We start from the raw sequence: 57671 nt of genomic DNA on the forward strand, positions 1-57671 counted from the left end.
CAGACGTTTTTCCAGCGACAGGTTCGGCGTATGGCGCACATCCGGCGCGCTGGCGTGGCCGCTGGCACCGTGGGCCACCCGTTGCTGACGGGCCTCGCGGGTTTGCGCATGGCTCAGGGTTTCGCCAGTTTCTTCGGCGTGTTCCAGATACGTGGCCGCGGCCACGGGCTTCAATACTTCGGCCACTTGCAGCAACGGCATCTGCGACAGCTCTCCGATGTCGTAACCGGCGAACGTCACCGATAACGCCTCGCGCTTGAGGCGCTTGCCGTCACATAACGGGCACGGGCTGCCGAGCATGAACTGCGAAACACGCTTCTTCATCAAGGCGCTTTGCGAATGGGTGAACGTGTGCAGGATGTAGCGTCGAGCCCCCGTGAAAGTGCCTTGGTAACTCGGTTCCAGTTTGCGCTTGAGGGCGACCCGGGTTTCTTCCGGTGTCAGCCCGGCATACACCGGCACGGTCGGGGTTTCTTCGGTGAACAGGATCCAGTCGCGCTGTTTTTTCGGCAGCTTCTTCCAGGGAATATCGACGTCGATGCCCATGGTCACCAGAATATCGCGCAGGTTCTGCCCCTGCCACGCCAGTGGCCAGGACGCCACGGCGCGCTGGCGAATGGTCAGATTCGGATCGGGCACCATCAGCGCCTCGGTCACCTCATAGACCCGTCCCAGGCCGTGGCACTCAGGGCAGGCGCCTTGCGGCGTGTTCGGCGAGAAGTCCTCGGCGTACAGCATCGCCTGCCCCGGCGGATAACTGCCGGCGCGCGAATAAAGCATGCGGATCAGGCTCGACAATGTGGTCACGCTGCCCACCGAAGAACGCGTGCTCGGCGTGCCACGCTGCTGTTGCAGGGCCACGGCGGGCGGCAGACCTTCGATGGAGTCGACATCCGGCACGCCAACCTGATCGATCAGCCGCCGCGCATACGGCGCCACGGATTCGAAGTAACGTCGTTGAGCCTCGGCGTACAAGGTCGAGAACGCCAGCGACGACTTGCCCGAACCGGACACCCCGGTGAACACCACCAGCGCATCGCGAGGAATGTCGACGTCGACGTTCTTCAGATTGTGTTCGCGGGCGCCACGCACCCGAACCATGCCGGCGGGTGCTCTGGAGGTGCGTTTGGCAGTCATTGGCGGGCCTTGTCAGAAATTGGAGACACCACCTCGGTCATCCTGAAGACCTCAGTGGCGAAAGTGATCAGGCGCACAGCACCGACCGAATCATCTGCAACAATGCCTGCGGACTGTACGGTTTGCCCAACAAGTGCGTGTCCGGGCTCAACTGGTGGTTGCGCGAGATGATGTCGCGGGTGTGGCCGGAGGTGAACAGCACGGCCACCGCTGGGGTCTGGACCTTGGCCCATGCCGCCAGATCCGAACTTTTGATCAACCCCGGCATGACCACATCGGTAAAAATCAGATCCACTTTCGTGCCTTCCAGCAGTATCTGCATCGCCGCGTCGCCATTGCCGGCGGTCAGCACGCGGTAGCCCTCTTCGCGCAGCAACTCCACCGCCGAGGCTCGCACCGCCTCGTTGTCCTCGACCACCAGAATGGTTTCGTGGCCGCCACCCAGCTGCTTGCCGACACTCGGTGGCTGCGCGAGAACCGGGCGCAGGCTGCGCGGAAAGTACAACTGCACACGCGTGCCTTCGCCCACGATGCTGTCGATCTCGACATGCCCGCCGCTTTGCTTGACGAAGCCGAACACCATGCTCAAACCGAGCCCGGTGCCTCGGCCGTCAGCCTTGGTGGTAAAAAATGGTTCGAACACCTGCTCAAGCATTTGCGGCGCAATGCCGGTGCCGGTATCGCTGACCATCACTCGCACGAAATCGCCGGCGACGATGCCTTTGCCCGCACAAAAGCTGCTGTCCAGTTGAGTATTGAGGGCGCTCAGGACAATGGTGCCCTCACCCTTCATCGCATCCCGGGCGTTGATCGCCAGGTTGAGAATGGCGTTTTCCAGTTGGTTGCGGTCGACATTGATGTGCCACGGCTCTGGCGGCAGTTGCACGTCGATCTGAATGGTTTCGCCCAGCGCGCGCTGCAGCAGCTCACCGACGCCATCGAAGATCTGCCGCGGATCGCACACCGCCGGTGACAACGGCTGACGGCGGGCGAAGGCGAGCAATTGCGACGACAGCTTGGCGCCACGTTCAACCGCTGCCAGCGAGGCGCTGACCCGGCGTTGCACGTTGGCATTGCCCGGTTCATGCCGCGCCAGCAAATGCAGATTGCCGGCGATCACCTGCAGCAGGTTGTTGAAGTCGTGGGCTACGCCGCCAGTGAGTCCGCCGATGGCTTCGAGCTTCTGCGACTGGCGCAATTGCTCTTCAGCGGCCAGCCGCGCCCCCACTTCATCGGCCACCCGTTGTTCAAGATTGCGGGTGAATTTGAGCAAGGATTCTTCGGCGTTCTTGCGTTCATGGATGTCAATCAACACCCCGGGGAAACGAAACGGCGCACCGTGTTCATCGAACTCGCACGCGCCACTGGCGAGAACCCACAGATAACTGCCGTCCGCGCGCAACACGCGATATTCGGCGTTGTATGGTTCGCCGGTCTGCACGCAACGGGCGACCCGTTCCTGCACCCAGGCGAAGTCATCAGGGTGGATGCGCGACTCGGCGATTTCTTGCGCCAGATTGCTCAGGTCCTGATCCGGCGGATACGAAAACGTCCGGGCAAAACGCTCGTCCGCCGACAGCACATTGTTCTTCACGTCCCAGACAAACGAACCGAGCAAGGCCCCGGCATTCAGCGCCAGACGCACGCGCTCGTTATCGGCGCGGTAGGCGTTCTCGGCTGCCTGACGCAGGCGCTCGGAGCGCATGAACTCGGTGGTCTCGACCACCATTGCCATCACCCCGGCAGGTACGCCTTCATCGTTGGCCACCGGGCTGTAATACAAATCCATCCAGACGTCTTCAGGCACGCCGTCGCGCAGCAGCACCAGTTCCTTGTTGCGGTAGGACAAGGTGCCGCCCGCCAGGCAGGTGTCGACCACGTGCCGGTTGAATTCGGCGACTTCCGGCCAGCCCAGCTCTACCGGCACCCCCAGCAGATACGGGTGGCGGCCACCGGCAAACTGCGAATAGGCGTCGTTGTAGATCATGTACCCGGCGCGCCCCCAGAGCATGACCATCGGCAACGGTGAAGCCAGCATCAATTGCACGGCGCTACACAGGCTGGCAGGCCAGGTGTCGAGTGGGCCGAGCTCGGTCTGGCGCCAGTCGAACGCGCAAATGCGCCCGGCCATCTCGCCTTTCCAGCCGTCACAACCGTGGCTATCGGATAAAAACTGCATCGATTGACTCGGTGTCCTGTGGTGTTTGCCCGATACATCGCGACGCCAAAACGCCGCGACGCCCGTCTGTTTCGAGCGCCGCCGGCCGCATTGGTTTCATAAGAGGTATAGCCGATTTCACATCTGGTTCGGGTTTAAACGCCGATCAGGTGTTTGAGCGGATGGTAGCCAGTTTTCATCTTCGCCGCGACGTCCAGAATCGCCTTTTCGATGCCGTTCAAATGCATGCAGGTCAACTCGATGGCAGCGCTCTGGTTACCCGCTTCGATGTACTCGATCAGCCGCAGATGCTCGTCGTCGCGGCAGGCTTCGTGGCTGTCGTCATCCAGCGCGGCGGCGTACAGCGAGGCGCGGGAAATCAGCTTCTGGAACCAGTCGAGCAGTACCGGATTGTTCAGGCTGCGCGCCAGTTTGATGTGGAACTCGCCGAGCAGGTGGATCAGCCGCTCGTGGTCGCCCGCCGCGTGGGCCTCATCTTCCAGCAGCAGATGCTCACGCAGGTCCTGCATCGCGGCGGTGTCCTTGCGCCGACACAGTTCCGTGACGATGCCGATCTCGATCAGCCGCCGTGTTTCGAACAGTGAACGAATCTCTTCGTTGCTCGGCAGCGACACCGACGCACCTTTATTGGGCTCGGTGGTGACCAGTCCGTCGGCCTCCAATTGCTTGAGCGCAGCGCGCACCGACGTGCGGCTGACATTGAACAGTTCGGCCAGCGAGGCCTCGCCCAGCTTCATCCCCGGACGCAGCGAACGCTTGCTGATCGCCTCGTAAACCCCTTGGTAGACGCGGTCGACCGTGGTTTCCAGTTTCTTCTCGGTCATTGGAACACTCCTTTGGCGTCGGCAACCGGCCCCTGGCGATGGCTAGCCATGGAAAAAAGGGGGTTGCACACGCAGATTAATCCGGGTATTTCTAAATTGCATTCAGATATTGCATACAATAATTAGAGGATTGCACCATTATGGGTCAACCAATAGCAATTGAAGTGCGTAACGTCTCCAAACGGTACTCTGATGACCCTGGCCTCGCGCCGGCCCTCGACAATGTTTCGGTCAATATTGCCTACAACGAATTCTTCACCCTGCTCGGCCCTTCCGGCTGCGGCAAAACCACCCTTCTGCGCACCATTGCCGGTTTCGAGCACGTCAGCGAAGGCGAGATTCGCCTGGCCGGGGAGCCGGTCAATGACTTGCCGCCATTCAAGCGCCGGGTCAACACGGTGTTCCAGAGTTATGCGCTGTTTCCGCACATGAGTGTGGCGCAGAATATCGCCTTCGGCCTCGAGATGCAGGGTCTGGAGCGCAAGTTGATTCCAGATCGGCTCGACGAGATGCTCGCGTTGGTGCAAATGGAGCATCTGGCAGGACGCAAACCGGCCGAACTGTCCGGCGGTCAGCAGCAGCGCGTGGCTCTGGCCCGGGCACTGGCGCCGAAACCGAAAGTCTTGCTGCTGGATGAACCGCTGTCGGCGCTGGACTTGAAGCTGCGCAAGGAAATGCAGGTCGAACTCAAGCGCGTGCAGAAAGAGGCCGGGATCACCTTCATTTTCGTCACCCACGATCAGGAAGAAGCCCTGACCCTGTCCGATCGCATCGCGGTGATGTCCGCCGGCAAGATCCTGCAGATCGGCACCCCGACCGACATCTACGAACACCCGAAGCACCGTTTCGTCGCGCAGTTCATTGGCGACATCAACTTCCTCCCCGGCCAGCTCAAGCACGGCGCGCACAACGAAAAGCTCTTCGTGCCCAACGGCATGCCGGTGGAGATTGCCTGCCAGCCACAAGGTTTCGACGGCGGCAGCGTGCAACTGGCGTTCCGTCCTGAGCGTTCGCAACTGGTCGAGGCCAGCGAGCCGCATCATCTGCGCGGGGTGATCGAAGCGGTGCTCTACGTTGGCACCGCCACGCTCTATCAGTGCCGGTTGAACAACGACATCAAAGTCATGCTGCGCGAAAACAACGAAGGCCTGAACCGTGGCCGTGCCGTGGGCGAACGCGTTGCCGTGCACCTGCCACCCCACGCCTGTCTGTTGATGGAGGCCTGAGATGAGCGTCAGCAGCACTTCCCCCGCTCTGAACCGGGCGCTGTTGCTCAGCCCGGTGGTGTTGACCCTGCTCGCTCTGATCGCCATCCCGTTGGGCATCATGGGCTACATCAGCCTGCTGCCGCGCAACACCTACGGCGGCGTCGACTGGCAGGCGCAATGGCAACTGCACAGTTACGTGCAGCTGTTTTTCCAGGAAGGTTTCGACGGCGAACTGGAACTGAACTGGGTCTACGCTCAGGCGCTATTGCGCTCGGTGTTGCAGGCCGGCGGCACCACGGTGTTGTGTTTCCTGTTCGGCTTTCCGGTGGCGCTGTGGATGTCGAGCCTGACCCCGCGCCGACGCAACCTGATGGTACTGCTCATCACCATACCGTTCTGGACCAACCTGCTGATCCGCAATTACGCGTGGCTGATCATCCTCCGCGAACAGGGCTGGGTCGCCCAAAGCCTCAACGCGCTACTCCCCAGTGCCGGCGGCATCACCCTGCTCTACAACGACTTCGCTGTCAGCGTCGGGCTGGTCTACAGCTTTCTGCCGTTCATGATTTTGCCGATCTATTCGACCCTGGAAAAACTCGACTGGCGTCTGGTGGAGGCCGCATACGACCTCGGTGCGAATCGCTGGCACGCGCTGCGCCGGATCATCCTGCCGCTGTCGATGCCCGGGGTGATTGCCGGCGCGCTACTGGTGTTCGTGCCGAGCCTCGGCGCATTCATCACCCCGGCGATTCTCGGTGGCGGCAAGACGCTGATGATCGGCAATCTGATCCAGCAGCAGTTCGGCACCGCACGCAACTGGCCGCTGGGCAGTTCGCTGTCGTTCCTGTTGCTGGGGATCCTGCTGGTGTCGCTGGTGCTCTACGCCCTCTACAGCCGCAGCGCGGCGAAAACCCTTAACCGGGGAGCGAAAGCATGATCTCTCTGCACCTGAAAAAACTTCCGGCGACCCGGGAAATCAGCCTGCTGATCCTCGCCTATCTGTACCTGCCGATCCTCGTGCTGATCGTCTACAGCTTCAACGCCAACCGCTCGGCGACGGTGTGGACGGAGTTCTCCTTCGCCTGGTACGGACGGATTCTGGCCAACCCGTCGATCCAGACCGCAGCGCTGAACTCGATCATTGTCGCGACCATCGCCACGGTCTGCGCCACAGTGATTGCGCTGCTCGCGGCGCTGGCCACGTACCGACCGTTCTACGGACAGAAAATGGTCGAGGGCGGGATCAATCTGCCGCTGATCCTGCCGGAGATCGTCACCGCCGTGGCGACGTTACTGCTGTTCATGGCGCTGGGCATCAAGCTCGGTTTGCTCACGGTGATCGTCGCGCACATCGGTTTTTGCATTCCCTTCGCCTACCTGCCGATCCGTGCCCGCCTCAACGACCTGGACAAGAGCCTGCTGGAGGCGGCCAACGATCTGTACGCCAATCCGTGGCAGGTGTTCCGCCGCGTGACGCTGCCGTTGCTGTGGCCGGCGGTGCTGTCCGGCTCAGTGCTGGCGTTCGTGGTCAGCCTCGACGATTTCATCATGACGTTCTTCGTCGCAGGACCTGGTTCGACCACGTTGCCGGTGTATATCTTCTCGGCGATCAAGGCCGGGGTGACCCCGGAGATCAACGCAATCTCGACCCTGATGCTGGTGATTTCCATCGTTCTGGTGGTGCTGGCCTTCTGGCTGGGCCAACGCGGTAAACAACCATAAATCTGGAGCGTTCTCATGAAAGTCAAAAACATGCGTCTGGCAATATCCGGTCTGGCCCTGAGTTGTTTCACCGCGTTCGGCGCCCACGCCGCCGAGCCGAAGGAGCTGTTTTTCTACAACTGGACCGACTACTACCCGGTGGATTTGCTGGCCAAGTTCGAAAAGGAGACCGGGATCAAGGTCACCATGGACGGCTACGACAGCAACGAAACCCTGCTCGCCAAGTTGCAGGCCGGCGGCGCCGCTTATGACGTGATCGTGCCGTCGCAGTCGATCATGCAGACCCTGATCAAACAGGACCTGCTGCTGGAAATCGACACGCCGACCCTGAGCAATTTTCAGTACGTCAAAGGCCCGTTCCGCGATCCGGGCTTCGACCCGGGGCGCAAGTTCTCGGCACCGTATCTGTGGGGCACCACCGGATTTTCCTATGACAGTGCGCGAGTGCCCGGCGGCAAGCTGGATGACTCGTGGAAAGAGTTCTTCGAACCGCGCAAGGAGTTGCAAGGTCAACTCGCCGCACTCGATACCTCAAGCAGCGTGATCAATGCCGCCAGCCATTACCTGAACGTCGACGAATGCACGGAAAACCCGCAGGACGCCAAGCGCATCCTCGAACTGCTGCAGAAGCAGAAACCGTTCCTGAAAATGTACAGCTCGGACAACACCGTCGACCGCATGGCCTCGGGCGAAGTAATCATGATGCAGAACTGGAACGGCTCTACCGCGCGGGCCACCTTGCAGAAGAGCACGATCAAGTACGTGTATCCGCGTGAGGGCGTGGCGATGTTCCAGGACAACTTCGCCGTGCCGAAAAGCGCGCCGCATCCGGGCAACGCGAAGATCTTCATCGACTGGATGATGAAACCGGAAAACGCCGCCGCCGTGTCCAACGCCATTGCCTACGCCAACGGCATCCAGAGCGATGCGTTGCTCGACCCGAAATGGAAGGTCATGGACGCCATCAACATGCCCGAGGAATACGCCTCGCGCCTGCGCCCGGAAAAGGAATGCAGCAACAAGGCCCGCGAGCTGCAGGACCGAATCTGGTCGAAGCTCAAGGGTTGATCATCTGACTTTAAACCGTGGCGCGGCCTTCGCGAGCAAGCCCGCTCCCACAGGGGAACGCATTTCAATGTGGGAGCGGGCTTGCTCGCGAAGAGGCCCGCCCAGACAACACTGAACCCGAGGTAAACAAATGACCCAGCCACAATGGCTCCGCAACATCCGCCCCTACGGCTCCCCCGCCGAGGACCTGCTGATCGAAAACGGCCGCTTCAGCCAACGCCGTCCGGCTTCCAGTGCGCCGCTGGCCGCCAGTGACATCGACGGCCTCAACCAGTTGCTCACCGCCCCGCTGGTGGAAAGCCATGTCCACCTCGACAAGACCCTCTACGGCCAACCCTGGCGTGCGAACAGCGCCGGCCCGACGCTCAAGGATTACATCAGCAACGAGCGGCGCATTCTCCGTGAGGTAACAGCGCCGATTGCCGAACGTGCCGGCGCGCTGCTGGAAAACTGCATCGCCCGTGGCTCACTGACGATGCGCTGCCACGTCGACATCGACCCTGAATTCGGCCTGCGCCATGTCGAAGCGATGCAGCAGTTGCGCGAACGCTACAAGGACCTGATCGACCTGCAACTGGTGGTATTTCCGCAGACCGGACTGATCAGCCGCCCCGGCACCGCCGAACTGATGCGCGAAGCAATGGCCCTGGGCGTGGAGAACGTTGGCGGCCTCGATCCGTGCGGCATCGACAACGACCCGATTGCACAACTCGACTTCGTGTTCAAACTCGCCAGCGAATTCGACCGAGGCGTCGACATTCACCTGCACGACAAAGGTGAACTGGGCCTGTGGCAAATCGCGCGGATCGCCGAGTACACCGAACACTTCAACCTGCAGAACCGGGTGATGATCAGCCATGCCTACTGCCTGGGCATGTTGCCGTGGAGCCAGGTCCAACCGGTGGCTGAACGTCTCGCAGCCCTGGGCATTTCGCTGATGAGTTCAGCGCCGGCGGACTGCGCGGTGCCGCCGTTTCTGGCCTTGCGTGCGGCCGGGGTCAACGTTTGCCTGGGCTCTGACGGCATCCGCGATGCGTGGTCGCCAATGGGCAATGGCGACATGCTGGAACGGGCGATGCTGCTGGCGTTTCGCTTCGATCTGGCCAAGGACGATGAACTGGGGGCGGCGTTTGCAGCGGCCACGGTCAATGGCGCTGTTGCGCTGGGCGTCAACGATTACGGGATCGACCTCGGGCGGCCAGCGGATTTTCTGCTGATACCGGTGGAGACGCTGGGTGAGGCGGTGGTGTCGCGCCCCGTGCGTCAGGTCTATCGCGGCGGTCAGTTGGTCGCCAATGGCGGTCGCTTGCTGGAAAGCCGTTTGTGAAACGCATCGGCCTGAAGGCCAGTTGCGTGGTCGGTTTCGACGGCACGCAGCACGTGCTGTGGCGTGACGGTGAAGTGGTGTTCGCCGGGGCGCGCATCGAGTTCGTCGGACGCGGTTATCAAGGGCCGGTCGATCAGTGGATTGACTACGGCAACGCACTGATCGGCCCCGGCTTCATTGATCTGGATGCCCTCGGCGACCTCGATTCCACCGTGCTGACCCTCGATAACGGCGACGAGCGCGCCATGGGCCGCATGTGGTCATCGCAGTACCTCGCCGCCGGCCCGCACGAGACTTACAGCCCTGACGAAGAAATTTTCAAATACCGCTACGCCTTTACCCAGTTGATTCGCAACGGCATCACCACGGCGATGCCGATCACCTCGATGTACTACCGCGAGTGGGCCGAATCCTACGATGAGTTTGCCGCCGTCGCAGGCGTTGCGAGCGAACTCGGCTTGAGGACTTACCTCGGCCCTTGCTACATGAGCGGCATGAGTTACTGGCGCGCCGACGGCACGCTCGCCCATCACTGGGACGAGGCCCGTGGCCTGGCCGGACTTGATGCAGCTGAACGCTTTTTCAAGGACTTCGACGGCGCACACGACGGTCTGATTCGCGGCGCGCTGCTTCCGGATCGCATCCAGACCTGCACCCCGGCACTGCTGCAACGCACCTCGGCCCTGAGCCGCGAACTGAATGCGCCGATGCGCCTGCATTGCTGTCAGGCGCAGAGCGAGGTGGCGATGGTCGAGCAGTTGCGCGGCACGTCACCGCTGGGCTGGCTGCAACAGCTGGACTTGCTGACGCCGCGCAGCCTGTTGCCCCACGGCATCTACACCCGTGGTGACGACGACCTGCAGCGGGTGATCGACGGCGGCGCCAGCCTGGTGCATTGCCCGTTGGTGTTCGCCCGCGATGGCGAGGCGCTGAACTCGTTCGGGCGCTATCGCGCCAAGGGCATCAACTTTGCCCTCGGCACCGACACCTGGCCGGCGGACTTGCTCGAAAACATGCGCCACGGCCTCAACGTCGCGCGGTTGATGGAGGGCGGCTCGGCGCTCACCAGCAGCCTCGATTTGTACAACGCCGCCACCCTTGGCGGTGCACGGGCCTTGGGCCGGGATGACCTCGGACGTCTGGCCCCCGGCGCCAAGGCTGACATCACCGTATTCAGCCTGCGCGGCCTGCATCTGGGGCCGCTGTTCGATCCGTTGAAAAACCTGCTGTTGGCCGGGCGCGGCGACGACTGCATCGCCAGTTACATCGATGGCCGTTGCGTGATGCACGACGGTCAGGTCACGGGCGTCGACTACCCCGCCCTGCAACGCCAGGCCCAACACCAATACGAAAAACTCATGCGCAGCCACAGCGAGCGGGCCTTTGGTCGACCGGACTGGAAAACCCTGTTCCAGCCGGCCATCCCGTTCGCTGACGACTACAGCGCCGACGCGCCATTGAGCGCAATCGATCCACGTGTTTAGAGACTTCTGCCATGCACAGCTTCGACTTCAGCCAGCTCAGCCCCCGGGAAAAATACAAGATTCTGATCGGCAGCGTGGTGCCTCGCCCGATTGCCCTGGTCACCACCGTCGACGGTGAAGGCCGGGTGAATGCCGCGCCGTTCAGTTTCTTCAACGCGCTGTCCGCCGACCCGCCGATTCTCGCCCTTGGCGTGGAAAACTACGGCGATCAAAGCCCCAAGGACACCACGCGCAACATCCAGTTGAATCAGGAATTCACCGTGAACATCGTCAGTGATGCGCTGGTGGAGGCGATGAACGTCTGCGCCGTGCCGTTCGCGCCCGGGTTCGATGAACTGACCGCCGCCGGCCTGACGGCGATTGCCGGCACCACGGTGAAATGCCCACGGATCGGCGAAGCACCGGTCGCACTGGAGTGTCGGCGGATGATGGCGCTGAACATCGGTCAGTCGCGGGAGATCATTTTTGGTGAAGTGCTGATGGCGCATGTACGCGATGAGTTGATCGACCCTGAAACGCTGTACATCGATCAATTGGCGCTGGATGCGATCGGGCGGATGGGCGGCCATGGCTATGCGCGAACCCGGGATTACTTCGACCTGCCGACCCGCTCATTGCAAGCGTGGACGGAAGCGCCGGGAGGTGGCGAGCGGTTTTGGCCGACAGCCAAATAAATCAACAGCGCAACGCATTACCCCTGTGGGAGCGGGCTTGCTCGCGAAGGCGGTTGGTCATTCAAAGATTACTTGTCTGATACACCGCTTTCGCGAGCAAGCCCGCTCCCACAGGGGGTTATTTCGCTTGCTCAGTCAGTGCCGTACTTCGGCGAACGCGGGCCATACAACAGGCCGGCGTGCTGACCGGCCGACAACAGACGATTGCTCGCCACACCGGCAATCGGGTAGCCGGCATCGGTCGAACTGTTGATCACCTGCTTGACTGCGGCGGTGATCAGCATGCCGACCAGGCCGCCACCGCTGTTGTTGCCGCCCTCTTCGCTCGACGCCCGTGCCGAACCGGTCCACAGCGTGGTGCCGGATTTCAGGTCCACCAGTTTGGCGGTGGCCGTCACGGCGGTTTCGCTGCTGATGACCATGTACCGCGTGCCGTACTCGGTCACGGTGATGTACAGCGCAGCGTCGGCGCCGAAGATTTCTTTCAGCTTGTTGGCCGGCGCCTGATGGATGTCATCCGGCGTGGTCAGGCCATTCTGGCGAAAGGTTTCGTCCACCAGGGCGATCGGCAGCACGTAGTAACCGGCCTCGGCCAGTGGGAACGTCACTTGCGACAACAGGCTGTACGAGGCTTTCACGTCTGGCGAGGTGTTCAGCGGCGGCAGCACCAGAATGGTCTTCGGCCGTGCCTGCTTGTACGCCGAATAGTCGACGGTTTTCGGCGCAACGCAGCCACCGAGTACGGTCAGGGCCAAACCGGCGGCCAGCAGTTTCAGGGTGCGCGAGATCATTTGGCGTCTCCGGTCTTGGCGTTTTTAAGCAGAAAATCCATGTACGGGCCGGACTCGGGAAACAGCGCTTTCTCGGTGCGGAATTGCTGCACCATCTGATCGTCCTTGCCCATGCTCAGGTACAGCAGACCGAGGTGCGCGTGGTAGCCCGGCGGCACGGCCTTGCCGGTGGAACGGATCTTCTGCAGGTCACGCTCCAGCACTTCGGCCTGCGCTTCTTTCGGCTCTTCGCCTTTGAAGTATTCGTAGACCTGCGGTTGGTAGTCTTCCCACTGGTACAGGGTTTTCGGGCTGCTGCAACCGGCCAGCAAAGCGCTGGCGGCCAGCGTCAGGGCCAGCAGCGACCGCGACAAAGTCAGATTCATGAGGGGTATTGCTCCTTGCAATGAATAGCGATCAGTTACCCGGTTTCCAGGCACCGGCGTTCATGCCATCAACCAGGCGGTTGATCGCCTCGCGCATGGCCAGATCGAGGACTTTGCCGTTGAGGGTGGAGTCGTACGCAGCGGTGCCACCGAAGCCGATGATTTCGCGGTTGGACAAGGCGTATTCGCCGGCGCCCTGAGTCGAATACACCACTTCGGAGGTGCTGATGTTGACGATGTTCAGGTTGACCTTGGCGTAGGCGACCTGAGTCTTGCCACGGCCGAGAATACCGAACAGCTGGTGATCGCCGGTTTCCTTGCGGCCGAACTCGGTGACGTCACCGGTGACCACGTAATCGGCACCTTTGAGGCGCTGGGCCTGGCCTTTGATCGCCGCTTCCTGCTGGATTTCGCCCATGTTGTCGCGATCGAGCACGGAGAAACGGTTGGTCTGCTGCAAGTGGGTGATCAGGATGGTCTTGGCCTGACCGCCGAGACGGTCGACGCCGTCGGAGAAGATCCCGCGCATGTAGCTGGAGCGGTTATCGAACTTGCCCACCGCCATTGGCACGCGAACGCCGGTCCAGACCTGAGTAGCGCTCTCGACCTTGGCCACCGGCAGTGCGCGGGAGCTTTCGGTGGCGCAGCCGGCAAGGGAGCCTGCGATAGTGCCGAGCACGGCAATCGCAACGCCTGAGACCAACATCCGGGAGATCATTCTCACTGTGCATTCCTTCTGAAAAAACGGTGTGTCCCGGCACGGCAAAGCGGTGGGGAGCGGAAAAGGGGCGGCATTATGACAAAGTGCCATCACTCATGACAGGACTTTTTGACGCCAAGGAATTGGCTGTTTTGATACGCACACAAATCAATTGTGGGAGCGGGCTTGCTCGCGAAAGCGGTGGGTCAGTCAATAGGGATGTCGGCTGATACACCGTCTTCGCGAGCAAGCCCGCTCCCACAGGGGATCAGCGCGCTAATGAAAATCGCGGCTCTGCACGCGGATGCCGTCGAGCAGCGGGCTCAGGTCGCTCAGCCGTCCGGCGATCAGGTGCCGCACCTCGCCTTCGCGCTCCCAGCGGCCATCGACCTTGAGCAATTGCGAGCCCACCAGCACCTGACGCTGGCGCTCGGCCAAATCGCGCCAGACCACCACGTTGACGTTGCCGAACTCGTCTTCCAGGGTGACGAAGGTCACGCCGCTGGCGGTGCCCGGTCGTTGCCGGCCGGTGACCAGCCCGGCGATGCTCACTGGCCGCCCGTGCTCGACCTCCATCAACTCCTGCGAACTGCGACAGCGCCGGGCCTTGAGTTCACCTCGCAGCAGCGCCAACGGATGCGGCCCCAGCGTAGTACCAAGCGTTGCGTAATCGGCCTGCAGGTCCTCACCGACACTGGGTTTTGGCAGCAGCACATCGGGCTCTTCCTGACTCGGCAACCCGGCAAACAGACCCAGTTGTTTCTCCACCCCGGCCACTTCCCAGCGCGCGCGATGCCGATGCCCGGCCATCCCGCGCAACGCTCCGGAATCCGCCAGCAGCGCCTGGGCCCGACTGTCGAGCGCGGCCCGTTCGCCCAGGTCGGCGACATCGGCAAACGCCCCGCGCATCCGCGCCGCTTCGATGCGCCGGGCATCGTCCTCGCGAAAGCCCTTGATCATCCGCAGGCCCATGCGGATCGCCGGTTGCGCGCCGCTGATCGGTTCCAGGCTGCAATCCCAGTCGCTGGCGCGCACGTCCACCGGACGGATCTGCAATTGGTGGCGGCGCGCGTCCTGCAGAATCTGATCCGGGCTGTAGAAACCCATGGGCCAACTGTTGATCAGCGCACAGGCAAACGCCGCCGGTTCGTGGCACTTGAGCCAGCAACTGGCGTAGGTCAGCAAGGCGAAACTGGCAGCGTGGGATTCGGGAAAACCATAGCTGCCAAAACCCTTGATCTGCTCGAAGATCTGCGCGGCGAACTCCGGGGTGTAGCCGTTTTTTTCCATGCCGGCGGCCAGCCGTTCCTTGTGCGGCTCCAGCCCGCCGTGGCGTTTCCACGCCGCCATCGAGCGGCGCAACTGATCGGCCTCGCCGGGGCTGTAGTCGGCGGCGACGATAGCGATCTGCATCACCTGTTCCTGAAACAGCGGCACGCCGAGGGTGCGTTTGAGCACCACCTCCAGCTCCGGCGAGGGGTAGGTTTCCTCTTCTTCCTTGTTCCGGCGACGCAGGTACGGATGAACCATGCCGCCCTGAATCGGCCCGGGGCGGACGATCGCCACCTCGATCACCAGATCGTAGAAGTTCGCCGGGCGCAGGCGCGGCAGCATCGACATCTGCGCCCGGGATTCGATCTGGAACACGCCGATGGTGTCGGCGCGGCTGATCATCTCGTAGGTCGGTTTGTCTTCGGCGGGAATCGTCGCCAGGCTCAGATCCTGATGGCGATGACGGCGCAGCAGGTCGAAGCAGCGACGGATCGCGCTGAGCATGCCGAGGGCGAGAATATCGACCTTGAGCAGCCCGACCGCATCGAGGTCGTCCTTGTCCCACTGAATGATCGTGCGCTCGGCCATGGCGGCGTTTTCCACCGGCACCAGACAGTCCAGCGGCTGCTCGGAAATCACGAAGCCGCCCGGGTGCTGCGACAGGTGCCGGGGAAAGCCGATCAGTTGCCCGGTGAGGCTCAGCACTCGACGCAACACCGGGCTGTCAGGATCGAATCCGCCTTCGAGCAAGCGCGCCAGCGGCGGTGTTTCATCGCTCCAGTGACCGCAGCAATCGGCCAGCGCATTGATCTGGTCCGGCGGCAGGCCCAGGGCCTTGGCCACGTCGCGCATCGCGCCGGCGGCGTGGTAGGTGCTGACCACTGCCGTCAGCGCTGCGCGACGACGGCCATAACGACGGAACACGTATTGCAAGACCTCTTCGCGACGTTCGTGTTCGAAGTCGACGTCGATGTCCGGCGGCTCGTTGCGCTCTTTCGACATGAAACGCTCGAACAGCAGCGTGGTGCGATCCGGGTCGATCTCGGTGATGCCCAAGGCAAAACACACCGCCGAGTTGGCCGCCGAACCCCGTCCCTGACAGAGAATCTGTTGCTCGCGGGCGAAACGCACTACGTCATGCACGGTGAGGAAGTAGCTTTCGTAGCCGAGTTCGGCGATCAGTTTCAGCTCGTCATTGATCTGCTTCAGCACTTTGGCCTGAGGCCCTTGCGGCCAGCGCCAGGCGATGCCTTCTTCAGTCAACTGGCGCAACCAGGAACTGCCGGTATGTCCCTCCGGCACCAGTTCTTTCGGATACTGATAGCGCAACTCGCTCAGATCGAAAGTGCAGCGCCGGGCCAGCTGTACCGAGGCGTCGAGCAACGCTTGCGGATACAGCTCGCGCAACACATCAAGGCTGCGCAGATGGCGCTCGCCGTTGGGGTGCAGGCGTAACCCGGCCTCGGCCACCGGGACGTGATGGCGGATCGCGGTCATGGTGTCCTGCAAGGCCCGCCGGCCACGGGCGTGCATGTGCACGTCACCGCTGGCCACGGCGGCAATCTGCAACTGCTCCGCCAGACTCAGCAGTGCAGCCAGCCGGCGCTGATCGTCCTGCCCGCGATGCAACTGCACCGCCAGAAACAGACGCTCGCCGAAGACTTGCTTCAGCCAGCGGCCCTCCTCCATATCATCCACGGTGTCCGGCACCCACACCGTGAGCAGCCCCGGCAGCGGCTCGCTGAAATCCTCGCGCAGCACCCGGTACTGGCCTTTCTGCGTACGCCGCCGGGCCTGGGTGATCAAGCCGCACAAGGCCTGATACCCCGCGAGGTTCTCCACCAACAGCAGAAGTTTCGGGCCGTTGTCGATGCGCATTTCACTGCCAATGATCAGCGGCAGTTCAACCGATTTCGCCGCCTGCCAGGCACGGACGATCCCGGCCAGCGTGCACTCGTCAGTGATCGCCAGCGCCTGATAACCGTGTTTTTTCGCCCGCTGGAACAGCTCAAGGGCACTGGAGGCCCCCCGCTGGAAACTGAAGTTCGACAGGCAATGCAGCTCGGCATAGCCGTGGTTCATGCAAACCAGCCCTGCAGCCACAACGGACCGCCCTCGCCCACCGCCCGATAGGCCCAGCCCTGCTGACCGGCGCGGTTCTGGATCAGGTAGTAATCGCGGCGCACGTCGTCACCGTCCCACCAGCCGGACTCGATGCGCTCCGGCCCCATGAGGATCCGCGCCGAACCTTCGGCCACGCTCTGCGGTTCACCGAGCAGCCAGCCCGGGCGCTGAACGCTCGGCAAACCACTGCAGCGCTGCTTGTCGACGCCGTTCTGCCAGGCGCATTCCGGGCGATGATCGGCCTGGAAGCGCAGGCCCTGCACTGCGTCATCGCCGAGCCGGGCGCGCAGGCGTTCGCGCAATTGCTCCCAGGGCAAGGTCTGTTGCGGGCGGTCATCGAACAGTTCCTGAAACTGCGGCACGAAACTCGGCAGGTCTTCGGCGCGCAGGCGAAACCCGCGCACCGGCGCTTCGACCTGCACCTGCTCCAGCCGTCCCCGGGCCAGTTCGAAGAGCATCGCCGGATCGCGCTCGGCGCTGAGCAGGCCAACCTTGATCACCGTATCCGGCAGCCCGGCGTGCTCCAGGTGCAGATCGAAACGCTGCACGCCACTGTCACGCCCGCAGAGGAACGCCGACAGGTCAGCGGTCAAACGACGCAACGGGAACAGCAGCGCCTGATGGGATTGCACGTCGAAATTGAGTTCGATGCGCACATCAAACCGGTCCGGCGGCAGATAGAACGCCAAGGCCAGCGGGCGCGCGCCGAACAGCGTGTCGAGGTGTTTGAGCATCGACGCTTCGAAACGCCGGGCCAGGGCCTGACGCGGCAGGCTCTGCACCTGATTCAGACTGCGCAGGCCCATGCGCGACAGTGCCGTGGCGACGGGCGGCTCCAGCCCCACCCGGTCGACGGGTAACTGCCCGAGATGATGCTGCAAGGCTTCACCGTCGGGCACCACCAGGCCATCGTAGGCGTTGGCCAGCACTCGTGCCGCCACCGGATTCGGTGCAGCGACGATGCGATGGCGAAAGCCCAGATCAGTCAGTTCCTTGCGCAACCGCGCTTCGAACTGCGCCCAGGAACCGAACAGGCCCAGACTGGATTCGATCTCGAACACCACGGTACGCGGGTAATGCACGCTGACCTGCGCGCTGAACCGGTAGGCCCACGCCGCCAGAAACTGCTGCCAGTGCTCGACCTCGGCGAGGTCGTAATCGGCGGTGGCAAAGCCTTTGCTCAAGGCCTGTGCAGCGGTCATCGACTGACCGGCGCGCAGGCCGAGCTGGCGCGCCGGCGCATTCACCGCTTGCAGCACCCGGCGCTGGGCCGGGCCGCTGAGCAACACCAACGGTTCATCGGGATCGGGACGTTGACGCAGCACCGCGTCGAGCGCCAACTGCGGGAACAGAATACATACCCAGCGCATGATGACCTCAGTGCCCCACGGCAAACGCAATTGGCGCCGTGCGCGCCAGCCCGCCCCGGCATTTGAGCACGCGCAACTGGGCAGGTCTGGCATCGATGGCAATCCGTAAAGCCGCCGGTGACGGGTTGACCGCCTCGCTCAGCGGGCGCCAGGCAAAGGCCAGGGTCTGGCCGGTTTCCGCGGCCACCTGCAAGCGCCGCAACGCGCGGTCATCAGCCTTGTGCGGCCAGCACAGCACAGCGCCGCAACTGCCCGAGCGCAGGCATTGTTCCGCCGCCCACAAGGCGTCGCGTTCGCTGGCCTGGATCACCGACAGCTGACGCAGATCGATCCCGGCGTTCTCCCACGCCTGCGGGTACGGCACGAACGGTGGCGCCACCAGCACGATGCGTTCGCCCGCCGCCGACAACCGCGCCAGCGTCGGCCAGACCAATTGCAGTTCACCAACCCCGGGGCCAGCCAGCAGAATTTCGCTCAGCGCCGCTTCCGGCCAGCCACCGCTGGGCAATGCTGCATCGAGCGCGGCATGGCCGGTGGGTTGCGGGCTGGCCGCCGGGGGCGCAGGCCGGCCCTTCCAGACCTGGCCGCCATTGAACAGCGTATCGAGTGCAACGACGGCGCCCATCAGCCTTGCCTCACCAGACCGCAGAACACCCCTTCGATGGCCAGGTCCTGATCGTCGCGCACGACAATCGGCTGATACGCCGGGTTACGCGGCAGCAGGCGCACTTCATCGCCAAGCCGTTCGAAGCGTTTGATGGTGACTTCACCGTCGAGCCGCGCCACCACGATCTGGCCGTTGAGCGCCTCGGGGTTGCGTCGCACGCCGACCAGATCACCGTCGAGAATGCCGTCTTCGATCATCGAGTCGCCCTGCACCCGCAGCATGTAATCCGGGGTACGGGAGAACAGCGCCGGGTCGAGCATCAAGCGGCCATGGATGTCGGCATCGGCGCCGATCGGCGCACCGGCGGCAACCCGGCCGAGCACGGGAACATCCAGCAGCTCCGGGCGCGCCGGTTGCCCGAGCAGGCGAATGCCCCGGGCCTGATGCGGATTGACCTCGATAAACCCGGCGTCGGTGAGCGCCAGCACATGTTTGCGCGCCACGCTGCGCGAGGCGAAACCAAAAGCCTCGCTGATTTCAGCGAGGCTTGGGGGCTGACCGTGTTCGGCGATGCGTTCGCGGATAAAGGTCAGGATGGCGGTGCGGCGGGGAGTCAGATCGGTCATGGAGTACATTTGTACTCTTTCGCGTTTTTACTGGCAATGACCGCCAGTCAGTTCAACCCACGTTCGGCAAGAAACCCCGAGATGTAATCGATGAATGCCACCACCTTGGCCGTGGCCCGCCGATGGCTTGGGTACACCGCGAGAATGTGCGGGCCGAAGGTGTCCGGGTCGATCTCGTAGTCGGCCATGACCCGCACCAGACGCCCGTCGGCAATGTACGGTGCGGCGCTCCACAGCGGTGTGTGCAGCAAGCCACGCCCGGCCAGGGCGCTGGCCAGCAGCAGGTCATAATTGTCGCTGCGCAACAGCGGCGCCGTCGGTTGCGCCAGGCTCAGGCGCTGGCCGTCGCGCTCGGCCCACCAGAACTCGCGGCTGAGCAACGGGTGTTGATAGAGCAGCCATTCATGCTGCTCAAGGGTGTGCGGATTCACTGGCAAACCCTTGCGCGCCAGATACTCCGGGCTGCCGCACAACGCCAGACGATTGCTGCCGACCACCCGCGCGATCAGCCCCGGCAGGTCGTCATACCCTTCGCGCAAGGCCAGGTCGTAGCCGCTTTCCAGCAGATTGACGAACGCATCGCACAGGTCCACTTGCAGGCTGATCTGCGGGTATTGCTGCAAAAAGCCGTCGCACACCTGATCGAGAAACGCCCGCCCATAGGCCAGCGGCGCGGTGATTTTCAGGCTGCCGCGCAGACCGTGCTGCAACTGCTCGATTTCCTCGCCGGCCTCCTCCAGCCGCTGCAACACCAGCCGTGCGGTTTCCAGGTACACCCGGCCGATTTCGGTCAGCAGAATCCGCCGCGTACTGCGCTCGAACAACCGCGCGCCCAGTTCCGACTCCAGGTGATTGACCGCTTTGGTCAGGGCCGACGGGGTCTTGCCCAGTTGCTCGGCCGCGCGGCTGAAACTGCCGAGTTGCGCGGTGACCACGAACATTTTCAGTGCACCCAACTTGTCCATGCTTTTTCCATTCAGGCAAAAACGTTTTTCGTGAGGAAGGCGTTCTGTCGGCCAGTGTCAGCCACTAATCTGGCCATCAGACGCAATAACAAGGAAATCTTCAATGAAAAGATTCATCCCGAGTCTGTTGGTTACCGCTGTAAGTTTTGCCTCGATGGAAGCCATGGCCGCCACCGATCTGGTGCTGGTCAACGGCAAGATTTTCACTGCCGACCGCTCGCAGCCAAAGGTCCAGGCGCTGGCCGTGGAAAACGGCAAGGTGCTGAAAGTCGGCACGGATGCGCAGATCAAGGCACTGATCGAACCCGGCACGCAGGTGATCGACCTAGGCGGCAAGACCCTGATGCCCGGCTTGATCGACAGCCATTCCCACGCGATTTTCGGCGGTCTGGAAATGGTCTCGGCCAACATGGAAGACGAAGTCGTCGCCCTTGATGAACTGCAAAAGCGTCTGCGCGACTGGCGTGATGACGGCAAGGCCAGACACGGCGATGTGCTGAGCATTGCCGGCATGAGCTCGGCTTACTGGGCGCAGGCCGAAGCGCTGGGCAAGACCTTCAACCAGGGCGAATGGGCCAACGTTCCCGTGGTGTTCATCGGCAGCGATCACCACACCGCGTGGGCCAATAACGTCATGCTCAAACGCGTCGGTATCGATGCCGCGCTGCTGAAAACCCTGCCTGACGCGGAAAAAGACACCGTCGGCAAGCTGGCCAACGGCGAGCCCAGTGGCTTTGTGGTCGATGCCGGTTGGGATCGGGTCGCCTCGAAAATGCCGGTACCGAGCCCCGCCGACATGTTGCGCGCGGCCAAATCCGCCGTGCGCTTCAACAACAGCCTCGGCATCACCGCATGGATGGATCCGGCCGCCAACGCCGCACCGGGCGAGGCCGTGTTTGCCCTCAAACCCACCGAGAAAACCGTCGGCGTGCTGCCGGCCTACAAAGCGCTGTCGCAAAGCGGTGACATGAGCGTCCACGTCGCGGCGCTGCTGGTGGCCAACCCGAAAAGCGTGCCCGCCGACCTCGATACGCTGGATAAAGTGCGCCAACAGTTTCAGGGCATCCCCAACCTGACCCTGCCCGGGATCAAGATCTTTGCCGACGGCGTGATCGAGTACCCGGCGCAGAGCGCGGCGATGATCGATCCGTACAACAACTCGCACAAACAGGGCGAATTGCTGATCGATCCGCAGCATTTCGGCGAACTGGTCAGCGCCATCGACCAGCGCGGCTGGCTGGTGCACATCCACGCCATTGGCGACCGTGCGGTGCGTGAATCGCTGAACGGTATCGAGCAGGCGCGCAAGGACCGGCAGAGCGGCGTGACCCACTCGATCACCCACCTGCAAATGGTCAACCCGAAAGAGTTCGCCCGCTTCAAGCCGCTGAACGTGATCGCTTCGATGCAACTGCTGTGGGCCAGCGCCGACGACTATACCACCGACATGATCAAGCCCTACGTCAGCGCCCTCGCCTTCCGTTATCAGTACCCGGCGCATTCGTTGCTGAAACAGGGTGCGACGATTGCCGGCGCCAGCGACTGGCCGGTGTCGTCGCCCAATCCGTTCAACGCCATGGCCCAGGCCATCACCCGCGTCGGCCCGCTGGGCGTGCTCAACGCCGATGAACGTCTGGACCGCGAGACCATGTTCTACGCCTACACCGTCAACGCAGCGCGGACCATTGGCCTGGACCAGCAGATCGGCTCGCTGACGCCGGGCAAACAGGCTGACTTCATCGTGGTCGATCGCGACGTGTTCAGCGTCGACGAAAAAGCCCTGCACGACACCCAGGTCCTGCAAACCTGGTTTGGCGGCCGTCAGGTCTACAGCGCCACCCAATAACAACTCTGTTCCCCCCTGTGGGAGCGAGCCTGCTCGCGAAGGCGGCGTATCAGTCGCCATCAATGCTGAATGAACCACCGCTTTCGCGAGCAGGCTCGCTCCCACAGGGACTGTGAGGGTGGCCGAGATTGCATTCCCTCCACAGTTTTCGTACTGCCCAAAAATAATTACAACATCGGGACTTCACATGAAAGCCTTGCCCCTGTTCGCCCTGAGCTTTTTCAGCCTGCTGCCCTTGAGCGGCCACGCAATTCCCTTGAACGACGACTTCGCCATGCAGATCGACCTGACGCTGGCCAGCGACTACCGCACCCGTGGCATCTCGCAAACTCAAAATGACCCGGCCGTGCAGGCCGGCCTGACCCTGGCCCACAGCAGCGGCCTGTACGTGGGGGCCTGGAGTTCCAACGTCGATTTCGGCGACGGGCTGAAAACCCGTCAGGAAGTCGATTACTACGCCGGTTGGCTGTGGCAGGCGACCGAGGATGTCAGCCTCGATCTGGGCTACATCAAGTACGCCTATCCCAAAGAAAGTCAGTTCAACCAGAGCGAGGTCTACGGAATTCTCGGCGTCTACGGGGTGAAGCTGGCGGCGTATTACTCCAGCGATGCGCCGGGAATCGACAGCAAACAGAGCTCGCTCTACAGCTATATCGGTTATGAAACCGAGCTGCCGTACGATTCGGGGCTGAAGCTGCGTTACGGCAATATGGACTTCAAGGACCCGCACCTGTACTCGGCGTCCGGGCATGGCGAGGACAGCTACCGCGAATGGGAGGTCAAACTGACCCACAACCTGGCCGGGGTGGTGTTGGGCCTGAGCTACATCGACACCGACCTGTCGCAGAGCCAGTGCCTGAGCAATTGGGGCTTCAAGGATGTGTGCACGGCGACGGTGGTGGCGAGCGTGAGTAAATCCTTCTGACCCACCCTTGTAGGAGTGAGCCTGCTCGCGATGGCGGAGTGTCATTCAACAATGAAGTCGGCTGACACACCGCCATCGCGAGCAAGCCCGCTCCCACAGGTTTAGATCTGCGTCGGGCCTTTGTTACAGGATGTTTACAAAATTTTTACCATTGTTCTTCTACAGTTACGCGCGTAACCGTATGTGTTTTCTATTCGTGTAGAGGAATGTTGGTAATGGCTTTGGGCAAAGGACTGCGTTTACCGTCCATCACTTCAACCCGTCTGGTGCTGCTGTTTTCCCTGGCACTGGTGGCGCTGTACAACCTGGCAACCTGGAAGGCGCTGGGGACGCTGATCACCCTGCAAGGCGCGCACAGACTGGCGTTTTTCGCTTCGTTCGGACTGTTCCTGTGGGCCGCCATCAGCCTGTTGCTGACCCTGGTGTCGTTTCGCTGGACGCTGAAACCGGCGCTCACCGTGGTCGCCCTGCTCTCGGCCTGCGCCGCGTATTTCATGAACGAATACGGGATCACCATCGACACGGTGATGATCCAGAACGTGTTCGAAACCAACCCCGACGAAGCCGCTGCGCTGTTCAACGGCAAGCTGCTGGCCTACGTGCTGCTGCTCGGCGTGCTGCCGGCGGCGCTGATCTGGCGTTGGCCGGTGAGTTATCGACCGTTCTTTCGCGGCCTGCTCAACAAGGTGCTGGTGATCGCCGCCTGCGTGCTGGTGATCGGTGCCTCGGTGGGCGCGTTCTACTCGACCTACGCGCCGATCTTCCGTGAAGAAGACAAGCTCACCCACTTCATCAATCCGACCAACTACATCTACGCCATCAGCAAGTACACCAAACAGCGCCTGGGCATCAAAAAGCACTTCGTGGTGCAGGCCATCGGTGAAGACGCGGTGATGAGCGCCAAAGCCGCTGGCCGCGAGAAGAAGTCGCTGATGGTCTTCGTGGTCGGCGAAACCGCCCGCGCCGACCACTTCTCGCTGAACGGTTATGCGCGCGAGACCAACCCCGAGCTGAGCAAGCTGGACATCCTCAACTTCACCCAGGTGCACTCCTGCGGCACGTCCACGGCGGTGTCGGTGCCGTGCATGTTCTCGATGTTCCCGCGTGAGGACTACAGCGACAAGAAAGGCAAAACCTACGAAGGCCTGCTCGACATCCTGCAACGCGCCGGCGTGCAGGTGCTGTGGCTGGACAACAACAGTGACTGCAAGGGCACCTGCCTGCGCGTGCCGCACCGCGACATCGCGAAGAACCAGCCGGGGCCGTTCTGCGACGGCAACAACTGCCTGGACGAGGCGCTGCTGGCCGATCTGCAGAATTACATCGACAGCCTCAAGGGCCACGCGATCATCGTTCTGCACGCCGACGGCAGCCACGGCCCGGAATACTACGAGCGTTATCCCAAGGAGATGGAACGCTTCAAACCTATCTGCCACACCAACCAGTTGGGCAGTTGCAGCCGCGATGAACTGGTCAACGTGTACGACAACACGATCCTTTATACCGACCACTTCCTCGCCAGGGTGATCGAGTTGCTCAAGCGCAATCAGGACACGCTGGATACGTCGATGGTGTATGTCTCCGACCACGGCGAATCACTGGGCGAGAATGGGCTGTACCTGCACGCGGCGCCGTATGCACTGGCGCCCGAAGCGCAGACCCATGTGCCGATGGTGATGTGGTTTGGTGACACCACGCTGGCCCATGAAGGGATTGATCGCGGTTGTCTGCAAGGCAAGACCGGTCAGGCAGACCTGAGCCATGACAACCTGTTCCATTCGGTGCTGGGGTTGTTTGAGGTGAAGACGGCGCTCTATCAGCCGGGGCTGGATATTTTCCAGGGCTGCAAACCGTCGATGACTGCTGCGCAATAACCCTGAGAGTGCACAGATCCTCTGTGGGAGCGGGCTTGCTCGCGAATGCGGCGCATCAGTCGCCATCGATTTTGACTGACCCACCGCATTCGCGAGCAAGCCCGCTCCCACATTTGGATATTTCTTGGGTCAAGGGTTGAGTTGTGCCAGATAAGCCCACGGGTAGATTCCACGCTGGTGACCGTCGCTGAACACCAGTTGCACGCCGTAGCCCTGCGGGTTGATCTCGATCAGGCGCACCCGGTCATCGACCCGCGGAGTCAGACCTTTCAGGCGGAACGCGCGGCACTGCGAGCACGGGCACTGGCGGCGCAGGTCGGCGTGGTTGAGCACCGATTCGCGCCCGTCCGGCCAGCTCAGGCGCAGCGTCTGCGCGCTCTGCGAGTTACCCACCGACAGCGGACTCATTGCAGCTGACTCAAGGCAATCCGCACCGCTTTGCGCACTTCCGGATCGCCGTCGTCCTGCGCCGCCTGCAACGCCGCTACCGCGCCGCGATCATTCAGTTCACCGAGGGCCAGCGCGGCTTCCTTGCGCAGGTTGCTGATGCGGTGGCCGAGGGTCTCGATCAGGGCGTCCAGTGCCGGTGCAAAGCGCAAGCGACCCAGGCTGCGGGTGGCACGCAGGCGTACTTGCCAGTAGTCATCGCCCAACGCTTCGATCAACGCCGGGCCGGCGTCGCTGTGGCCGACTTTACCCAAAGTAGTCGCGGCTTCTTCGCGCACCTGCCAGGCGAGATCCTGCAAGGCCTGGTGCAGCGCCGGCAAAACTTCGGCGCTGGAGGCCAGGCCCAAAGCACCGGTGGCAGCGCGGCGCACTTCGGTGTCCGGATCATCACTGGCCAACCGCGACAATGCCGGCAACGCGTCGAACTGTTTGAGCCAACCCAGCACGCCGACGGCTTCGCGGCGTACGTTGGCGTCGGCATCATCGAGTGCCGCGACAGCAGCAGGCGCGGCGGCGGCGAAACGCAACTCGCGCAAGGCGCGGAATGCGGCGATCCGCACAGCGACTTCAGCGTGCCCGGTCCACGGCAGAATCACCCGGCCCGCGGCTTCGCTCTTGAGCAGGCTCAGGCTTTGCGCAGCAGCCGATTGCACGGCCGGCGATGGATCGGTCAGCGCTACACACAGGGCTTGAACCACGGATTCGTCTTCCCAGGCCTCCAGCAACCGCGCAGCTTCAGCGCGGACGTCTTCAGCGGGATCCCGGCCCAGGCGATCAACCAGCCAGAGCAGGCCATCGGGTTCTTCCAGATCCGCCAGATCAATCAGCGCAATACGCCGCACGCCGGCATCGTCGGCGGTCAGGCGCGGCTGCAGGGCGAGGATTTCATCGTTATCGGTCACAGCAAAAATAGAGGTCATAGGGCAAATCGCGGCAAGGGAGTTTCGGGAGGCAGGCCGAGCGGATTGAGGCGCGGCAGCGGTCGGTCGTTGTCGTGGCGCAGCAGGTCGAGGCAATGGCGCTTGAGGCGAGAAAACTCGGCGCTGGTCACTAGCTCAGTGGTGCGCGGACGCGGGAAGTCCAGGCGCAGGTCTTCGATGATTCGTCCCGGGCGCGCGCTCATCACCAGCAAGCGGTCGGCGAGGAACAGCGCCTCGTCGATGTCGTGGGTGACGAACACCACCGTGGTGCGAATCCGTGTCCAGATGTCCAGCAGCAGTTCCTGCATGTTCAGGCGGGTCAAGGCATCCAGCGCGCCGAACGGCTCGTCCATCAGCAGAAGGCGCGGCCGGTTGACCAGCACTCGGGCGATTTCCACCCGCTGCTGCATGCCGCCGGAAAGCTGATCGGGCCAGCGTTCGGCAAAGCCGTCGAGGCCGACCAGTTTAAGCAGGTCGTCAGCGGCACGATGACGCGCGGTTTTGCCGATGCCGCGCATCTTCAGGCCGAAGGCGACGTTGTCGCGCACCGTGCGCCACGGGAACAGCGTGTGATGCTGGAACACCATGCCGCGTTGCGGCGACGGCCCGGACACCTCGCCGCCATCGACTTTCAGGCTGCCGGTGTGCGCACTCAAGTGTCCGGCGAGTGCGCCGAGCAGGGTCGATTTACCGCAACCGGACGGGCCGAGAATGCACACGAACTGGCCCGGTTCGATCTGGCAATCCAGACCTTGTACCGCTTCGAACGCTTGCCGGCCTTCACCGAGAATGATTGACAACTGGCGAATATCGATCCGCCCTTCCGGGTTTTGCATCGCGCTCATCAGGCTTTTCCTCGTGGTCGGTGCCAAGGCGTGAACAGCCCGCCCAGACGCTTGATCAACAGACTGCTGCCCATGCCCAACACGCCGATCAGCAGCATGCCGACGACGATGTCGGCGTAGTTCTGAATGGTGTAGGACTCCCACGTGTAGTAGCCGATGCCGAACTGGCCGGAGATCATCTCGGCGGTGACCAGACAGAACCACGAGGTGCCCATGCCGATGGCGAGGCCGGTGATGATGCTCGGCGCAGCCCCCGGCAAAATCACTTCGAGCAAGATCGCCCGACGCCCTGCCCCGAGGCTTTTCGCCGAGGCAATCAAGCGTGGATCGACGCCCTCCACACCGTGCACGGTGTTGAGCAGGATCGGGAACAGCGCGCCGGTGAAGGTGATGAACACCATCGACAGCTCCGACGACGGAAACATCAGGATTGCCAGCGGAATCCACGCCACCGCCGGAATCGGCCGCAGCACTTCCAGCGGTGGCAGCAACAGGTCTTCGGCCCATTTCGAGCGGCCGATGGCCAGGCCCAAAGCGATGCCGATCACCAGCGCGGCGAGGTAGCCGGCGAAGACGCGGCCGAGGCTGGCGGTCAGGTGCTGGATGAGCTTGCCGGAGTCGCCGAGGCCGAGGGCGGCTTCGACCACGGCCAACGGGGTTGGCACGTTGGCGAAGGTGACGAGGCCAAGGTTCCAGTGGTGGCTGGCGGCGAGTTGCCAGAACAGCAGGCAGAGCAGCAGTGACGCCGCTCTCGGAACCCAGCGTGGGATGGATCGGAACATGAATTTTCCTCTCAACCCAGATCCCCTGTGGGAGGGGGCTTGCTCCCTCCCACAGTTGACCGAGGTGTTCTGTGGGTTAACGCGTGGCCACAGCCTGGGTGGTGGCATCGGTAAAGTCGAAGACCTTGCCGCCCTGCGCCGCCGCAAACTGCTGCGCCTGGCCTTTGAGCAGGAACGCACTCAGGCGGCCCTTGGCATCGCTGGCAAACCACGCCTGATCGGCGAGCAGCTTGATCCCGCTGTCACTCGCCTGCGCATACACGGCGCGGATGTTTTTGCCTTCCTGTTTCAAAGCGGCGAGCGCGGTGAAGGCCGATTCGGCGCAGGCGTACTGGCGCACCTTGTCTTCGCCGCGCACCCAGATTTCGGCGACGTGGCTGACATCAGTGATGGCTTTGCCCGTCGCGGCATCTGTAGCCTTCAGTGGGGTCTGCGCGTAGTTGGCGAGTTGCGCGGTGTAATCCAGATTCGACGCCTTGAACGCCGCGCGGATGTACTGATCGTCGATGAAGGTGTTCAGGTCGAGGCCGCGATCGGCTTTTTTCAGCAACTTCAGGGTGTCGATGGCGGTGCCCACTGCCTGACGGTATTCCGGCTTCCAGCTCAGGTCGCGGGTCTGCACGCCCAGCGGGCCGTGGAACAGGTAGTTGACCTCGGCATCGACGCCGGTGACTTTGGCGATCAACTCGCTGTACTTCTCAGGCTCGGCGGCCAGCAACTGATTGGCCTCGATACTTGCCCGCAGGTAGGCGACGACGATTTCCGGGTACTGTTTCGCGTAGGCCTGATCCACCAGTGCACCGTGGAACGTCGGCGCGTTGGCCTGGGCGCCGTCGTAGATCTTGCGGGCGAAACCACGGCTGGGGAACAGTTCGGCGAACGGCACGAAATCGGCGTGGGCGTCGATCTTGCCGGCCTGCAACGCCGAGCCGGCGACTTCCGGTGGCTGGGCAATGATGTTCACATCTTTGAGCGGGTCCCAGCCCTGCTCGGCCACGGCGCGCAGCAACATGCCGTGGGCTGTCGAGGCGAATGGCACCGAGATGGTCTTGCCTTTGAGTTCGCTCAGCGCCTGCACGCCCGACGCGCTCGGCACGACGATGCCGTTGCCGCTGCCCTTGATGCTGCCCGACAGCACGCTGATGAACAGGCTGTGCTTGCCAGCGGTCTCGAACGCCACACCATTGAACGCCCCGGGGAAATCGGCCATCGCACCGAAGTCGAGTTTGCCGGCGACCATCTCGTTGGTCAGCGGTGCACCACTGGTGAAGTTTTTCCACTGCACGTCGTACTTCGCATCTTTGTAGGCGCCGTCGTGCGGCAGGTATTTGTCGAGCAGACCGAGTTCACGAATCAACAGACCGCCAGCGGCGCAGTTGATGGTGGTGTCCTGGGTGCCGATGGCGATACGAATGGTTTCGGCCGAGGCCGACAAGGACAATGAAGCCAGTACCAGACCGGCGATTGCTGCACGCAACATGGTGTGTTTCCCCTCGAATCATTGATTGGATGTTCGTCTCCGCCGCGATCAGGGCGCGGTGGGAAACGAGGGGGTGTCGGGTGAATTCGGCGTCCGGTGTTTCCGGATGGCTTTTGGGCTGTCTGTGGGCCTCTTCGCGAGCAGGCTCGCTCCCACAGGATTTTCGGTGTACTCATTATTTGCGGTTGGCTTCCATCCATTGTGGAAGCGAGCCTGCTCGCGAAAGCGGACTACTGGTCAACGCAATAAATAAGGGATGTCGACTTTGACGGCACCGGTCGGGCAGTCCTTTTCGCAAGGCATGCAGTACCAGCACTCATCGAAGGCCATGTAGGCCTTTTGCGTGGCCGGGTTGATCGCCAGCAAGTCCATCGGGCAGACGTCGACGCACACGGTGCAGCCCTTTTCGGCAATGCATTTGTCCTCATCCACGGTGACCGGGGCGTTGGAGCGGAAGAAGATTTCCTGGGCTTGATAGGCCATGGTTCGGGCTCTCTGAGAATTGATGTATCAAGCGGCGAAAGCGCCCACCCGCAAGCGGTCGTAAGCCTGCATTTCTTCGGCATCAAGCGGAATGATGTACGGCTCGACGGGCTTCTTGAAACTGGTCATCCGGCCGTCTTCACCCTTCTTCAAGTGACAGTGGCAGAACCATTCACTGTCGTTGCGCTGAGGGTGATCAACCCGATAGTGGTACAGGCCCCAACGGCTCTCGGCGCGGAACAGCGAAGCGCGGGCGGCCATTTCGGCGCAGTCGCGGATCACGCTGGTTTCCATCGCGCGCATCAGTTCGTGGGCGTTGCTGGCCTTCATCTGATCGAGGTCGCGTTCGATGTCGCTGAAGCGCTGCAAGCCGATCTGCATCTTCCTGGTCACTTTCGGCGGTTGCAGGTAGTCGTTGACGAAACGCCGCAGCTTGTACTCGACCTGCGCCGGCGGCAGGCCATGCTCGCGATCGAGCGGTGCGTAGACTCGGGCTTTTTCCTTTTCGATCTGCCCCGCGTCCAGCGCAGAAAATTCGCGCCCGGCGACGAAGTCTGCCGCGTTGTGCCCGGCAAACCAGCCGTAGGTGAACGCGCCGAGCATGTAGTTGTGCGGCACCGCAGCCATGTCGCCCGCCGAGTACAAGCCTTTCACCGACGTCTCGGCACGTTCGTTGACCCACACCCCGGACGCCGAGTGACCGCTGCAAAAACCGATCTCCGAGATGTGCATCTCGACCATCTGCGTGCGGTAATCGGTGCCACGATTGGCGTGGAACTGGCCGCGACTCGGGCGTTCGTTGCTGTGCAGGATTTCCTCGATGTTCTGGATGGTTTCCTCGGCCAGGTGATCGAGTTTGAGGAACACCGGGCCATTGCCGCTTTCCAGTTCCTGATGGAACTCCCACATCATCTGCCCGCTCCAGTAGTCGCACTCGATGAAGCGTTCGCCCTTGTTGTTGGCGGTGTAGCCACCCAAGGGACCGGTGACGTAGGCGCAGGCCGGGCCGTTGTAGTCCTTGATCAACGGGTTGATCTGGAAGCATTCGAGGTTCGCCAGCTCGGCCCCGGCGTGATACGCCATCGCGTAGCCGTCGCCGGCATTGGTCGGGTTTTCGTAGGTGCCCATCAGATAGCCCGAGGACGGCAACCCCAGACGACCGGCCGCGCCGCACGCGAGGATCACCGCCTTGGCCTTGATCACATGGAAGTCGGCAGTGCGGCAATCGAAACCCATAACGCCGTTGACGGTGCCCTCCTCGTCGGTCAGCAAACGGGTGCAGACCAGGCGATTGGTGATGCTCACCCGCGCGCGTTTCAACTGGCGGTAAAGGACTTTCTTGATGTCATGCCCTTCCGGCATCGGCAGCACGTAGGCGCCCATGTGGTGGACTTTTTTCACCGCATAATCGCCGGTCTCGTCCTTCTCGAACTTCACGCCCCAGCGATCCAGTTGCTCGATGGTTTCAAAGCTGTGCGTCGCGTAGGCGTAGACCGCCGCCTGATTGACGATGCCGTCGTTGGCGATGGTGATTTCCTTGGTGTACTGCTCAGGCGTCGAGTGGCCGGGGATGATCGCGTTGTTCAGGCCGTCCATGCCCATGCTGATCGCGCCGCTGCGTTTGACGTTGGCCTTGTCCACCAGCAGCACGCGCAGCTCCTTGTTTTTTTCCTTGGCCTTGATCGCGGCCATCGGGCCAGCGGTGCCGCCGCCGATCACGACGATGTCGTATTCCTGTTCCAGGGTGTTGTGCGTCATGGTCAGGCCCCTTTTTGCCGGTCGATCCGCAGGCGGTACTGGAACGCATCGCCACGGTAGTACAGGTGTTCGAAGTCCAGCGGCTGGCCGTTGGCGTCGTGGGTCAGACGTTCGATGCGCATGATCGGCGAACCGGCCTCGACGTTCAGCGCCTGGGTCAGGTCGCTGTCGGCGAGTACCGCGTCGATGGCCAGATCGGCGTGGCCGAGGGCGATGCCGCAGTCGTTTTCGAGGATCAGGAAGATGTCGCGCGTGACCAGATCAGCCTTCTCCAGTCGCTCACCGATGGCTTTGGGCAGGTAGGTGATTTCCAGCGAAATCGGCTCACGGTTGATCAGCCGGACGCGTTTGATCTGCGCCACGGTCTCGCCTTCGGCGACTTGCAGACGCTCGGCCACACGTTTGTCGGCGGGGATGAATTTGAAGCTGCGCAGGCGGTTGATCACCTCGTAGCCACGCCCGGTCATGGACTCGGCGAGGCCTTGCAGGCTGCTGACGTTCTGGAAGGTTTTCGGCTTGGCGACGAAGGTGCCCTTGCCATGGATCTTGAAGATCAAGCCTTCTTTCTGCAGATCACCCAACGCCTGGCGCACGGTGATGCGGCTGACTTTGAACAGCGCGCCGAGCTCGCTTTCTGAGGGCATCTGGCTGTCTTGCGGGTATTCACCATCGAGAATGCGTGCGCGCAGAACATCGCGCAGTTGGGTGTGCAGCGGAACACTGCTCAGGGAAAGTACGTTATCGGTCATCAGGGATCACTTGTCATAACGAGTTATGACGTGATCTTAGAGACGTTATGACAAGCTTGAGAAATATTGTTTGGGCATAACCTTAGATGCAGGACACACCACCAAATCCACAGGGGGATTGTGGTGTGTCAGGGGTCGAGTGTGTGTTTCTCTGCCTCACAGCAAAGTGCAGGAGCTGCCTGGAATACAGTTCCCCTGTGGGAGGGGGCTTGCTCCCGAAGGCGGTGGGTCAGCCGACATCATCGGTGAATGACACACCGCTTTCGTGAGCAAGCCCACTCCCACATGGGTTTTTTGGTGTGTCGAAGGTCGGCCGTGTGGCTTGGTGCCTCGGAGCAAAGTGCAGGAGCTGTCTGGAATACTGATTCTCTGTGGGAGGGGGCTTGCTCCCGAAGGCGGTGGGTCAGCCGACATCATCGGTGAATGACACACCGCTTTCGTGAGCAAGCCCACTCCCACAGGGGATTTGTGGTGTGTCAGGGTCGAGTGTGTGGCTTGGTGCCTCGGAGCAAAGTGCAGGAGCTGTCTGGAATAGAGATTCCTGTGGGAGGGGGCTTGCTCCCGAAGGCGGTGGGTCAGCGACATCATCGGTGAATGACACACCGCTTTCGTGAGCAAGCCCACTCCCACAGGGGTTTTGTGGTGTGTCAGGGGTCGAGTGTGTGGCTTGGTGCCTCGGAGCAAAGTGCAGGAGCTGTCTGGAATACAGATTCCTGTGGGAGGGGGCTTGCTCCCGAAGGCGGTGGGTCAGAGACATCATCGGTGAATGACATGCCGCTTTCGTGAGCAAGCCCACTCCCACAGGGGATTTGTGGTGTGTCAGGGTCGAGTGTGTGGCTTGGTGCCTCGGAGCAAAGTGCAGGAGCTGTCTGGAATACAGATTCCTGTGGGAGGGGGCTTGCTCCCGAAGGCGGTGGGTCAGCGACATCATCGGTGAATGACATGCCGCTTTCGTGAGCAAGCCCACTCCCACAGGGGATTTGTGGTGTGTCAGGGTCGAGTGTGTGGCTTGGTGCCTCGGAGCAAAGTGCAGGAGCTGTCTGGAATACAGATTCCTGTGGGAGGGGCTTGCTCCCGAAGGCGGTGGGTCAGCCAGAATCTTCGGTGAATGACATGCCGCTTTCGTGAGCAAGCCCACTCCCACAGGGGCTTGTGGTGTGTCAGGGGGCGAGTGTGTGTTTCTCTGCCTCGGAGCAAAGTGCAGGAGCTGTCTGGAATAGAGATTCCTGTGGGAGGGGGCTTGCTCCCGAAGGCGGTGGGTCAGCGACATCATCGGTGAATGACACACCGCTTTCGTGAGCAAGCCCACTCCCACAGGGGTTTTGTGGTGTGTCAGGGGTCGAGTGTGTGTTTCTCTGCCTTGGAGCAAAGTGCAGGAGCTGCCGGGAATACAGGTGCCCTTCCACAGGGAAAGGGTGTTGTGATCTGGGGGATCAGTGGCGTTTGAGGATCTGGTCCATGACCCAGTCGGTCTTGAGGGCTTGTTCGGCGACGGCTGGATGCTTTGAATCACCCCGAATGTGTGCATTCATCCCCAACACGTGATGCCACTGAATATGCTCGTGATGCGGGATTTTCAGGCTGAGCTGTTCATCGGCGAACAGCTGCACCGGATGCTCGTCAAACACCGAGAAGCCGATCCGCCCGTGGCTGCCGATAATCTCGACCCGATCCTCGCGCCGATCCGCAACAAAGCTCCAGCAGCCCATGCCCAGCGCTCCGGAAGCGAACCGCCAACAGGCGCTGACCGCGTCTTCGGCGGCATACAGACCCGCTTGCCGGGCAGTGAAGCCGGCGACTTCGACGATGTCGCCAAGCAGGTACTGGAACAGGTCAAAACCGTGGCTCGCCAAGTCGGCGAAGTAACCGCCACCGGCCACGCTCGGGTCGGTTCTCCAGTTGGCGCTGCCGTCCAGATCCGCCGCCGAGGGGGCCTTGGTCAGTGTCCAGCTCAGGTGCCGCACCTCACCGATGCGGCCCTGCGCCAGCCATTGCCGAACCTGTGCAAAGCGCGGCAACGAACGGCGATAGTAGGACACAAACAAGTGCAGGCCGGCATCGGCAAACGCCTGCTGCATTTCGCGGCTTTGCCCGGCGTTCAGCGCCATCGGTTTCTCGACGCAGCAATGCTTGCCGGCGGCAGCGACTTTCAGGCTGTAGGCGTGGTGACTGTCCGGTGGCGTGGCGATGTATACCGCGTCCACCTCGGGGTCGTTGATCAGCGCATCGACGTCGGTGCAAACCCGGGCGATGCCATGGCGCGCGGCGTAATCACTCGCTGCCTCCAGGCGCCGCCCCATCACCGCCACCAGCGCCGAGCCGGGCGCCTTGTAGAAAGCCGGCCCGCTCTTGCGCTCGGCGACGCTGCCGCAACCGATCATGCCCCAACGCACCACGTCCATGGTCATCCCCTCCGCTTGTTTGATAAACCTCAGCCGATACGCAGGGCGCGCAGGTCGAGGTGGCCATCCTTGAGCGGCGGGCACCAGTAGTAGCCGCCGGTGATCGGCCGGCTGATGCGATACAGGCCATCGGTGATACCGTCTTCCAGACCGCTCATTCGGCGCAGTTGCGCTTCGAAAGCATCCAGCGAGAAGCCGAAAGCGAGGAACATCAGGCCGGCGCGATCACCTTCGATCCACGGCATCGAACGGCGCACGACGAACGCTTCCGGGGCGAAGCTTTCCTGCGCGGTTCGTTTGACGTGGGCGGAGACTGGCGCGTCGTCGATCTCTTCGTTGTCGCTCAGACGACGGCCCATGATGTTGTCCTTGTCACCGGCGGACAGCTTATGGAAACCCTTCAGATCGTGCTGCCACTGCTGAATCGCGGCGAAACTGCCGCCGACCAGACCTTCACCGCCCTCGTTTTGCAGTGCAGCAGCGATAGCGGCTTCGTCGTGCGGGTTCTCGGTGCCGTCTTCGTAGCCGGTCAGGTCGTGGCCATCCTTGTGGCGGAAGGCTTCCTGAGCCTGCACCAGACGCAAGGCCGGGGCCAGCGCAACTTCGAAGGCGTTGCAGCGATTGAGCAGATCACCCCGGTCGACACCGTGCAGCCAGACCCACAGCGCGTGCTGGGTCGACGGGTTTTCCACGCCGACACCGGTCATGGCCGGAAAGCTGCGCAGGCCTTCAACCTGCACGTTCAGGGCCTTGGTCAGGGACTCACCGAAACCGACCACCGCCGACTTGCCGTCCACCAGGTTCAGCAGATTGTCGATCGCCTGCGGCAGTGCTTCTACCGATTCAAGGGCGAAAAACAGGTGACGTGCTTGCGCAGGAACTGGGGTGGCGAGGATGCCCGGCTGGTAGTAACTCATGTGAACTCCTTGGGAAAGTGCGCGGGAGTTTACCTGTAGCCGGAGGATTTGTGGGGTTGAAGCAGGCTGCGATCCTTTGATCCTCTAAATAGCGGCAGCGCTCTCGGTGCGCCACGCACTCGGGCTCATTCCCGTCCAGCGTTTGAACGCCCGACGAAAACTGCGCACGTCGCTGTAGCCGACCTCCTCGGTGATGCGCTCGATCGGCATGTCCGGATTGGCCAGCAGACTCATCGTCCGTGCCTGACGCACCTGTTCCAGTAAAGCCTCGAAGGTCAGTGCGTGCTCGGTCAGGCGGCGACGCAAGGTGCGGCTGCTCATGTTCAGGTCGCCTGCGATCTTCTCGATATGGCTGCCCCGGCTCAGGTCCCGGGCAATCGCCCGTTCCACCGCCTGAATCAGATCGAGTTTCTGGTGCACCTGCGCCGCTTCCAGCTCCAGCAGGGCCACAGCCTGACGCAGCGCCAGGGAGTGATGATTGGGCAGGTTCACGTCCAGCCACTGCACATCGATCAGCATGCGGTTGTGCAAGCAGCCGAAGCGTACGTCTGGCCCGAGCAAGCGGTGGTATTCGCTCAGATAGTCCGGCGCGGCGTGCACGAACTCCACGGCGATCGGCTTGAATTCGCTGCCGGCCAGTGCCCGGCCATACACCAGCAGGCTGGCGAAAAACTCCTCGACGGCGAACACCTGAACTTCAGCGAACGGCAAGCGGCACTCGGCATCGAGGTGCACCTGAGCGCCCACCACATCAACACTCGACACCACGATCCCGCCAGAGGTGTGCTGATGACGAATCCCCAAGGCAAAGGCATCGCGCAAGGTCTTGCACAGCGACAACACATGCCCGAGCAGCCCCAGCGTACCCAGCACATTCTGCGCGCCCACCCACAGACCGAGGCCCTGATTGGGCAGCACTTTGAGCGCGCGCTGAATCATCGCCACGGCCTGGCGATAGGAAATCCGTTGCGCGGGATCCTGCAGATCTTCAAGCGTGAAGCCCAGGCCACGGCACAGGCTTTCCGGGTCGATGCCCTTGTTCTGCACGACTTCGGCGAGGGTTTGCAGGAGGAACGGCGACACCAGCGCCATTTCGAAGGTCGGGTCTTGGACTTTTACATTCATGGGGGCTGACATTCCGGATCACGCTTGATTGTTATTTTTGTAACCGGTTATGTCGAAGGAAGTTAGCACAGGGTTTGCCTACTGTCCGCAGAAGTCCCCCTAACTGTCCGCCAATACCCTGCCCCGGCGCACGCCAAGCGCTTATTTCTATGGTGCCGGGCGTTCTGCGTGCGGCGCCACGTCCCACCACAATAATAACGAGGACAGCCATGAGCCCGAACCGCGCCCCACTCCCCTTGCGTCTGGCACTGACATTGCTCGGTTGCACCGCGACCCTTCCGGCCCTGGCCACCGAAGCCGGCGTCGACAACATCGGCCCCGGCACCGACGGTTTCTTCATGCTGCCGCTGGAAGTTGACAGCCTTCCGGAGAACATGGTCGCGTTCAACCTCTACTACAACCATTACAAGTCGACGAAGCTCAACATCAGTTCGTTGGGCGGCAAGGTGCCGAATGTCGACATCGAGTCCACTGCGGTCATCCCGCGCCTCGATTACCTGAGCCCGGTGCGAGTGTTCGGCGGACGTCTGGCCGGCTACATCGCCCAGCCCTGGCTGAAGCAGGAAGTCTCGGTATACGGCCTCAGCGATACCCGCGAAGGCATGGGCGACACCACCGTCGCGCCGATCATCCTGTGGGACATGGGCAAAAACCTGACCCTCGGCGCCGCCCTCGAAGTCACCGTGCCCACCGGCGAATACAGCGTTGATCGGCTGGCCAACACCAGCAACAACTTCTACACCTACAAGCCATTGTTCTCCTTCACTTGGCTGCCCACCGACAAGACCGAAGTGTCGATGAAGACCACCTACAGCTTCAACGAGAAGAACAAGGACACCGATTACAAATCCGGGCAGATCTTCCACTTCGATTATTCGGCCAGCTTCAAGATCACCGACGACCTGATGCTCGGCCTCAACGGCTACTACCTCAAGCAGACCACCGACGACAAACAGTACGGCCACACCGTGCAGTTCGCCGGGCAGGATGTGGACGACGGCGTACGCGGCCAGGTGTTCGCGATAGGTCCGGCGCTGCACCTGACCTTTCTCAAGTACGCCAGCGCGGAGATTCGCTGGGCCAGGGAATTTGACGTGGAGAACCGGCCAGAGGGCGACATGCTCTGGGCCAAGGTCAGCATCCCCTACGCCTTCTGACCTGCAGCAAGATGCCCCTGTGGGATCGGGCTTGCTCGCGAATGCGCCGGTTCAGTCGACCTCGGTGTTGAATGTTCAGACGTCTTCGCGAGCAGGCCGTCAACCACGATCGCGGGTTCCTGGCCCGATATCCCCCACAAACAGCTGATGGCCGAGATGCGCGCACTCAATGCCGGGAACCTTGCGCATGCTCGACAAGCGAATCCCCAAGCCCCCCACGCCACTCAAAAAAAGGGGCGACCCAGTGGCCGCCCAAAGTACTGCACGAGAGTCTTTTACAGCGTCAGTTGTCCGCGCTCTTCCTCGGTCAACTGTTGTTTGGCCTGTTCATCCAGCACCCCTGCCCCCAGCACTTGCACCGGGCTGTTCGGGTTGTATCCAGTGGCCGGCGCACGGCTGGCGCCATCGCGGGACGGGGCGAGTTGCTCGTTGCCGAAGCTCAGCACCTGCACCGTGAACACCGACGCCTGGTTCTGTCGCGCCGCCGCTTGCTGTTGGCGTGCCACGTCTTCTGCCGCTTGCGTGGCTGAAGAGGCAGCGGAACTGGCCGAGGTGATCGCCCCGGTGTTCACCGCAGCCACTATCGGGACGCCACTGGTCTTGCCTTGCACCGCGATGTTGGCGGCATTGACCACGGTCAGCGCGGCGATGTTGACGTTGCCCGATACGCGAATCCCCGCCTCGCCCGCATCAATGGTGCCCAGCGGCGCGATCAGGTCGATGTCGCCCGGCGCCACTTCGGCAATCGGGTTGAGCGTGGCGATACCGGCGCCGGTGCTCGGCACCGATGGCGACAGGGTCACGTTGCCCCAGGTGTCGTAGACGCGTTTGGGCGGGGTGTAGACCACGGTGGTTTTCGAGCCGCGACCGGCGTTGATGTCACCCTTGGCGGACCAGCCGAGAATCGAGCCACCGAAGGTGGTCATGATCCGGCTCTGCCCGAGCAGAATGCTGCCCTCGGAGTAGAGCTGAATGTTGCCCGAGCCCTGGGTGATGATCCCCGCCGTGGACGGCGGCGCCGCGCCTTCGATGCCGAACACCTGACCGCCGCCCGGCGTGAGCATCTGGATATCACCGCCGAACAGGGTCTTGACCCCCGCGCCGCCGTACAGCGTGATGTCGCCGTCGTAGCGGATCGGATTGCCCGCCACGTCGATGGTCGGGAACAGCGAAGCAATGGCGTTGCGGCCACGCAGGTAGCTGCCTTTGCGCGGACCGTCGGCATCGTTGTATTCCAGGCCGCCGGCGCGCAGTTCGGCGAAGTACACCTGGCGGGCGAAGATCGCCTGCTCGGTCCCTGGCAGTGCGGCGAAGAAGGCTTGTGCCTGTTCTGCGTTGCCGCTGAAGCCGTAGCCGAGGGTCAGCCAGCTCTGCAGTTCGTCGAGGTAGGTCTTGACCACTTTGCCCGGTTGGCCGTTGAGGGCCGCGTTCGGGTCGGCGAGGTTCTGCGGGCTCAGGTAACGGGCGATGAACCGTGAATAATCCGGGCCCTGTGCGCCTGCGCCAGCCTGCATCACGATGCTTGCACCGGAACGATGATCGCCTGCGGCGACCGGCCCGATGCTGGTGATGCCGGCGCGATCCTCCATCAGGATATTGCGTCCGGCGTTGATATCCAGAAGCCCCGGCCCTGCGATATCGAAGCTGCTGTACAGGATGTCGCGACCGGCGGAAATCCGCGAAACATCATGCAGATCGTTGTGAATCAGCAGGTTGCCTGACGATGAAATGGCTTCGTTGTTCCAGCCGATTTCCGACGGCGCCGTTGCCGGTTGGCCCAGGTTGGTGCCGGACGCCACGATATCGCGTCCGGCCAGCATCCAGACAGGCGCAGCGCTTTCGTACCAGGTGCGCAGCGAGGTGCCGAAACGCAAGGTTTCGCCGCTGCGAATGCCCACCAGATCGCCGGTCAGTGCGTAGAAGCGGGCAGGTGCCTGAACGCCGCTGGTTCCCGAGTAACTGTCGGCACCGAATGCAAACAACGGATAACGCACGTTCAGACTCGGGGCAATGCCGTCGCTGTTGTAGTTGCTCATGTCCGGCCTGCTGGAACCGTATTGCGCATAACCGGTAAACGCCGGCGCGAACGGCGTGGCGATGGCGGACAGACTGGCGCCAGACTGGTTGATCGCGTAGCCGCCGGCATAGATCGAGTGTCCGGCCAGCATTTCCAGTTGCCCGTCGCTGGAAGGGGCCAGCACGATCGAGTAAGCCGCCGCGGCGGAAAATCCGCTTGCCCGGTAGGTGGCCGACGGGCCGGCATAGATGGAGCCCTGCCCCGCCACCGCGCGCAGGATCGATGGGTAGATGAAACGTCCGTCAGTGGGCGAAGTATTGCGGCTGGCCAATGGGCCCTGAGTGTCGGTTTCACCCAGTTGTGTGCCAGGCGTCAGGTTGCCCCCCGCCGAGAACAGATCGATGGCCGTGTGATGGGTCCACAGTGAGAAACCTGCCAATCCGCCACCGTCATGGGCGACGCCACTGGTATCGGTGAACGCTGTGGAGTTCTGCAGGCGCACCCGTCCCGGGTCGACCGCACCGCCCAGTACAAGATCGCCACGGGTAGCCAGGCGCATACCGGAGTCACCCGGTATCAGCACCAGGCCACCGGACGCACTGCCAAGCGTCGAGGTGAACGGATCGAAGGCCCGGGTTTCACGAGGGTCCTGGAGGGAAGCGAAGGCACCGTATTGCAGATTGATACCGCCCAGCGCACCGCCCGACAATTGCGCCGCACCGCGCAGGTTGATCAATGCCCCCTGCAGATCGTGATTCGGTGCGCCCGTACCGCTTTCCCCTGCCCGCGCCCGTAATGACGGGTTCAACGTGCCGCCGATCCGGATGTCCATGTCGCCGCCACCGGTCAGTTGCAGGCTGCCGTCGCTGCCCACCCTGCCGGTGCTGCCAACCGCCACGATCAGCCCCTGACTGCGTGGATTCAGGCTGCTGTCGCCCAACGACTTGAGCATGCCGCCATCGCCTGCGGCGCGCAGGCTGACGTTGCCACCGCCCAGTGCGCCGAATCCGGTGAACCCCACCAGATAAGGGCCGGTGTCAAAGTCCGGGTCGGGCAAAGGCTGCGTGGCATAGCTGCCGAAGTTGATCCACCAGGCCGTCGGTACGTCGTTGCTGCCCGTCCCCTGCCGCCACAACCAGTTACCCACCGAGACACTGGAAACCTGTTCGCGCAGGTTCGCATCACGAATGAATCCGCGACGCCCCAGGGTATCCCCCGAGACCGAGCCGCCCGCATTGATCGTCAGGTTACCGCCCAGCTCCGGGTACCAGGCCTGATAAAGGCTGTCGCTGCCGCCATCGACCCATTTTTCATAGTCGGCGCCTTTGCTGCCGAGCACCGAGCCGTTATCCGTGAGCGCGCCCCGGCGCTGGTTGAAGCGCGGGTCGATATTCCGGGACTGAGTGCCCGCGGTGTAGACGCCAAAGGGCGAATCCATGCTCAGGTCACCCGCGGCCATCAGGTCCAGATCACCGGTGCCGGTGCGCAACACACTGAACATCTGGGTGTGCGGTGAAACGCTAATACCGCCCTTGTTCGGTGTGCAGGAGTTAGGGTCGGCATCACACCAGAACAGTTCGTCATCCGTGACCGGTGTTCCCGGCGGCATGCCGGCGATGTTGTCCACCGCCCAGAGGAACTTGGCGGGCGCGTTGCAGGCACCCGGCAGGATGTCGCACAGGTACAGTTCGTCATCGCTCACCACCTCCCCGGCCGGATAGCCCATCGGGTTGCCGTCGGCCCAGGTGGTATCGAGTTTTTTCTCCACCACTTTCAAACCGTAATGGGTATCGGCCAGGCGCAGGTTGCCTTCACGGGTCAACGGCTTCACTGCACGGTTGTCGGCGGCTTCCAGGTCAGACCCGGCCACCACCCGCATCGACCAGGACGTACTGCCCGATGGCAGCATGCTCGCCACGGCCCAGTTACTGCCTTGCTGCGTGGTGCTGGAATAACCGCGCAGCTCGATGAATGCCGTGCCGCTAGCCAGTACCACATCGGTCATGGACGGAATCAGCGAACCGCGCTGCAGCGCCAGTGCGCCACTCAATGTCACCCCGACCGTCTGATTGTCCACACCGACCGTACCCGGTAACGGCACACCCTTGGGCCAGAGCATGGCCTGCAGCGCAACCGCACCGTTCAATCGGGTACCGGCCCCCAGGCGACTGCCGGCAGGCAGGATCACGTTGTCGCTGAGCAGCGTGCCGGCGGCGTACAGCAGATTGCCCGATGCGTCATGCACCGCGCCGGACAACACAGTGCCGGCATTGAGCGAATAAGGGCCAGCCAGCGTCGCCTGCGTCGGCAGCAATGTGCCGCTGACCAGGGTCACGGCTTGTATCGGCAAGTCGTAATTGAGCGCAATGCCCGCCGGGAACCGCGTGCCCTCGGCCAGCGTGACGCCGGTGCCCGGCACGATCAGGTCGCCGCCGAACGGCTGCACGCCCGGCAGCAGCTTCCAACCGGCATCGTCGACCGTTTCCGGTGGTGGTGCGAAGCCGTCGTTGATGCTGCCGTAAATGTCGAGATTGCCACCGGCACGCATCACCAGGCTGCCGGACTCGCCGGAACCATAGACCGAGGTTTTCTGCGTGTGCGGGTTGAGGCTGGCATATCGGTAGCGCGACAGGTCGATATCGCCTTCCACCACCAGATCGCCATCGGCGGTTTGGCTGGCAATCTCGACCCCGGGACGCAGGTGGAACACATCGGCATAGGTCGCGTTGTTCAGCCCCGCCAGTTTGCGTTGCAGCAAGTCGTTGTTACCCAGCGCGGCACTGATGAATGTGCTGCTGTCGCCATCGATGCGATCGAACAGCGCCTGATCGATCACTTGGTAAGGACGGCCGCTGGCCGCCGGATCGACGCCGTCACGCGCATCGGTATAACGACGCATGCCGTTGAGACCGATGAAGCGTGCCCCCTGAATGTTCAGCGCACCGCTGGCATCGATGGCGATGTCGCCGACACCCAGGCGCGGCGCGTTGAGCTCCAGCGTACCGCGCGCCACCCCGTCGTTCTGCCCCGGCAGTTTGCCCACCGTCGCGTCGGTGCCGTGGCGCACGTCGATCCGGGTGCCGGAGGCCAGGGTCAACAATCCCTCGCCGGAATTGAGCTCAACCATGGCGCGGTTCGGGGCGTCGATGATCTTGCCGTAGCTGTCGACCCGCAGGACCCGACCATGGGCGTCCAGCATGGCATTGCCGGTAAGCGTCAGACCGTTTTTGCCGGACAGCCGGATGCTGCCGACCCGCTCGCCACTGGCGTCGATCAGACCGGCCACCGAAAGGCTGCCATTGTCCACCGAGACATTGATTTCACCGGCCTTGAGCCCGTCGCCGATCAGCAGGCTGCCCTCTTTGAACTGGAAACTGCGGCTGCCGAACACTTGCCCGGCGTTCAGACGCTGATTGAGCGCCGCGAATTGTCCGTTCAAGTCACCTCCCAGATTGCGGGCGCGGATATCCACACCCGCGGCCTTGTACGGCACCCGCGTGCCGCCAGCATCGTAATAACCGCTGCTGGCGCCGAGGATTTCCCCCTGCAGATCAACCACGCCAGCGTTCTCGGCCAAGGCGACCGCACTGAGATTGCCGGCCTGGTTGTTCTGCGCCGACAGATCGATCCGTGAGCCCGCCGCCTGGCGAATATTGCCGCCGTGGCTGAAGAGCGACACGTCGCCGCCCCAGCTGTATTTCTTCACATCGTTGAACGGCAAGGTACGTCCGGCCAGATCCAGTTGTGCGTCAAAGGTCAGGGTCAGGTCATTTTCCGCTTTGATTACCAGCTTGCCGCTGGCCAGCGCGATACGGCTTTCAAGCACGACGTCATGGGCATCGAGTGTCAGTTCCGCACCCAGTGCATTGGCCGCTGCGGAAACACCGGCGCCCTTCAGGGTCAGGCTGTCGCCGGCCTTGAGTGAGTTGACCGAAGCCGCTTCACCGGTCAACAGCGGTGTACGCAAATTGAGGTTGCCGCCGGTGTAGGCGTATCCCTTGAGTGGATCGTAGGCGCCCTGTTCCTGGTAAACCGCGAGGCTGCCTTTGTGGTTGGCAGTAATGCGTTCGCTGGCCGTCAGATTGACGTTGGCGAAACCCAGTGCCAAACGATCGTTCTGGTCCAGCCCGCTCGGTTGCGGGTTCGGGCCGTAGCCGAATTCGATGCGTTGTGCCTGGATATCCAGCGTGCCACGACCGGTCCCGGCGCCGCCGCTGACCACCGCACCCGGCGCCTGAGGCGCACCGTTCCAGATCAGACTGGCGGTGCGGATGGTTGCCACATCCGCAGCCTCTCCCAGGCCGTAGATCGCCGGCGTCGTCAGCACCAGGTTCTGCAGCTTGCTGCTGCCCGTCTGTGGGTCAAGCGTATCGAGCGTCACGCTGCCAAAGAAATTGAACGCGTCCCGAGCCGTCAGGCCGAGGGATTCCAGTGCCGGCGCACCGAACCGGGTATCGCCTTGAAGCAGACGGTCGAGCACGCGCTGGCTGAGTGTCAGGCCGAGCGGCACACGTCCCGCACTGTCGGACAGTGCCTGAGCGTTCCCGACATTGACCGCGCCGACCGCCAGGCTCAGGTGCCGTGTACCGAAACCCACTGAATCCGCCAGTTCGAAGCGATTGTCGGTGGCCGCGGTGATGCTGCCTCTGGAGTACAGCGACGTCGCAGCCGTGCACGGTTCGACCGCGCAAGTACCGATGCGGATGCTGCCCGCGCCATCGGTTCCGACCGCCTTCGCCGGCGCCAGCATCGTGGTCCGGCCGTTGGACACCAGCAACACACTGCCGGCCCCGGGTTGATAGACAAATCCGGCGGAGGAGTCGTAAGGCACGTCACCGCGATCCAGCGTGTTGATGCCTGCCCCCGCCTCCAGGGTGATGCCACCGTCGGTCTTCTGGGTTCGCAGCAACACCTCCGGTGCGGACAGCACCGCGCCTTCACGCAGGACGATGTGGGTGGAATTGCTGCTGCCGAAAGAAACGATATTGCCGCCAGAGCCATAATCCACCGTCGGCACGGCGCCAATCGCCAAGCGTCCGGCCCCCAGGCCATTGAGGCTGTCGGCGTACAGCGAAACGCCACTGAAATCCTCCGTGCGTGGCCGCCCCGCCCCCAGCACTTCGAGGGCACCGCCCGAGGCGCGAATGACGGCGGTTCCGGTCACGCCGTCCTCCGCTGGCTTGAACAGCACCTGGCCGTTGAAGTCCAGCGCCACCTCATGGTCTGCCGCGCTTTCAAAGCGCAGATCGAGGGTTTTGCCGTCCATCGGCGCCAATGCCCGTGGCACGCCCCGACGTGCGGCATCGCTCTTGATGAACGCGCTGAAGCCGGTTTCGTTGTATTGCGAATAACGGCGCAGGACATCGGCCGAAGTCAGGATGAGCGCACTGTCAACGCTGTCGCGCAGTCCGGTATTGGCAATCGACATCCGTCCGCTGGCAGCCCATGAACCGTTGCGCATCGGCAGTGCGCCGCTTCCCGGCGCCGCCGCGACCTGGCCATTGACCTCAACCCGGAACGCACCGGGCAACAGCGCGAACGTCGATGGCAGCAAGGTATAGGTTCCTGCCGCCAGGCCCGGTACGCCGACGCCGATGGTGATGCGTTGGCCGACACGGGGATCGACCGCCCCCGCCTCCGCGAGCACCGGCGCATAAAGGCTTTGATCGCCCGGCACAATGGCATAGACCGGGTTGCTCGCCAGCCCCGGCAGGCTGAATGTGCCGTCGCTGGCGTTACGCACCAGCGGGTTATAGCGCGCATCGGTGGAGCCGCCGCGCCCCGAAATGAACCCGGCCCCGCGCAAATCGCCACCGCCGGAAAGATCGATCACCGCACCTTGTGCCACATCCACGTATTGCGACTGCAGGGTCACCCCGGCCGAGAGGCCGGCGATGCCTTTCAACAACACGGAGTTGCCGTTGTAGCGGTAGTCGATGCCGTCGGTGGTGCCGCCGTAAGGCATGACCAGCCCGGCGCCGCTGACGGACGTAAGGCTGCCGGGCAGCAGATGGATTTCACGGGTCAGCACCGACTTGGTGCTCTCGCCCATCGTGATCAGGCCCAGCGGCGCACGCAGCACCCCGCCCTGCTCGATACGGCTGGCGGCCAGCGTCAGCTCGCCGAACACCGAATAAGGCAATGCACTCGGCGCCGCGCCCTGCGCGAGGATCCGCAGCGTGCCGTCGGAAGGCGCCGTTTCCTGCTGGAAACCGGCCCTGACCCTGGCTCTGGCACCGGACACCGGATAGATCTGCGCCGCGCTCAAATTCAGGTCGCCCGCCGCCCACAAGTCGGTCAGGGGTTGTGTGGTCGAGGCCAGAAAACGCATGTCGCCCTGGCTGGCAAGCGACACCTGCGCAAAACCTCGGCGACCGACCTGCACCGAAGGCGCATTGAGTTGCACAATCGAGCCCAGCGTGCCGAACGAAAGGCTGTTGCCGATATCCAGCAGGTTGGCCGACGCATTCAACTGCGCTGCCGACAGATTCGGAGTCGGTGCGTTCATGACCCTTGGACGAATGAACGCGTTAGAGCCGTAATAAACCCCAGGGCCCATCAGGCGCAGATAAGGTGCGGACAGGTTGATGCGGGCATTGTCTTTCGCCTGCTCGGCCAGGGACAAGGCACCGGCATACAGGCTCAGGCTCTGATTGAAATGCAAGTCGACATCACCGTCGAATGAAATCAGTCCGTTGCTCAGCAGCCCGAGATTATCGAAACCGCCGCTCATCAAGGTGTCGGCACTCAATCGTGTGCGTCCGTAGACCAGGCCCGGTGCGGCGTCTCCAGGTTTCAGGCCGGCTGCCAACGGCGACTCGACCGGCCCCTGGCCGATCACGATTTCCCGAGGTAGACGCACCTCGTTAGCGGCCTCACCAATGCGGTACAACGGGGTTTCCAAGGCAATGTCCAGTCGACCGCCGGCAGCGCCGGTGCCACCGGCAGCCGCCCGCAGCTGGCCGTCGAGGAACAGGCCGTTGTAGGAACTCAGGGAGATCCGTCCACCATCGGTGGCAACCGCCGTCGGCCCCTGCCCGGCGATATCCAGCACCGCTGCGGTACCGGAGGCGTCCAGGCGGGCGCCCTTGCGCACGATGACGTAAGCATCGGCAGAGGTCGCAGTGGCTTTCTTCGCATCAAGCTCACCACCGATGACGATGCTGCCACCCTTGCCGACCTGACCGTAGACGCGTCCCAGTGCATCCACCGCCGTGGCGGCACGCGCGGCCACATCCAGTACGGCGTGCTCGCCGATCCAGATAGAACGGTTGTGCGCCTGTCGCGCAGCTTCTTGCTGGCTGTCGGCGGGGTCCACCGAACCGAACTGCTGCTGGCGAATATCGATGGTACCGCCCCAGGCATTCAGCTCACCGTCCAGGGTGATCTGTCCGGGCCCACGCAAGCCGATACGCTGGCCAGGATCGACGCTGATCCGTGCGCCGGTGCCGACAACCAACGTGGACTTGACCGGATCAAGCAGATTGGGATTGCTCGATCCGGCCTGCAACGACAGGCTGGCGCCGCCGCGCTGAGTCAACACAGCCTTGGTCGGGTTCTCCTGGAACAACGTCGGCGTCCATAACTCCAGCGCCGTGCCTGGATCGACGCCGCTGACCCGGCTCGCCGCCTGAGCCCCGAAACGATAGACCGGCATCGTGACGTCGATCTGTGTGTCGTCGACGACGCTCAGCCCGTTCAGACCGATGATGCTGTAAGCCGAAAACCCTTTCTCGAACAGGCTCGGTGACAACTGCAGGGTCGAATCGGCGAGTTTTTCGTCCGGCTTGCCGAGCAGCACCTTGCCGGCTTGCAGCAGCAGCGTGCCGCCACCGCTCACACCGTAACCGCTCAAGTCGCCATCAAGACGCAGTGTCGCCGTGTCCGCAACGGTGTTGGCGCTGGACTCCAGCGTCAGGCTGCCGCCCTTGCCGCCCCGGGTCTTGCCGTTCGCCAGCACTGCGCCGCCGGACGAAACGTCCAGCAGGCTGCCGGCCTGGACATCGATATCGCCGCTGCTGCGGATCGAAATCAGACCACCGTTCAAGTAAGCCAGGCCCGCACCGTCATCCGGGTTGGTGGCCAGGTTGCTCCACACGCCACGGGTATCGAGTTGCACGGCTTTGGCCACGGTCACCCGGGTCGGATGGCCCGCAGGAGCGGTGATCTGGGTATCGGTCGTGGAGTTGGTCTGCAACTGATTGAGCACGTTGCCCAAGTGCAGACTGCCACCCCGGGCGATCAGATCGGCATTGACCTGCACATCCGGGCCATACAGGGTGATGTCGCCTCCGGTATCGACCGCCAGCGCCTGATTGACGTCGATACGGTCCCGGGCCGCAACCTTCAATGCACCCAGGTGCCATCCATTGAGCTGATCGGCATCGAGCAACAGCTTGCCCTTGCGGCTCTCGGACACTGCCGAGAGCAAATCCGGGACGCTGTCACCGGTTGGTTTGTCAGCACCGATCTGCACGTGATCGAGCAATGGATTGAGGCCGTACAACAAGCCCCCGGCCGACGCGACATAGGCCGGGTCGTAACTGCCGACGATCAACTGCCCGCGTCGCGCCAGCGCGGTCTGGCTCTGCTCATAACCGTCGAGTACCGCGCGCGGCGTCTGGGTCTGGCGTTCGCCTTGGTAGACCTCCCCGAGCATCTGCCCGTCGAGCAGCGCATTGCGGGTCGCGATCACCAGTTGCCCGGCATCACGGCCAACTGTGTAACCCGACTCCTGGCGACGGGGCGGGGCAATCAGCGGGCTGAAGTAATAGTCGGTCTGCCCCCAGCGTTTGCTGCTGTCTTCATAACCTTTGTACAACCCGGTGTAGAGAATATCCCCCGGTGCCCGCGAGACTTCGTACAAATGCCCATCGGCACCCCGCAGCCAGCTCTGGCGGATCTCTCCGCTTTGCACATCCAGGGTGCCGCCGGACAGGTTGATCAGCGAGCCTTTTTCGGTCACCACATCGTTGCCGGCAAAACTGACCATCCCGCCCTGCGCCATCCACTCACCAACACCGTGGCCCTGGGTGCCCAGATAACCGCCGACCTCCAGCAGTCCGCCGGCGGTGTACCAGCGATCGGTTGCATAGCCGTTGGTGCCGGCCGGCACGTACACCAGTTCGCGCACATCGACCCACACATCATTGCTGTTGAGCGCGCCCTTCTCGCGGTTGACCGACGAATCGCGCTGCTCGTTGCCCTGCACGTTGATCTTGATGTTGTTGGATTGCATGGCGACCTTCACGCCCATGGCCCCCGACACATCGATCAGCGCACCATCGCGTACCAGGCTGCGGAGCCCTGCCGTGACGGCGACCTGGCCGCCGGTGGCCAGAGTGATCGAACCGTTCTGGAACTCGACACTGCCGCCACTCTGGATATCGATGCGCGACTGGTCGCCACGCACCCTGTTGTTGGCGTTGACACCGGTCAGCGCGGCTTTGTGCTGGCTGTCCAGTGCCGTCAGGTCGCTGCTGTCGAGCATGATCGCCGTGGCACTGCCCTGCCCCAGCGTCACGCTGCCGCCGGTATCAGTGGCCGGATTGAGCAAGTGAAGGGTGCCGCGGGTCGACACGGAGGTGCTGGCCAGCAGCACACCGTTCTGCTGTACATCGTGGCCGGTCAGGGTGATGTCGCCGGTGGCCGCCTGGATCAAACCATTGTTGCTGACCTTGCCGGCGCTGCTGTCGGCCTTGAAGCCCGGGATGACTTCGTTGCCGAAGGTGGTGGAAAAACCATTGCCCTCGGTGCCCGAGCCTTTGCGGATATAGAAACGATCGCCAGCGCCGAGCACGGTCTGGCCTTTGGCGGTGTTGATACTGCCGTCGTTCTGCACCTCGTTGCCCAGCAACAAGGCATAGCCGCCGGCATCGGTTGACGTGGCGGGAGCATGCGTCTGAATCGAAGCGCCGCGCTCCACCCAGACCTTGCCGGCGGCTTGCGTGAAGGTCGGCTGGCTGCCGCTACTGTCGAAGTACAGACCGCGATCCCTGAACTGGATGTCGGTGATAGTGGCTGCCGCCGCCACCAGGTTGCGCACGTTGACCTGACTGGTGCCACTGAACACGATGCCGTTACGGTTGATCAGCATCACCGTACCGTCGCCTTTTATCTGGCCCTGGATCTGGCTTGCCCGCGCGTTGGGGTCGTTGACCCGATTGAGCACCGCCCAGTTCGACTGCTGGGCGAACTCGACCGTGGTGTTGCGTCCGACGTTGAAGGTTTCCCAGTTGAGGATCGCCTTGTCGGCGGTCTGCTCGATCCGCACATTGGTCTTGCCATCGACCTGGGTCTGCTGCGGTCCCTTGGCGTTCTGCCAGCCCTGGGTGAGGCTGTTGTCGACCTTCAAGCCGCCTTCGCCCAGACCGTCCGGCACCCATTGGACGGAACCCGATGCCACTGCGCGCCCGGCAGCCTGAGCGGCCTGCTGCGCGGCAATCGCCGCCACCGTGTTGTTGAGTGTCTGCAACGAACGCTGCAATTGCTGATTGGCCCTCTGTTGCTGCGCCAAAGGGGGCGTCATCCCCGGCAGACCGCCCGCACCGGAACCCGAACGTGCGGCGGATTGCTGTGCGGCACCCTTGGCGGCAAACCAGCCCGAACTGAACGCTGTCTGCGCGTGCGCGCTGCCCGCCACCAGGCACAACGCCACGGCCTGCGCCAGCGGCTTGAGTAGCCACAGCGCCGGGTCCACGGCTTCACGTCGGGAAGATTGAACGTCGGTACGGCGGCGGGATGGGCGAGCAAGCATCACTACGAGATCCTTTTGATGGCCACAGGTCGGCAACAACCTGCTGTTACGACATAGGCGGTTGGCGGCTGCCGCGACCGAACGGATGTCACACAAACTTCATGTTTTGCGAGTAACGGCACCCGCAGGCAAAAAAAATGGCAGCCCCAAAAGGGGCTGCCATTCGAACGGCGGACTGCGGGTGAAACCTTACAGAGGACGGCCGATGCCGTTGCAAACGCTGGCGTTGTTGATGTTCAGGTTGTTGCCGGTGGAGTTGGTGATGAAGTTGGCGGTCACAGCGTTTTTCCAGTTGGTTGGAACCACGCTGAAGCCGTGAGCGATGGTTGCAGCGGCATTGCCCGGTACGCTGTAGTGAGTGGTCAGGAAGGCCTTGACGTCAGCCGCCACGGAGGCGTCCTTGTAGCACTGGCCGAAGATGAAGTTGGTGTAGGCAGCGATTGGGTAACCGCTGGTTGGGTTGGCAACCACTGGAGCCCATTGCGCAGGGTTGGCAGGCGCGGTTGGCAGTGCGACCGAAGACAGCGCGGTGGTGACGTTGGCCGGAGTCGGCTGCACACCGTTGACGCGAGAAACCACGGCGTTGCTGCTGGCGTTCACGCCGTCCGGGCCGACATAACCGATGGAGCCGTCAACGGCGTTCACGGCAACAGCGACGTCAGCGGTGTTGGCAACACCGACGAAAGTCGATGGCAGCGCGGTACCGGCTGGCAGCAACGAGTTGGCGAACGTGGTGTTGACCGAGAACTTGCCCGGGCAGACGTTGTTCAGGTGACGGGTGAGGATTTCCGAAGTGCCGCTGGAAGTGCTGCGATACACCACGCGGATCGGCGTGGCATCAGAGTTGCCCAGCAATTGACCCCAAGTGGTCGAAGTGCCCGAGAACACATTGCAGAGCTGGGCGCTGGTCAGGTTCAGAGCAGTCTGGCCGGCTTTTTTGTAAGGGATGGCAACCGAAGTGGCCACCGACGGCAGCTGGATCAGCGGGCCGTAGGAAGCACCGAAGTTGGTGTTGTAGGTGCTGATTTCCGAGGCGCTGAGGATCGAGTCGCTACCGGCGAAGTGAACCGAACCGGTGGTGCTGAACAGCGCCGAGTTGTTGGTCAGGAAAGCCGTCTTGCCAGTGCCGCTACCGGTGCCGGCGTAGGTGAAGTTGGCTGGCAGGATGCTGTTGGCAGAACCTTTGTACAGAGCGGCAGGCAGAGTCGCGCCACCACCGGTTACGTTGGCGGCCATGGCCTGGGCGGAAGCCAGGGCAGCGACGGTCAGGGAAGCTGCGATCAGAGTGCGCTTGAACATGAAGAATCTCCTTTTCAACGTTGGTTGTGAACACAGGTTTTCAGGGGACTTGCATGACACTGGGAGGACTCACCGCTGACCTTCGCAAGCGGGGTCCGGGGTTAAGTCGCACTGAGAAATTCGCAGTTTCCGGTGACAGATAAAGGAAAAAACCTCGGGAGGTGCGAGGTGATTTTCGCGGGATTTTCTCGGGTGTTCGGGGGGTTACCCGGAGGGTCTAAGACAAGCTTTTCGAGGGAATCGGCCACAGGCCTTGAAGGGCCGTTGCAGATGACAGAAAGGAGAACCCGAGGATGGGGGGAATGAGGGTCGGGTGATGCTGATGCCGCTGAGAAAAACCTGAATTATTTATTGCTCTGACTGGCGCTTTCGCGAGCAAGCCCGCTCCCACATTTGAAATGCATACTCCTGTGGGAGCGGGCTTGCTCCGGGCGGCGATCCGACGAAGGGGCCAAAGCAGACAACATCAAACCAACAGACACGCCCCTACTGCACCAACTGATTGATCTCGATGATCGGCAACAACACCGCCATCACAATCACCAACACCACCCCGCCCATCACCACAATCATCAGCGGCTCCAGCAACGCGGTCATGCCCATCGCCCGGCGCTCGATGTCGCGGGACAGGGTTTGCGCAGCGCGTTCGAGCATCGGCGGCAATGCACCGGTTTTCTCGCCGCTGGCGATCAGGTGAATCAGCACCGGTGGGAACACGTTCTCCACCTTCAGCGCTGCCGCCAGGTTGACGCCCTCGCGCACCTTGGCGGTGGCCTCATTGACGCTCAGGCTCAGGCGATCATTCGACAAGGTCTGCCGCGCTGCTTCCAGCGCGCGCAACAACGGCACCCCGGCGCCACCGAGAATCGCCAGCGTCGAGGCGAACCGCGCGGTGTTCAGCCCCAGCACAAACCGCCCGATCAGCGGCAACTTCAGCACCCGATGATGCCAACTCAAGCGCGCCGCCGGGTTGCGTAGATACAGGCGCCAGCTCCAGAACGCACCGGCCATGATACCCGCGCATAACCAGCCCCAGGCACGGATGAAATCACTGGCATTGAGCATCGCCAACGTCAGCCCCGGCAGATCCTGCCGTGCCTGAGAAAACGCACTCACAACCTGCGGCACCACATAGCTGAGCAGGAAGATCACAATGCCGATCGACACCAGCCCGACCACTCCCGGATAGATGAACGCGGTGAGAATCTTGCCGCGCAGGTTGTTGCGTTCCTCGATGTAATCCGCCAGCCGCTCCATGACCTGCGCCAGATCACCGGACTCCTCGCCCGCCGCAATCAGCGCCCTATAAATCTCCGGAAAATCCCGTGGCCGCGCCGCCAGCGCTTCGGCCAGGCGCATGCCGCTGCGCACATCGGCGCGTACGGCGCTGAGGGTGTGCGCGATGTGTTTTTTCTCGGCCTGTTCGACCGTGGCACTCAGCGCCGCTTCCAGCGGCAAACTGGCGCCGAGCAGGCTCGACAGTTGCCGTGTCGCCCAAGCCAGATCGTTATCCGACATCCTGGCGCTGAACAAGCCACCGCCGCCATGCTGGGAGACATTGCTTTCCTTCTCCACCGACAATGCCGTCAAGCCACGACCGCGCAGCGCGCCAAATGCCGCGCCCTGACTCTCCGCCTCCAGATGCCCGGATTCGATCTTGCCGCTGGCATCGGCGGCTTCAAAACGATAGCGATTCATCAGGCGTCCCGTGTCACACGAAGGATTTCTTCCGGCGCCGTGGCACCGCTGCGGATCCAGCGCTCACCGTCCTCGCGCAGGCTGAACATCCCGACCTTGCTCGCCGCCGCGCGCAACGCCTGCTCCCCTGCCCCTTGGTGAATCAGGGTGCGGATGTCGTCATCGATGCAGAACAGTTCATGAATGCCGGTTCGGCCGCTGTAACCGGTGTGATTGCACGCCGCACAACCGACCGGGCGCCAGGTGCCGGGCGTGGCCGGGTCTTCCTGCTTGCACTGGTTGCACAGGCGACGCACCAAGCGCTGGGCCAACACCCCGAGCATCGACGAGGCCAGCAGAAACGGCTCGACGCCCATGTCGACCAAGCGGTTGACCGCCGACACCGCGTCGTTGGTGTGCAACGTCGCGAGTACAAGGTGACCGGTCAGCGAAGCCTGCACCGCGATCTGCGCGGTTTCGAGGTCACGGATTTCGCCGATCATGATGATGTCCGGGTCTTGCCGCAAAATGGCGCGTAGCGCGAGGGCGAAGGTCATGTCGATCTTGGCGTTGACCTGAATCTGGCTGATGCCCGGCAAGTCATATTCCACCGGGTCTTCCACGGTGAGGATGTTGCTGGTGCTCGCATCCAGTCGCGCCAGTGCGGCGTAGAGGCTGGTGGTCTTGCCGCTACCGGTCGGGCCGGTGACCAGCACGATGCCGTGGGGCTGGCGGATCAGGTGATCGAGTTTGGCCAGCACCTGCGCGTCCATGCCCAGGGTTTCCAGATGCAGACGCCCGGCTTGTTTGTCCAGCAGACGCATCACCACCCGCTCGCCATGGCCGGTGGGCACGGTGGAAACCCGAATGTCGATCGGCCGCCCCGCTACACGCAACGCAATGCGGCCGTCCTGCGGCAGGCGTTTTTCGGCGATATCGAGCTGAGCCATGATCTTGATCCGCGACACCAGCGCACCGTGCAACGCCTTGCGCGGCGAGACCACATCGCGCAGGGTGCCATCGACGCGGTAGCGCACCACCGAATGGGTTTCGAACGGTTCGATATGAATGTCGCTGGCCTCGTCCCGTGCCGCTTGGGTGAGCAAGGCGTTGATCATGCGGATCACCGGCGCGCCGTCTTGGGTGTCGAGCAGGTCGGTGATTTCCGGCATGTCCTGCATCAGGCGGTCGAGGTCGACTTCGTTTTCCGCCGCGCCCACAACCGCCGCTGCGCTGCCGGTATCGGCGTAGGCCGTGGCCAGCAAGCCGTCGAGTTCGTCATCGCGCACCCGCTCAAGCCTGGCCGCGCCGAACTGCCGGCGCACCTCGCTGATCGACCAGCCCGGCGTCGACGGGCACACCGTCAGCACGCCGTCGCGCAGCAGAATCCGCTGCGCCTTGGCCCAGGCGTAGGGCAATGCGCTCATTGCAGCGGCACCGCTTTGATGGTCGCGCGCGGGCCGGTGCCCGGCAGCGACGCCGGCACGCCCTGCGCAGCGGTCGGCAATTGCGGCGCCTGCATGTCCGGCATCGCCCAGCTGCGCTCCGGTTGCAGACCGCCCTGGGCACGGCGCATGAAATCGTAGCGGTTGAGCGTGATGCTGCGCCCCGCCGCGCTGTCGCGGATGATGTACGGGCGCAGGAACACCATCAGGTTGGTCTTGGTGATCGAACGGCGTTCGTTGCGAAACAGCGCGCCGATCCCGGGAATCGTCGACAACCATGGCACTGCGTCGTTGCTCTGGCTGTAGCCGTCCTGCAGCAGACCGCCGAGCACCATGATCTGCCCGTCATCCAGAAGGATACTGGTGTCGATCGCACGTTTGCTGGTGACGATCCCCGCCGAAGTCGAAGCCGCCGAAGCGCGTTCGTCGATGCTGCTGACTTCCTGATAGATGTCGAGCTTCACCGTGCCGCCCTCGGAAATCTGCGGCCGCACGTTGAGCTTCAAACCGACCTCTTCGCGGGTCACGGTCTGGAACGGGTTGTTGCTGGTGCCCCCGCCGCCAGTCACGTAACTGCCACTGACAAACGGGATGGTCTGGCCGACGAAAATACTCGCCGCTTCGTTGTCCAGCGTCAGCAGGTTCGGCGTCGACAGCACGTTGGTGCCGCCCTTGCTCTTCAGCGCCCGGGCCAGCACTTTCAGGTCGAGGATCTTGCCGATGCCGGGGATGTCGACGGTGCCGTTGACGTAACCGAGGTTCAAACCTTTGGGCAACACGTCGACACTGGTCTTGCCGTTGACGTTGATCCCCGAGCCGCCAAGGTTGGCGCCACCGATCACGCCATTACCGGCCAGATTGCCGGTCTGCCATTGCACGCCGAACTCGCTGGCATCGTCCTCGCCGACTTCGACGATCAAGCTTTCGATCACCACTTGGGCGCGACGCTGGTCGAGCAGGTCGATGACTTCACGCAGGTTGCGGTACAGCGGCTCCGGCGCGGAAATCAGCAAGGTGTTGGTGGTCGCGTCCGCCTGAATGGTCACACCGCCGGCGCTGAACGCGACGTTCTGTTCGCTGCTTTGTGCATTGCCGCTGCCGCTGGTGGCGCTGCTGCCCTGAGCGTAACTGCCGCCAGTGCTGCCACTGTTGGTGGTCGAAGTGCTGCCCGTGGTTTGCGTGCCGCTCTGGCCGTTCTGTCCGCCACCCGAGTTGGTGGAGCTGCCCATCGCACTGAGCACCGAGCGCGCACTGTCGCTGGTGCCACTGTCGCTCTCGCCGGTCAACAGGCCGCGTAGCGCCTGGGCCAGTTTGCCGGCCTGGGCGTTGCGCAGATACACCACGTGCAGATTGCTCGGGTTGCTCTGGGCGTTGTCGAGTTTGTAGATCAGGTTGCGCGCCAGCTCCGTGCGCTCGGGGCTGCCGGCGCGGATGATGATGGTGTTGGAGCGCGGGTCGCCGATCACCGCGATTTTCTGGGTCGGGTCGTTGCCCGGTGCGTCGAGCAGGTCAGCGACCATCGGCGCGATGTCGGCGGCGATGCCATTCTGGATCTGCACCACGTCGGTGTCGATCGCGCTCGGGGTGTCGATGCCCTGAATCAACTGTGCGACCCGCGTGAGGTTCTCCGCGTAATCGGTGACGACGATGGTGTTGTTGCCCGGATAGGCGTTGATCGGGTTGTTCGGCGAGACAATCGGGCGCAGCACCGGGATCAGGTTCACCGCGTTCTCGTATTGCAGGCGGAACGTGCGGGTGAGCATGCCGTTGCCGGCCGGTTTGTCAGCGCTGTAGATCGGCCCGCCGAGCAACTTGGCGTCAGCCTCCGGCACCACCTGCGCCACGCCGCCCACATCCACCACGCTGAAACCCTGCATGCGCAGCGCCGCCAGCAACATGTCGTAGGCCTGATGCGCCGGCACCTGGCCTTCGGAGACCAGCGTCAGATTGCCCTTGACCCGTGGATCGACCAGAAACTGCTGACCGGTGGAGCGCGACAACGCCCGCACCACCGCTTGAATATCCGCATCGACAAAATTCAGCGTCACCGGTTGATCGCCCAACGGATTGGCCGGCAACGTCGTGCCCCGGGCCGAGCCGCCACTGCGGGCGCGTTCGGTGATGTTGTGCAATTGCTTCGGCGCAGGTTTTACCTGAGCCTGCGCGCGCTCGCGGTCGAGCACCGCGTCGCCGCTGCGCTGAGTGTTGGCCAGCGGCCGGCCGAGTTCGCTGTCCACCAGCAGCGGCGGTTGATTCGGTGGCGTGGTGTTGCTGCACGCGCTCAATGCCATCAACAGCATCGGCAACGCCATGCGTTTGGACCC

The 57671-nt window shown here is 62.8% G+C and carries 38 protein-coding genes (2 of these 38 only partly in view); 11 read left to right on the top strand and 27 right to left on the bottom strand.

The window, feature by feature from the left end:
• From AC1UK9_RS15595 to AC1UK9_RS15605, 3 genes are all read right to left on the bottom strand, one after another.
• A protein-coding gene (locus AC1UK9_RS15595) for an excinuclease ABC subunit UvrA (protein WP_482577898.1) crosses the window boundary here: on the bottom strand, nucleotides 1-1137 show its start. It extends 1497 nt beyond the left edge of the window; the window shows 1137 of its 2634 coding nt (coding positions 1-1137); it begins with the start codon at nucleotides 1135-1137; the stop codon falls past the left edge of the window.
• 67 nt (nucleotides 1138-1204) lie between these two features.
• Nucleotides 1205-3316: a hybrid sensor histidine kinase/response regulator gene (locus AC1UK9_RS15600; protein ID WP_482577899.1), complete on the bottom strand. Its 2112-nt coding sequence runs from the start codon at nucleotides 3314-3316 to the stop codon at nucleotides 1205-1207.
• Between the two features lie 134 nt (nucleotides 3317-3450).
• Nucleotides 3451-4140, bottom strand: coding sequence for a GntR family transcriptional regulator (locus AC1UK9_RS15605; protein ID WP_007969663.1), 690 nt, complete (start codon nucleotides 4138-4140; stop codon nucleotides 3451-3453).
• Between the two features lie 140 nt (nucleotides 4141-4280).
• Between AC1UK9_RS15605 and AC1UK9_RS15610 the strand changes: the two genes are divergently transcribed.
• The 7 genes from AC1UK9_RS15610 to AC1UK9_RS15640 all read left to right on the top strand — a co-directional run bounded on the left by AC1UK9_RS15610 (nucleotide 4281) and on the right by AC1UK9_RS15640 (nucleotide 11623).
• Nucleotides 4281-5366 (top strand): ABC transporter ATP-binding protein, encoded by a 1086-nt coding sequence (locus AC1UK9_RS15610; protein ID WP_482577900.1) that lies wholly within the window; start codon nucleotides 4281-4283, stop codon nucleotides 5364-5366.
• Between the two features lies 1 nt (nucleotide 5367).
• Nucleotides 5368-6285, top strand: coding sequence for an ABC transporter permease (locus AC1UK9_RS15615; RefSeq protein ID WP_025112575.1), 918 nt, complete (start codon nucleotides 5368-5370; stop codon nucleotides 6283-6285).
• A complete protein-coding gene (locus AC1UK9_RS15620; protein ID WP_482577902.1) occupies nucleotides 6282-7070 on the top strand; it encodes an ABC transporter permease in 789 nt (262 codons plus the stop codon). Before AC1UK9_RS15615 ends, AC1UK9_RS15620 begins: the two co-directional genes overlap by 4 nt.
• A 15-nt stretch (nucleotides 7071-7085) precedes the next feature.
• The gene (locus tag AC1UK9_RS15625) at nucleotides 7086-8138 is read left to right on the top strand and encodes an extracellular solute-binding protein (protein ID WP_473015938.1); all 1053 of its coding nucleotides are present in this window, start codon (nucleotides 7086-7088) and stop codon (nucleotides 8136-8138) included.
• Between the two features lie 130 nt (nucleotides 8139-8268).
• On the top strand, nucleotides 8269-9465 hold the full coding sequence (locus tag AC1UK9_RS15630; protein ID WP_482577903.1) for an amidohydrolase family protein: 1197 nt from the start codon (nucleotides 8269-8271) through the stop codon (nucleotides 9463-9465).
• On the top strand, nucleotides 9462-10949 hold the full coding sequence (locus AC1UK9_RS15635; RefSeq protein WP_482577904.1) for an amidohydrolase family protein: 1488 nt from the start codon (nucleotides 9462-9464) through the stop codon (nucleotides 10947-10949). The genes AC1UK9_RS15630 and AC1UK9_RS15635 overlap by 4 nt, the downstream gene beginning before the upstream one ends.
• A gap of 11 nt (nucleotides 10950-10960) precedes the next feature.
• Nucleotides 10961-11623 carry a flavin reductase family protein gene (locus tag AC1UK9_RS15640; protein ID WP_025109869.1) on the top strand — a complete coding sequence of 221 codons (663 nt, stop codon included), beginning with the start codon at nucleotides 10961-10963 and terminating at the stop codon, nucleotides 11621-11623.
• A 131-nt stretch (nucleotides 11624-11754) separates the two neighbouring features.
• Here the strand turns inward: AC1UK9_RS15640 and AC1UK9_RS15645 are convergent, their stop codons facing one another.
• From AC1UK9_RS15645 to AC1UK9_RS15680, 8 genes are all read right to left on the bottom strand, one after another.
• A complete protein-coding gene (locus AC1UK9_RS15645; RefSeq protein WP_108590425.1) occupies nucleotides 11755-12414 on the bottom strand; it encodes a DUF799 domain-containing protein in 660 nt (219 codons plus the stop codon).
• Nucleotides 12411-12779: a DUF4810 domain-containing protein gene (locus AC1UK9_RS15650; protein WP_003225593.1), complete on the bottom strand. Its 369-nt coding sequence runs from the start codon at nucleotides 12777-12779 to the stop codon at nucleotides 12411-12413. Before AC1UK9_RS15650 ends, AC1UK9_RS15645 begins: the two co-directional genes overlap by 4 nt.
• A 31-nt stretch (nucleotides 12780-12810) precedes the next feature.
• Nucleotides 12811-13497 (bottom strand): CsgG/HfaB family protein, encoded by a 687-nt coding sequence (locus tag AC1UK9_RS15655; protein ID WP_177327321.1) that lies wholly within the window; start codon nucleotides 13495-13497, stop codon nucleotides 12811-12813.
• A gap of 258 nt (nucleotides 13498-13755) precedes the next feature.
• Complete coding sequence (locus AC1UK9_RS15660; RefSeq protein WP_482577906.1) at nucleotides 13756-16833, bottom strand: error-prone DNA polymerase; 3078 nt, start codon at nucleotides 16831-16833, stop codon at nucleotides 13756-13758.
• Nucleotides 16830-18245, bottom strand: a complete 1416-nt coding sequence (locus AC1UK9_RS15665; RefSeq protein WP_473015943.1) for a Y-family DNA polymerase — start codon at nucleotides 18243-18245, stop codon at nucleotides 16830-16832. The genes AC1UK9_RS15660 and AC1UK9_RS15665 overlap by 4 nt, the downstream gene beginning before the upstream one ends.
• Nucleotides 18246-18252: 7 nt before the next feature.
• Nucleotides 18253-18870, bottom strand: coding sequence for a translesion DNA synthesis-associated protein ImuA (gene imuA / locus AC1UK9_RS15670; protein WP_025109863.1), 618 nt, complete (start codon nucleotides 18868-18870; stop codon nucleotides 18253-18255).
• Nucleotides 18870-19487 (bottom strand): transcriptional repressor LexA, encoded by a 618-nt coding sequence (gene lexA / locus AC1UK9_RS15675; protein ID WP_473015944.1) that lies wholly within the window; start codon nucleotides 19485-19487, stop codon nucleotides 18870-18872. The genes imuA and lexA overlap by 1 nt, the downstream gene beginning before the upstream one ends.
• 38 nt (nucleotides 19488-19525) lie before the next feature.
• On the bottom strand, nucleotides 19526-20443 hold the full coding sequence (locus AC1UK9_RS15680) for a LysR family transcriptional regulator (protein ID WP_482577907.1): 918 nt from the start codon (nucleotides 20441-20443) through the stop codon (nucleotides 19526-19528).
• Nucleotides 20444-20546: 103 nt separating this feature from the next.
• On the opposite strand from AC1UK9_RS15680, the gene AC1UK9_RS15685 reads away from it, so the two are divergent.
• From AC1UK9_RS15685 to AC1UK9_RS15695, 3 genes are all read left to right on the top strand, one after another.
• Nucleotides 20547-22289 carry an amidohydrolase gene (locus tag AC1UK9_RS15685; protein WP_482577908.1) on the top strand — a complete coding sequence of 581 codons (1743 nt, stop codon included), beginning with the start codon at nucleotides 20547-20549 and terminating at the stop codon, nucleotides 22287-22289.
• Between the two features lie 187 nt (nucleotides 22290-22476).
• Nucleotides 22477-23214, top strand: a complete 738-nt coding sequence (locus AC1UK9_RS15690; protein ID WP_482577909.1) for a TorF family putative porin — start codon at nucleotides 22477-22479, stop codon at nucleotides 23212-23214.
• Nucleotides 23215-23429: 215 nt separating this feature from the next.
• Nucleotides 23430-25088 carry a phosphoethanolamine transferase gene (locus AC1UK9_RS15695; protein ID WP_025109858.1) on the top strand — a complete coding sequence of 553 codons (1659 nt, stop codon included), beginning with the start codon at nucleotides 23430-23432 and terminating at the stop codon, nucleotides 25086-25088.
• A 129-nt stretch (nucleotides 25089-25217) separates the two neighbouring features.
• On the opposite strand, the gene AC1UK9_RS15700 is transcribed toward AC1UK9_RS15695, so the two are convergent.
• The 11 genes from AC1UK9_RS15700 to AC1UK9_RS15750 all read right to left on the bottom strand — a co-directional run bounded on the left by AC1UK9_RS15700 (nucleotide 25218) and on the right by AC1UK9_RS15750 (nucleotide 36996).
• Nucleotides 25218-25496, bottom strand: a complete 279-nt coding sequence (locus AC1UK9_RS15700) for a DUF971 domain-containing protein (protein ID WP_473015948.1) — start codon at nucleotides 25494-25496, stop codon at nucleotides 25218-25220.
• Nucleotides 25493-26455, bottom strand: coding sequence for a HEAT repeat domain-containing protein (locus tag AC1UK9_RS15705; protein WP_482577910.1), 963 nt, complete (start codon nucleotides 26453-26455; stop codon nucleotides 25493-25495). The genes AC1UK9_RS15700 and AC1UK9_RS15705 overlap by 4 nt, the downstream gene beginning before the upstream one ends.
• Nucleotides 26452-27300 carry an ABC transporter ATP-binding protein gene (locus tag AC1UK9_RS15710; protein WP_025109855.1) on the bottom strand — a complete coding sequence of 283 codons (849 nt, stop codon included), beginning with the start codon at nucleotides 27298-27300 and terminating at the stop codon, nucleotides 26452-26454. The genes AC1UK9_RS15705 and AC1UK9_RS15710 overlap by 4 nt, the downstream gene beginning before the upstream one ends.
• On the bottom strand, nucleotides 27300-28082 hold the full coding sequence (locus tag AC1UK9_RS15715; protein WP_482577911.1) for an ABC transporter permease: 783 nt from the start codon (nucleotides 28080-28082) through the stop codon (nucleotides 27300-27302). The genes AC1UK9_RS15710 and AC1UK9_RS15715 overlap by 1 nt, the downstream gene beginning before the upstream one ends.
• A gap of 76 nt (nucleotides 28083-28158) precedes the next feature.
• Nucleotides 28159-29562 carry an ABC transporter substrate-binding protein gene (locus AC1UK9_RS15720; RefSeq protein WP_482577912.1) on the bottom strand — a complete coding sequence of 468 codons (1404 nt, stop codon included), beginning with the start codon at nucleotides 29560-29562 and terminating at the stop codon, nucleotides 28159-28161.
• Between the two features lie 237 nt (nucleotides 29563-29799).
• Nucleotides 29800-30045 (bottom strand): 4Fe-4S dicluster domain-containing protein, encoded by a 246-nt coding sequence (locus AC1UK9_RS15725; protein ID WP_003225615.1) that lies wholly within the window; start codon nucleotides 30043-30045, stop codon nucleotides 29800-29802.
• Nucleotides 30046-30072: 27 nt separating this feature from the next.
• Nucleotides 30073-31803 carry a fumarate reductase/succinate dehydrogenase flavoprotein subunit gene (locus AC1UK9_RS15730; RefSeq protein ID WP_482577914.1) on the bottom strand — a complete coding sequence of 577 codons (1731 nt, stop codon included), beginning with the start codon at nucleotides 31801-31803 and terminating at the stop codon, nucleotides 30073-30075.
• 2 nt (nucleotides 31804-31805) lie between these two features.
• Nucleotides 31806-32552 (bottom strand): GntR family transcriptional regulator, encoded by a 747-nt coding sequence (locus AC1UK9_RS15735; RefSeq protein ID WP_025109851.1) that lies wholly within the window; start codon nucleotides 32550-32552, stop codon nucleotides 31806-31808.
• 1433 nt (nucleotides 32553-33985) lie between these two features.
• Nucleotides 33986-34954: a Gfo/Idh/MocA family protein gene (locus tag AC1UK9_RS15740; RefSeq protein WP_482577915.1), complete on the bottom strand. Its 969-nt coding sequence runs from the start codon at nucleotides 34952-34954 to the stop codon at nucleotides 33986-33988.
• 29 nt (nucleotides 34955-34983) lie between these two features.
• Nucleotides 34984-35871, bottom strand: coding sequence for a Dyp-type peroxidase (locus tag AC1UK9_RS15745; RefSeq protein WP_482577916.1), 888 nt, complete (start codon nucleotides 35869-35871; stop codon nucleotides 34984-34986).
• Between the two features lie 84 nt (nucleotides 35872-35955).
• On the bottom strand, nucleotides 35956-36996 hold the full coding sequence (locus tag AC1UK9_RS15750) for an AraC family transcriptional regulator (protein ID WP_473015956.1): 1041 nt from the start codon (nucleotides 36994-36996) through the stop codon (nucleotides 35956-35958).
• Between the two features lie 209 nt (nucleotides 36997-37205).
• Here AC1UK9_RS15750 and AC1UK9_RS15755 point away from each other — a divergent pair, with 209 nt between their 5' ends.
• Nucleotides 37206-38153, top strand: a complete 948-nt coding sequence (locus tag AC1UK9_RS15755; protein WP_473015957.1) for a SphA family protein — start codon at nucleotides 37206-37208, stop codon at nucleotides 38151-38153.
• Nucleotides 38154-38428: 275 nt separating this feature from the next.
• Here the strand turns inward: AC1UK9_RS15755 and AC1UK9_RS15760 are convergent, their stop codons facing one another.
• The 5 genes from AC1UK9_RS15760 to gspD all read right to left on the bottom strand — a co-directional run.
• Entirely contained in the window at nucleotides 38429-50926 is a 12498-nt protein-coding gene (locus AC1UK9_RS15760) for a filamentous haemagglutinin family protein (protein WP_482577917.1), read from the bottom strand.
• 189 nt (nucleotides 50927-51115) lie between these two features.
• On the bottom strand, nucleotides 51116-52225 hold the full coding sequence (locus AC1UK9_RS15765; RefSeq protein ID WP_025109845.1) for a substrate-binding domain-containing protein: 1110 nt from the start codon (nucleotides 52223-52225) through the stop codon (nucleotides 51116-51118).
• Nucleotides 52226-52711: 486 nt separating this feature from the next.
• The gene (gspF, locus tag AC1UK9_RS15770) at nucleotides 52712-53923 is read right to left on the bottom strand and encodes a type II secretion system inner membrane protein GspF (RefSeq protein WP_482577918.1); all 1212 of its coding nucleotides are present in this window, start codon (nucleotides 53921-53923) and stop codon (nucleotides 52712-52714) included.
• On the bottom strand, nucleotides 53923-55329 hold the full coding sequence (gspE, locus tag AC1UK9_RS15775) for a type II secretion system ATPase GspE (protein WP_482577919.1): 1407 nt from the start codon (nucleotides 55327-55329) through the stop codon (nucleotides 53923-53925). Before gspE ends, gspF begins: the two co-directional genes overlap by 1 nt.
• Nucleotides 55326-57671, bottom strand: partial view of a type II secretion system secretin GspD gene (gene gspD, locus AC1UK9_RS15780; RefSeq protein ID WP_482577920.1) — the 3' portion only. Its footprint extends 12 nt past the window's final position; only the last 2346 of its 2358 coding nucleotides appear in the window; its start codon lies off the right edge, out of view — the gene reads right to left on this strand; it ends in the stop codon at nucleotides 55326-55328. The genes gspE and gspD overlap by 4 nt, the downstream gene beginning before the upstream one ends.

The sequence above is a fragment of the Pseudomonas sp. AK-TSAG1-1 genome (assembly GCF_056821665.1).

What these genes read in the sequence shown, in the direction of transcription:
- AC1UK9_RS15600 (WP_482577899.1), bottom strand. Translation starts at nt 3,316, where the DNA reads ATGCAGTTTTTATCCGATAGCCACGGTTGTGACGGCTGGAAAGGCGAG.
- AC1UK9_RS15605 (WP_007969663.1), bottom strand. Translation starts at nt 4,140, where the DNA reads ATGACCGAGAAGAAACTGGAAACCACGGTCGACCGCGTCTACCAAGGG.
- AC1UK9_RS15610 (WP_482577900.1), top strand. Translation starts at nt 4,281, where the DNA reads ATGGGTCAACCAATAGCAATTGAAGTGCGTAACGTCTCCAAACGGTAC.
- AC1UK9_RS15615 (WP_025112575.1), top strand. Translation starts at nt 5,368, where the DNA reads ATGAGCGTCAGCAGCACTTCCCCCGCTCTGAACCGGGCGCTGTTGCTC.
- AC1UK9_RS15620 (WP_482577902.1), top strand. Translation starts at nt 6,282, where the DNA reads ATGATCTCTCTGCACCTGAAAAAACTTCCGGCGACCCGGGAAATCAGC.
- AC1UK9_RS15625 (WP_473015938.1), top strand. Translation starts at nt 7,086, where the DNA reads ATGAAAGTCAAAAACATGCGTCTGGCAATATCCGGTCTGGCCCTGAGT.
- AC1UK9_RS15630 (WP_482577903.1), top strand. Translation starts at nt 8,269, where the DNA reads ATGACCCAGCCACAATGGCTCCGCAACATCCGCCCCTACGGCTCCCCC.
- AC1UK9_RS15640 (WP_025109869.1), top strand. Translation starts at nt 10,961, where the DNA reads ATGCACAGCTTCGACTTCAGCCAGCTCAGCCCCCGGGAAAAATACAAG.
- AC1UK9_RS15645 (WP_108590425.1), bottom strand. Translation starts at nt 12,414, where the DNA reads ATGATCTCGCGCACCCTGAAACTGCTGGCCGCCGGTTTGGCCCTGACC.
- AC1UK9_RS15650 (WP_003225593.1), bottom strand. Translation starts at nt 12,779, where the DNA reads ATGAATCTGACTTTGTCGCGGTCGCTGCTGGCCCTGACGCTGGCCGCC.
- AC1UK9_RS15655 (WP_177327321.1), bottom strand. Translation starts at nt 13,497, where the DNA reads ATGATCTCCCGGATGTTGGTCTCAGGCGTTGCGATTGCCGTGCTCGGC.
- AC1UK9_RS15660 (WP_482577906.1), bottom strand. Translation starts at nt 16,833, where the DNA reads ATGAACCACGGCTATGCCGAGCTGCATTGCCTGTCGAACTTCAGTTTC.
- AC1UK9_RS15665 (WP_473015943.1), bottom strand. Translation starts at nt 18,245, where the DNA reads ATGCGCTGGGTATGTATTCTGTTCCCGCAGTTGGCGCTCGACGCGGTG.
- imuA (WP_025109863.1), bottom strand. Translation starts at nt 18,870, where the DNA reads ATGGGCGCCGTCGTTGCACTCGATACGCTGTTCAATGGCGGCCAGGTC.
- lexA (WP_473015944.1), bottom strand. Translation starts at nt 19,487, where the DNA reads ATGTACTCCATGACCGATCTGACTCCCCGCCGCACCGCCATCCTGACC.
- AC1UK9_RS15680 (WP_482577907.1), bottom strand. Translation starts at nt 20,443, where the DNA reads ATGGACAAGTTGGGTGCACTGAAAATGTTCGTGGTCACCGCGCAACTC.
- AC1UK9_RS15685 (WP_482577908.1), top strand. Translation starts at nt 20,547, where the DNA reads ATGAAAAGATTCATCCCGAGTCTGTTGGTTACCGCTGTAAGTTTTGCC.
- AC1UK9_RS15690 (WP_482577909.1), top strand. Translation starts at nt 22,477, where the DNA reads ATGAAAGCCTTGCCCCTGTTCGCCCTGAGCTTTTTCAGCCTGCTGCCC.
- AC1UK9_RS15695 (WP_025109858.1), top strand. Translation starts at nt 23,430, where the DNA reads ATGGCTTTGGGCAAAGGACTGCGTTTACCGTCCATCACTTCAACCCGT.
- AC1UK9_RS15700 (WP_473015948.1), bottom strand. Translation starts at nt 25,496, where the DNA reads ATGAGTCCGCTGTCGGTGGGTAACTCGCAGAGCGCGCAGACGCTGCGC.
- AC1UK9_RS15705 (WP_482577910.1), bottom strand. Translation starts at nt 26,455, where the DNA reads ATGACCTCTATTTTTGCTGTGACCGATAACGATGAAATCCTCGCCCTG.
- AC1UK9_RS15710 (WP_025109855.1), bottom strand. Translation starts at nt 27,300, where the DNA reads ATGAGCGCGATGCAAAACCCGGAAGGGCGGATCGATATTCGCCAGTTG.
- AC1UK9_RS15715 (WP_482577911.1), bottom strand. Translation starts at nt 28,082, where the DNA reads ATGTTCCGATCCATCCCACGCTGGGTTCCGAGAGCGGCGTCACTGCTG.
- AC1UK9_RS15720 (WP_482577912.1), bottom strand. Translation starts at nt 29,562, where the DNA reads ATGTTGCGTGCAGCAATCGCCGGTCTGGTACTGGCTTCATTGTCCTTG.
- AC1UK9_RS15725 (WP_003225615.1), bottom strand. Translation starts at nt 30,045, where the DNA reads ATGGCCTATCAAGCCCAGGAAATCTTCTTCCGCTCCAACGCCCCGGTC.
- AC1UK9_RS15730 (WP_482577914.1), bottom strand. Translation starts at nt 31,803, where the DNA reads ATGACGCACAACACCCTGGAACAGGAATACGACATCGTCGTGATCGGC.
- AC1UK9_RS15735 (WP_025109851.1), bottom strand. Translation starts at nt 32,552, where the DNA reads ATGACCGATAACGTACTTTCCCTGAGCAGTGTTCCGCTGCACACCCAA.
- AC1UK9_RS15740 (WP_482577915.1), bottom strand. Translation starts at nt 34,954, where the DNA reads ATGGACGTGGTGCGTTGGGGCATGATCGGTTGCGGCAGCGTCGCCGAG.
- AC1UK9_RS15745 (WP_482577916.1), bottom strand. Translation starts at nt 35,871, where the DNA reads ATGAGTTACTACCAGCCGGGCATCCTCGCCACCCCAGTTCCTGCGCAA.
- AC1UK9_RS15750 (WP_473015956.1), bottom strand. Translation starts at nt 36,996, where the DNA reads ATGAATGTAAAAGTCCAAGACCCGACCTTCGAAATGGCGCTGGTGTCG.
- AC1UK9_RS15755 (WP_473015957.1), top strand. Translation starts at nt 37,206, where the DNA reads ATGAGCCCGAACCGCGCCCCACTCCCCTTGCGTCTGGCACTGACATTG.
- AC1UK9_RS15760 (WP_482577917.1), bottom strand. Translation starts at nt 50,926, where the DNA reads ATGCTTGCTCGCCCATCCCGCCGCCGTACCGACGTTCAATCTTCCCGA.
- AC1UK9_RS15765 (WP_025109845.1), bottom strand. Translation starts at nt 52,225, where the DNA reads ATGTTCAAGCGCACTCTGATCGCAGCTTCCCTGACCGTCGCTGCCCTG.
- gspF (WP_482577918.1), bottom strand. Translation starts at nt 53,923, where the DNA reads ATGAATCGCTATCGTTTTGAAGCCGCCGATGCCAGCGGCAAGATCGAA.
- gspE (WP_482577919.1), bottom strand. Translation starts at nt 55,329, where the DNA reads ATGAGCGCATTGCCCTACGCCTGGGCCAAGGCGCAGCGGATTCTGCTG.